Source organism: Stenotrophomonas sp. Ker107b (genome assembly GCF_053847245.1).
Genome location: NZ_JBSPHX010000002.1, coordinates 703,389 through 760,398, shown reverse-complemented (window position 1 = coordinate 760,398; position 57,010 = coordinate 703,389). Strand labels below are relative to the sequence as shown.

General features: G+C 66.6%; 50 protein-coding genes and 2 tRNA genes (2 of these 52 only partly in view). 20 read left to right on the top strand and 32 right to left on the bottom strand.

Annotated elements, in window-relative coordinates; genetic code table 11:
* The 5 genes from ung to rhlB all read right to left on the bottom strand — a co-directional run.
* Positions 1-419, bottom strand: partial view of a uracil-DNA glycosylase gene (gene ung / locus ACWV8V_RS13315; RefSeq protein WP_455899934.1) — the 5' portion only. The gene continues 301 nt to the left of window position 1, outside the view; the window shows 419 of its 720 coding nt (coding positions 1-419); the start codon lies at positions 417-419; its stop codon lies beyond the left edge, outside the window.
* Complete coding sequence (locus ACWV8V_RS13310) at positions 416-1,258, bottom strand: response regulator (protein WP_123729990.1); 843 nt, start codon at positions 1,256-1,258, stop codon at positions 416-418. The genes ung and ACWV8V_RS13310 overlap by 4 nt, the downstream gene beginning before the upstream one ends.
* A 7-nt stretch (positions 1,259-1,265) precedes the next feature.
* Positions 1,266-2,216 carry a permease-like cell division protein FtsX gene (ftsX, locus tag ACWV8V_RS13305; RefSeq protein ID WP_259258874.1) on the bottom strand — a complete coding sequence of 317 codons (951 nt, stop codon included), beginning with the start codon at positions 2,214-2,216 and terminating at the stop codon, positions 1,266-1,268.
* The gene (gene ftsE / locus ACWV8V_RS13300) at positions 2,213-2,899 is read right to left on the bottom strand and encodes a cell division ATP-binding protein FtsE (RefSeq protein WP_019183511.1); all 687 of its coding nucleotides are present in this window, start codon (positions 2,897-2,899) and stop codon (positions 2,213-2,215) included. Before ftsE ends, ftsX begins: the two co-directional genes overlap by 4 nt.
* 92 nt (positions 2,900-2,991) lie before the next feature.
* On the bottom strand, positions 2,992-4,701 hold the full coding sequence (gene rhlB / locus ACWV8V_RS13295; protein ID WP_259258873.1) for an ATP-dependent RNA helicase RhlB: 1,710 nt from the start codon (positions 4,699-4,701) through the stop codon (positions 2,992-2,994).
* Positions 4,702-5,260: 559 nt separating this feature from the next.
* On the opposite strand from rhlB, the gene trxA reads away from it, so the two are divergent.
* From trxA to ACWV8V_RS13280, 3 genes are all read left to right on the top strand, one after another.
* The gene (gene trxA, locus ACWV8V_RS13290; RefSeq protein WP_019183509.1) at positions 5,261-5,590 is read left to right on the top strand and encodes a thioredoxin TrxA; all 330 of its coding nucleotides are present in this window, start codon (positions 5,261-5,263) and stop codon (positions 5,588-5,590) included.
* A 222-nt stretch (positions 5,591-5,812) separates the two neighbouring features.
* Complete coding sequence (rho, locus tag ACWV8V_RS13285; protein ID WP_259258872.1) at positions 5,813-7,609, top strand: transcription termination factor Rho; 1,797 nt, start codon at positions 5,813-5,815, stop codon at positions 7,607-7,609.
* Positions 7,610-7,726: 117 nt separating this feature from the next.
* A complete protein-coding gene (locus ACWV8V_RS13280; RefSeq protein WP_455899933.1) occupies positions 7,727-9,328 on the top strand; it encodes a sensor domain-containing diguanylate cyclase in 1,602 nt (533 codons plus the stop codon).
* Positions 9,329-9,394: 66 nt separating this feature from the next.
* On the opposite strand, the gene ACWV8V_RS13275 is transcribed toward ACWV8V_RS13280, so the two are convergent.
* The 3 genes from ACWV8V_RS13275 to aceK form a co-directional block, all read right to left on the bottom strand.
* A complete protein-coding gene (locus ACWV8V_RS13275) occupies positions 9,395-10,264 on the bottom strand; it encodes an energy transducer TonB family protein (protein WP_455899932.1) in 870 nt (289 codons plus the stop codon).
* Between the two features lie 131 nt (positions 10,265-10,395).
* Positions 10,396-11,271: an energy transducer TonB gene (locus ACWV8V_RS13270; protein WP_259258869.1), complete on the bottom strand. Its 876-nt coding sequence runs from the start codon at positions 11,269-11,271 to the stop codon at positions 10,396-10,398.
* Positions 11,272-11,327: 56 nt separating this feature from the next.
* The gene (aceK, locus tag ACWV8V_RS13265) at positions 11,328-13,040 is read right to left on the bottom strand and encodes a bifunctional isocitrate dehydrogenase kinase/phosphatase (RefSeq protein WP_455899931.1); all 1,713 of its coding nucleotides are present in this window, start codon (positions 13,038-13,040) and stop codon (positions 11,328-11,330) included.
* Positions 13,041-13,254: 214 nt separating this feature from the next.
* Here aceK and ACWV8V_RS13260 point away from each other — a divergent pair, with 214 nt between their 5' ends.
* A complete protein-coding gene (locus ACWV8V_RS13260; RefSeq protein WP_455899930.1) occupies positions 13,255-14,157 on the top strand; it encodes a hypothetical protein in 903 nt (300 codons plus the stop codon).
* Positions 14,158-14,248: 91 nt separating this feature from the next.
* Here ACWV8V_RS13260 and ACWV8V_RS13255 read toward each other — a convergent pair whose 3' ends face one another.
* The 6 genes from ACWV8V_RS13255 to ACWV8V_RS13230 all read right to left on the bottom strand — a co-directional run bounded on the left by ACWV8V_RS13255 (position 14,249) and on the right by ACWV8V_RS13230 (position 20,796).
* Positions 14,249-16,474 carry an NADP-dependent isocitrate dehydrogenase gene (locus ACWV8V_RS13255; RefSeq protein WP_259258866.1) on the bottom strand — a complete coding sequence of 742 codons (2,226 nt, stop codon included), beginning with the start codon at positions 16,472-16,474 and terminating at the stop codon, positions 14,249-14,251.
* Between the two features lie 270 nt (positions 16,475-16,744).
* Positions 16,745-17,314 carry a hypothetical protein gene (locus ACWV8V_RS13250; protein ID WP_455899929.1) on the bottom strand — a complete coding sequence of 190 codons (570 nt, stop codon included), beginning with the start codon at positions 17,312-17,314 and terminating at the stop codon, positions 16,745-16,747.
* Between the two features lie 319 nt (positions 17,315-17,633).
* Positions 17,634-18,137: a hypothetical protein gene (locus tag ACWV8V_RS13245; protein WP_455899928.1), complete on the bottom strand. Its 504-nt coding sequence runs from the start codon at positions 18,135-18,137 to the stop codon at positions 17,634-17,636.
* Between the two features lie 40 nt (positions 18,138-18,177).
* Positions 18,178-18,471 carry a LysM peptidoglycan-binding domain-containing protein gene (locus ACWV8V_RS13240; protein WP_121040566.1) on the bottom strand — a complete coding sequence of 98 codons (294 nt, stop codon included), beginning with the start codon at positions 18,469-18,471 and terminating at the stop codon, positions 18,178-18,180.
* Positions 18,472-18,565: 94 nt separating this feature from the next.
* The gene (gene queF / locus ACWV8V_RS13235; RefSeq protein WP_259258864.1) at positions 18,566-19,384 is read right to left on the bottom strand and encodes an NADPH-dependent 7-cyano-7-deazaguanine reductase QueF; all 819 of its coding nucleotides are present in this window, start codon (positions 19,382-19,384) and stop codon (positions 18,566-18,568) included.
* Positions 19,385-19,467: 83 nt separating this feature from the next.
* On the bottom strand, positions 19,468-20,796 hold the full coding sequence (locus ACWV8V_RS13230; RefSeq protein ID WP_259258863.1) for a M20 family metallopeptidase: 1,329 nt from the start codon (positions 20,794-20,796) through the stop codon (positions 19,468-19,470).
* A 228-nt stretch (positions 20,797-21,024) separates the two neighbouring features.
* Here ACWV8V_RS13230 and ACWV8V_RS13225 point away from each other — a divergent pair, with 228 nt between their 5' ends.
* The 8 genes from ACWV8V_RS13225 (at position 21,025) to ACWV8V_RS13190 (ending at position 36,419) form a co-directional block, all read left to right on the top strand.
* The gene (locus ACWV8V_RS13225) at positions 21,025-22,263 is read left to right on the top strand and encodes an efflux RND transporter periplasmic adaptor subunit (RefSeq protein WP_455899927.1); all 1,239 of its coding nucleotides are present in this window, start codon (positions 21,025-21,027) and stop codon (positions 22,261-22,263) included.
* A gap of 88 nt (positions 22,264-22,351) precedes the next feature.
* The gene (locus ACWV8V_RS13220; RefSeq protein WP_123729978.1) at positions 22,352-25,591 is read left to right on the top strand and encodes an efflux RND transporter permease subunit; all 3,240 of its coding nucleotides are present in this window, start codon (positions 22,352-22,354) and stop codon (positions 25,589-25,591) included.
* 34 nt (positions 25,592-25,625) lie between these two features.
* Complete coding sequence (locus ACWV8V_RS13215) at positions 25,626-28,751, top strand: efflux RND transporter permease subunit (protein WP_455899926.1); 3,126 nt, start codon at positions 25,626-25,628, stop codon at positions 28,749-28,751.
* A 243-nt stretch (positions 28,752-28,994) separates the two neighbouring features.
* Positions 28,995-31,097 (top strand): TonB-dependent siderophore receptor, encoded by a 2,103-nt coding sequence (locus tag ACWV8V_RS13210; protein ID WP_455899925.1) that lies wholly within the window; start codon positions 28,995-28,997, stop codon positions 31,095-31,097.
* A gap of 225 nt (positions 31,098-31,322) precedes the next feature.
* Positions 31,323-33,500, top strand: a complete 2,178-nt coding sequence (yccS, locus tag ACWV8V_RS13205) for a YccS family putative transporter (protein WP_455899924.1) — start codon at positions 31,323-31,325, stop codon at positions 33,498-33,500.
* Positions 33,501-33,639: 139 nt separating this feature from the next.
* Entirely contained in the window at positions 33,640-35,529 is a 1,890-nt protein-coding gene (locus tag ACWV8V_RS13200) for an MFS transporter (RefSeq protein ID WP_455899923.1), read from the top strand.
* Between the two features lie 111 nt (positions 35,530-35,640).
* Entirely contained in the window at positions 35,641-36,000 is a 360-nt protein-coding gene (locus ACWV8V_RS13195; RefSeq protein ID WP_123729974.1) for a CD225/dispanin family protein, read from the top strand.
* Complete coding sequence (locus tag ACWV8V_RS13190) at positions 36,000-36,419, top strand: DUF2752 domain-containing protein (RefSeq protein WP_455899922.1); 420 nt, start codon at positions 36,000-36,002, stop codon at positions 36,417-36,419. Before ACWV8V_RS13195 ends, ACWV8V_RS13190 begins: the two co-directional genes overlap by 1 nt.
* Before the next feature lie 9 nt (positions 36,420-36,428).
* On the opposite strand, the gene ampE is transcribed toward ACWV8V_RS13190, so the two are convergent.
* From ampE to ACWV8V_RS13165, 5 genes are all read right to left on the bottom strand, one after another.
* On the bottom strand, positions 36,429-37,322 hold the full coding sequence (gene ampE, locus ACWV8V_RS13185; RefSeq protein ID WP_455899921.1) for a regulatory signaling modulator protein AmpE: 894 nt from the start codon (positions 37,320-37,322) through the stop codon (positions 36,429-36,431).
* Positions 37,323-37,442: 120 nt separating this feature from the next.
* Positions 37,443-38,348: an NAD(+) diphosphatase gene (gene nudC / locus ACWV8V_RS13180; RefSeq protein WP_259258851.1), complete on the bottom strand. Its 906-nt coding sequence runs from the start codon at positions 38,346-38,348 to the stop codon at positions 37,443-37,445.
* Positions 38,349-38,417: 69 nt separating this feature from the next.
* The gene (gene erpA / locus ACWV8V_RS13175; protein ID WP_019185327.1) at positions 38,418-38,807 is read right to left on the bottom strand and encodes an iron-sulfur cluster insertion protein ErpA; all 390 of its coding nucleotides are present in this window, start codon (positions 38,805-38,807) and stop codon (positions 38,418-38,420) included.
* Between the two features lie 37 nt (positions 38,808-38,844).
* Positions 38,845-39,306: a bactofilin family protein gene (locus tag ACWV8V_RS13170; protein WP_046273056.1), complete on the bottom strand. Its 462-nt coding sequence runs from the start codon at positions 39,304-39,306 to the stop codon at positions 38,845-38,847.
* A gap of 4 nt (positions 39,307-39,310) precedes the next feature.
* Positions 39,311-40,060 carry a DUF6776 family protein gene (locus ACWV8V_RS13165; protein ID WP_259258848.1) on the bottom strand — a complete coding sequence of 250 codons (750 nt, stop codon included), beginning with the start codon at positions 40,058-40,060 and terminating at the stop codon, positions 39,311-39,313.
* Between the two features lie 181 nt (positions 40,061-40,241).
* Here ACWV8V_RS13165 and ACWV8V_RS13160 point away from each other — a divergent pair, with 181 nt between their 5' ends.
* From ACWV8V_RS13160 to ACWV8V_RS13150, 3 genes are read left to right on the top strand one after another with little or no spacing between them, the layout of a single operon-like run.
* Positions 40,242-40,868 carry a DUF4126 domain-containing protein gene (locus ACWV8V_RS13160; protein WP_455899920.1) on the top strand — a complete coding sequence of 209 codons (627 nt, stop codon included), beginning with the start codon at positions 40,242-40,244 and terminating at the stop codon, positions 40,866-40,868.
* Positions 40,869-40,901: 33 nt separating this feature from the next.
* Positions 40,902-42,785, top strand: coding sequence for an EAL domain-containing protein (locus tag ACWV8V_RS13155; RefSeq protein WP_455899919.1), 1,884 nt, complete (start codon positions 40,902-40,904; stop codon positions 42,783-42,785).
* A 53-nt stretch (positions 42,786-42,838) separates the two neighbouring features.
* Positions 42,839-45,103, top strand: a complete 2,265-nt coding sequence (locus tag ACWV8V_RS13150) for an ATP-binding protein (protein ID WP_455900124.1) — start codon at positions 42,839-42,841, stop codon at positions 45,101-45,103.
* Position 45,104: 1 nt separating this feature from the next.
* On the opposite strand, the gene bfr is transcribed toward ACWV8V_RS13150, so the two are convergent.
* From bfr to ACWV8V_RS13135, 3 genes are all read right to left on the bottom strand, one after another.
* A complete protein-coding gene (bfr, locus tag ACWV8V_RS13145) occupies positions 45,105-45,575 on the bottom strand; it encodes a bacterioferritin (protein ID WP_019185321.1) in 471 nt (156 codons plus the stop codon).
* A gap of 107 nt (positions 45,576-45,682) precedes the next feature.
* Positions 45,683-45,889 (bottom strand): (2Fe-2S)-binding protein, encoded by a 207-nt coding sequence (locus ACWV8V_RS13140; protein ID WP_259258843.1) that lies wholly within the window; start codon positions 45,887-45,889, stop codon positions 45,683-45,685.
* Between the two features lie 116 nt (positions 45,890-46,005).
* Positions 46,006-46,638 (bottom strand): RNA pyrophosphohydrolase, encoded by a 633-nt coding sequence (locus tag ACWV8V_RS13135; RefSeq protein WP_121040607.1) that lies wholly within the window; start codon positions 46,636-46,638, stop codon positions 46,006-46,008.
* A gap of 121 nt (positions 46,639-46,759) precedes the next feature.
* Between ACWV8V_RS13135 and ACWV8V_RS13130 the strand changes: the two genes are divergently transcribed.
* Both ACWV8V_RS13130 and ACWV8V_RS13125 read left to right on the top strand, forming a co-directional pair.
* A tRNA-Met gene (locus ACWV8V_RS13130) sits at positions 46,760-46,836 on the top strand.
* 49 nt (positions 46,837-46,885) lie between these two features.
* A tRNA-Gln gene (locus tag ACWV8V_RS13125) sits at positions 46,886-46,960 on the top strand.
* Between the two features lie 451 nt (positions 46,961-47,411).
* On the opposite strand, the gene rpsI is transcribed toward ACWV8V_RS13125, so the two are convergent.
* Both rpsI and rplM read right to left on the bottom strand, forming a co-directional pair.
* A complete protein-coding gene (gene rpsI / locus ACWV8V_RS13120; RefSeq protein ID WP_017354549.1) occupies positions 47,412-47,804 on the bottom strand; it encodes a 30S ribosomal protein S9 in 393 nt (130 codons plus the stop codon).
* A 2-nt stretch (positions 47,805-47,806) separates the two neighbouring features.
* Entirely contained in the window at positions 47,807-48,235 is a 429-nt protein-coding gene (gene rplM, locus ACWV8V_RS13115; protein ID WP_017354548.1) for a 50S ribosomal protein L13, read from the bottom strand.
* A gap of 182 nt (positions 48,236-48,417) precedes the next feature.
* Here rplM and coq7 point away from each other — a divergent pair, with 182 nt between their 5' ends.
* The gene (coq7, locus tag ACWV8V_RS13110) at positions 48,418-49,062 is read left to right on the top strand and encodes a 2-polyprenyl-3-methyl-6-methoxy-1,4-benzoquinone monooxygenase (protein ID WP_123729966.1); all 645 of its coding nucleotides are present in this window, start codon (positions 48,418-48,420) and stop codon (positions 49,060-49,062) included.
* A gap of 123 nt (positions 49,063-49,185) precedes the next feature.
* Here coq7 and sugE read toward each other — a convergent pair whose 3' ends face one another.
* Both sugE and speD read right to left on the bottom strand, forming a co-directional pair.
* On the bottom strand, positions 49,186-49,503 hold the full coding sequence (gene sugE / locus ACWV8V_RS13105) for a quaternary ammonium compound efflux SMR transporter SugE (RefSeq protein WP_455899918.1): 318 nt from the start codon (positions 49,501-49,503) through the stop codon (positions 49,186-49,188).
* A 171-nt stretch (positions 49,504-49,674) separates the two neighbouring features.
* Positions 49,675-50,469 carry an adenosylmethionine decarboxylase gene (gene speD / locus ACWV8V_RS13100; protein ID WP_019185315.1) on the bottom strand — a complete coding sequence of 265 codons (795 nt, stop codon included), beginning with the start codon at positions 50,467-50,469 and terminating at the stop codon, positions 49,675-49,677.
* Between the two features lie 170 nt (positions 50,470-50,639).
* Between speD and crp the strand changes: the two genes are divergently transcribed.
* Positions 50,640-51,305 (top strand): cAMP-activated global transcriptional regulator CRP, encoded by a 666-nt coding sequence (crp, locus tag ACWV8V_RS13095; RefSeq protein WP_123729964.1) that lies wholly within the window; start codon positions 50,640-50,642, stop codon positions 51,303-51,305.
* A gap of 40 nt (positions 51,306-51,345) precedes the next feature.
* Positions 51,346-52,107, top strand: coding sequence for a sulfite exporter TauE/SafE family protein (locus tag ACWV8V_RS13090; protein ID WP_259258840.1), 762 nt, complete (start codon positions 51,346-51,348; stop codon positions 52,105-52,107).
* A gap of 49 nt (positions 52,108-52,156) precedes the next feature.
* Here the strand turns inward: ACWV8V_RS13090 and ACWV8V_RS13085 are convergent, their stop codons facing one another.
* From ACWV8V_RS13085 to trpE, 6 genes are all read right to left on the bottom strand, one after another.
* The gene (locus tag ACWV8V_RS13085) at positions 52,157-52,873 is read right to left on the bottom strand and encodes a haloacid dehalogenase-like hydrolase (RefSeq protein WP_259258839.1); all 717 of its coding nucleotides are present in this window, start codon (positions 52,871-52,873) and stop codon (positions 52,157-52,159) included.
* On the bottom strand, positions 52,870-53,664 hold the full coding sequence (trpC, locus tag ACWV8V_RS13080; protein ID WP_455899917.1) for an indole-3-glycerol phosphate synthase TrpC: 795 nt from the start codon (positions 53,662-53,664) through the stop codon (positions 52,870-52,872). The genes ACWV8V_RS13085 and trpC overlap by 4 nt, the downstream gene beginning before the upstream one ends.
* Positions 53,665-53,727: 63 nt before the next feature.
* A complete protein-coding gene (trpD, locus tag ACWV8V_RS13075) occupies positions 53,728-54,765 on the bottom strand; it encodes an anthranilate phosphoribosyltransferase (RefSeq protein ID WP_259258837.1) in 1,038 nt (345 codons plus the stop codon).
* Between the two features lie 32 nt (positions 54,766-54,797).
* Positions 54,798-55,376: an anthranilate synthase component II gene (locus ACWV8V_RS13070; protein WP_455899916.1), complete on the bottom strand. Its 579-nt coding sequence runs from the start codon at positions 55,374-55,376 to the stop codon at positions 54,798-54,800.
* Positions 55,377-55,378: 2 nt separating this feature from the next.
* The gene (locus ACWV8V_RS13065; RefSeq protein WP_455899915.1) at positions 55,379-56,167 is read right to left on the bottom strand and encodes an SIMPL domain-containing protein; all 789 of its coding nucleotides are present in this window, start codon (positions 56,165-56,167) and stop codon (positions 55,379-55,381) included.
* Between the two features lie 61 nt (positions 56,168-56,228).
* Positions 56,229-57,010: the 3' portion of an anthranilate synthase component I gene (gene trpE, locus ACWV8V_RS13060; RefSeq protein ID WP_455899914.1), read on the bottom strand. The gene runs 694 nt beyond the window's last position; the window shows 782 of its 1,476 coding nt (coding positions 695-1,476); the start codon falls outside the window, past its right edge — the gene reads right to left on this strand; its stop codon occupies positions 56,229-56,231.

Here is a 57,010-nt window from a genome sequence, read left to right as displayed (position 1 = left end):
GCGCTGCCCGCTTCCACGGTCAGCACCGCGTTGAGCAGCAGCACGCCGCGATGCGCCCACGGCAGCAGGCACCCGTGGTCGGGGCGCGGAATGCCCAGATCGGCCTCGATCTCTTTGTAGATGTTCAGCAGCGACGGCGGCACCGGCACGCCCGGCATCACCGAGAAACTCAGGCCATGCGCCTGGCCGTAGCCGTGATACGGATCCTGGCCCAGGATGACCACCTTGACCTGGTCGAAGGGTGTGGCATCGAACGCGGCGAAGATCTGCGGGCCCGGCGGAAACACCTGCGCACCGGCGGCTTTGCGCTGGCGCAGGAACGCGGAGAGCTCACGCATCTCCGGGCGCAGCAGGTAATCACCGATACGCGTCTTCCAGCTCGGTTCGAGCTGGATGCTGGGTACTACATCGTCATTCATCGCAATACTGGTTTGTCGTTGAGGCGGGACAGGCGCAGCTGGAACAGCACCTTGGTGATGAGCAGCCGCTCTTCGATCGGCTTCTGCACCAGATCATTGGCACCGGCCTGGAGCAGCCCGGACTGATTGTGCGGGTTACCGTCGCCGGTCATGACCAACACCGGCAGGCGGCGCTTGCCGTAGCCGAAGTCCACGCGCACGCGCTGCACCACATCGCGGCCACTGAGTTCGCCCTTGAGGGTGACATCGGTGAGCACCAGATCGATGCGGTGGCTGCTGCGGCCGAGCGACTCGGCGGTGAGCAGCGCGAAGGCGTCCTCGGCCGTCAGCACGTGCAGTACGTTCAAGCCCTGCCGTTCGAGCATGCGCTTGGTCGCCTCGGCCACCACGCGGCTGTCTTCGACATACAGGATCGTCGCGCCCGGAATCGTCTCCGGCTGGACATAGCCGCGGATGAAGGTGGCCAGCGCTTCGTGGCCGAGCGCCTTGTCGAAGTAGTCGGTGACGTACTCGGTGAAGCGGCGCTGCTCCAGATGCTGCTGCGCGTCGCCGGACACCACGATGACCGGCACGTAGGCCTGGCCCGCCGCGTCGCGCACGATGCGCGCCAGGTCCAGCCCGTCGCCATCGCTCAGGGTGAGCGAGGTGGTGACCAGACTGACCGGCCCGGCGTCGAGTGCCGCACGCGCCTCGGCGATGCTCGCGCAGCCCACCACCTCCACCGCCGGCAGTTCGCGTTGCAGCACATCGGCAATCAACTTGCGGACCAGCTTGGAACCATCGACGACCATCACGCGCGGCGCATCGTCGGCGAGGTGCTTCAGGACTTGCGGGCGCATGCGGGCCTCAGGTTTCGGTCGGACGGGTCTGGCGCAGGAAATGCCCTGTCACCAGCCAGGCGCCCAGCCAGCCCAGCACGACGGTGCCGAGCAGCACGAACGACGAATGCAGCAGATCCAGACCATGCAGCACGAACGGGCTGCCGTAACTCTGCGAGAGCGCCGCCAGCGGCGGGCGCAACGCCAGCCCGGCCGCGCCGATCAGCGCCAGCGCGACGGCACCGGCACCCAGGCCATACCACGCGCCCAGATACAGGAACGGGCGGCGGATGAACCCATCGCTGGCGCCGAGCAGCTGCAGCACACCGATCTCATCGCGGCGGGCCTGGATGTCCAGGCGCACGGTATTGCCGACCACCAGTGCGGCGCCGAGGCCGAGCAGGACCGACAGCACCTGCACCAGGCGCGTACCAAAGCCCAGCCAGCCATCCAGGCGCTTGCGCCACAGCGCATCGTGCTGGACCAGGTCGGCCTGCGGCAGGCCTTCCAGCGACTGCGCCAGGCGCGCGTCATCGGCGCCCTCGCCCGGGGTCACGATCAGCAGGGTCGGCAGTGGATTGTCATGCAGCGCATCGATCGCCTCACCCAGCCCGGCGCTTTCGCGCAGCTCGGCCAGGCCCTGCTCCGGGGTCTGCACGGTGACGTTGGCTACATCGGCGCGGCCGCGCAGGGTCTCGGCGACCTGGCGGGCCGCATCGGTACCGGCATCGGTCTTGAGGAACAGGTTGATGTCGCGCGACTGCTGCACGCTGCCGGCGAAGTGCTTGAGGTTGTCCAGCGCGATCGACAGGCCCAGCGGCAGGGCCAGCGCGAGCGCCATCACCATCACCGTGAGCAGGGTCGCCCACGGCTTGCGCCACGCACGGCCGAGGCTGAAGACCACGCTGTGGCCGTGGTGGTGCAGCCACACGCCCAAGCGCGAGGGCGCGGCGGTTTCTTTGGTCACCGGGGTATTCATTCGGCCAGGTCCTGCGGCGAGATGTCATCGACCAGGCGGCCGTGGTCCAGGATCAGCACGCGCTTGCGCATGCGCCGCAGCAGGGCAAGATCGTGGCTGACCACCAGCACGCTGGTGCCGCGGTCAGGCAGTTCGGCAAACAGCGCCATGATTTCCGCCGCCAGCGTGGGATCGAGATTGCCGGTCGGCTCATCGGCGACCAGCAGCTTGGGCTCGCCGACAATCGCACGGGCGATGCCCACGCGCTGCTGCTCACCGGCCGACAGCTGGGAAGGCAGGGCTTTTTCGCGGTGGCCCAGGCCCATGCGTTCGAGCACCGAGCGCACGCGCTTGCCGATCTCGTTGCGGCGGGTGCCGCGCAGGATCAGCGGAAGGGCGACGTTCTCGGCGATGCTGCGGTCCATCAGCAGGCGGTGGTCCTGGTAGACCGCACCGACCTCACGACGATGCCGCGGGATACTCCCGCCACGCACCTTGAGCAGGTTGCGCTCATCGAAGATCACCGCGCCGCGGCTGGGACGCTCGTCGAGATGGATCAACTTGAGCAGGGTGCTCTTGCCCGCACCGGAATGACCGGTGACGAACAGCATTTCCCCGGGGGCGACATCGAAGCTGACGTCCACCAGTGCCTGGTGGCCGCCGGCATATTGTTTGCTGACATTGTCAAAACGCAGGACGCTCATTCCCTGATTATGCAGGACGAGGGTGGCGGCGTGGAGGTGGGGATGAGCACCCGACCAACGGTCGGGTGCTACCCGTTGATCGGCAATGCCGATCAGCTGCCGGACAGCATCCGGCGGATCTTGCGGCCCAGGCGGGTCAGGAACGACGCGCTGGGATCGGCGGCGGGCGTGCCGCGCATCGGCTTGGCGGTCACCTGCACCGGGGTCACCGGGCCGGTGGCTGCCGCGCCCTCGGCACCTTCGACCGGACGGCCATGGCGACGACGACGACGCTTGCGCGGCGCGCGCTCACCTTCCACCGCCGGGCTGCCATCGGCAGACGGCGCGGCGGTCGGGGCCAGCTGCGGCTTGACCTCGGCCTCGACGGCAGCGACCGGCTGCTCGCCTTCCACGCGCGGCTTGCGCTCGCGACGCGGCTTGCCATCGGCACTGCGCTCGCCCGGTGCGCGGCGCTCGCCACGACCACCGGCCGGCTTGCCGCCACGGCTGCTGCCACCGCCACGACGCTGCTCTTCGGCGGCACGCGCTTCGCGTGCTTCGCGGAAGATCTGGCCGACGCTTTCGTTCTCGTCGCCCTCGGCATCACCCTCGCCTTCCGGCGACGGTGCACGCGGCGCGCGCGGGATCGGGGTCAGGATTTCGCTGGTGACCGGCTCGACCGGGATCTTCTGCTCGATGTAGGCCTCGATGTCCGGCAGGCCCATCGCATAGCGCTCGCAGGCGAAGCTGATCGCATCGCCTTCTTCGCCCAGACGCGCGGTGCGGCCGATACGGTGCACGTAGTCTTCCGCATCGAACGGCAGATCGTAGTTGTAGACGTACTTGATGCCGTCGATGTGCAGGCCGCGGGCGGCGACATCGGTGGCCACCAGGATTTCCAGCTGGCCCTTCTGGAAGCGGTTGAGCAGGCTCTCACGCTTCTTCTGCGGCACATCGCCGGACAGCACGCCGACGCGGTAGCCGGCCTTTTCCAGCGAACGCGCCACGCGCTCGACGAACACCTTGGTGTTGACGAACACCATGGTGCGGGCACCTTCGCTGCGCGAAAGCAGGCCCAGCAGCAGCGGGATCTTCTCTTCGTCGGCCGGGAAATAGATGCGCTGGCGCACGCGGGCGGCGGTGATCGATTCGCTCTCCACCACCAGCTTCTGCGGCTCGTTCATGTGCTCATAGGCCAGCTCCAGCACGCGATGGCTGAGCGTGGCGCTGAACAGCAGCGTCTGGCGCGTGCTGCGCTCGGGCATGCGGCGCAGCAGGAAGCGGATGTCCTTGATGAAGCCCAGGTCGAACATGCGGTCGGCTTCGTCGAGCACGCAGATTTCGCAGGCGTGCAGCGAGACCACCTTGTGCTGCTTGACGTAGTCGATCAGGCGGCCCGGGGTGGCGATGATCACGTCCACGCCCTGCTGCAGGATCTCGCGCTGCTTGTCGTAGTCCACGCCACCGTAGACCAGCGCGAAGCGCAGGCCGAGGTCGGAGCCGAACTTCACGGCATCCTTGTGGATCTGGATGGCCAGCTCGCGGGTCGGGGCCAGGATCAGCGCGCGCGGGTCTTCCGGCTTGCGATCGGCCAGTGCCGGGCGGGTCAGCAGGCGGTTCACCACCGCGACCAGGAAGGCCAGGGTCTTGCCGGTGCCGGTCTGGGCCTGGCCGGCGACGTCGCCGCCGGGCAGCGCGACCGGCAGGGTCAGCGCCTGGATGGGCGTGCAACGGGTGAATCCGGCTCCTTCAAGGCCGGCCTGCAGGGCCGGATGCAGCTCGAAGGAGGAGAAGGTCAAATCGGTCAGCGGTTTGTCGCTCATGAGTCCGTCTTGGTAAGGCCAGCCGGCAGAGGTGCGGGTGGCTTGCATCATCTTGGGGGGCACCGTCGCAAACGGCCCCTGCGCCGGGATTGGCGGGGCCGGACTCGGGTCCAGGGCGCCGCGCAATGCCCCAGTTTAACGCAATGTCGGCGGCAAACCGGGGTGGACGGTCGCACCCACCCGTGAGAATACCTGTCCTCAGGGCGTCTGCCGGCACGCCAAGCGGCCGGGAACCGCCGTAGACCCCGCGTTCACAGGCCCTGCCGCCGGTTGAACAGGCCACCGCCGAGGGCTGGAAGCGGGCCCCCGCCTGCCGCATATCTGACGTGACCGCCCTGCCCTGCACAGGGGGCGATCACGGGATGCTTCTTTCCAACCAGCGTCTGTCCGGTCACGACGATAGCGGTACACTTCGCCCCGTGAGCGTCCAGGCATCCGCCGTACGCACCGCTGGCCGCCCGCGGCCACGAGGCACCAGACGAGGGTCACGCCCGCTTGGCGTTGCCCAGGTTCAACTTCCTCCGGCCCTGCCGGGTGCATTACCAGACGAGAAACCAAGATGAGCGACAAGGTTGTACATGTCGGCGACGCCGACTTTGATAGCGCAGTGCTGAATTCCAAGGAACCGGTGCTGGTCGATTTCTGGGCCGAATGGTGTGGTCCCTGCAAGATGATCGCCCCGGCACTGGACGAACTGGCCGATGCCTACAACGGCCGCGCCAAGATCGCCAAGGTCAATGTGGACCAGAACCGCGCTCTGGCCGCCAAGTACCACGTGCGCTCGATCCCGATGCTGCTGGTCTTCAAGGACGGCGAAGTCCAGGCCCAGCAGATCGGTGCCGTCGGCAAGGCCCAGCTGGCCGGCATGCTCGACAAGGCCCTGGCCTGATCGCAGCAGGCAGCCGGCACCGTCCGGCTGCCACGCGGGCCCGTCGCCCGCATGAATGACCCTGCCCCACCCGGCTTGCGCGCCGCCGCGAGCCGGTGTTAGTGTCGGCATATCCGGCCGCATTCGCGCGCCGCATCTTCTGGACGCAGTTTCCTTCCAGATCCTTTCCCAACGTTCGCCGCCCTGCCGGGCGCTCGCACCTTCTAGCGAGGAATCCAGCACTTGTCCGATATCACTACTTCCGAACCCGGGAGCGCCGACGCGCCCGCCGAGAAGCGCGTGCGCAAGCCGCGCGTCGCCAAGGCCGCCGCCAACACCGCTGCCGAAGCCGGTTCCCCCCCTTCACAACCCGCTCTGCCTCTGGCTGCCGCGTCTGACGCGCCGGCGCCGGCTGCCGCTCCTTCGGCGGCCCCGCAGGCATCGGCGCCGGCAGCTTCTGCCGGTGGCGACGCATCGCCCTCGCAGGGCGGTGGTCAGCAGGACACCGGCGACGGTGGCCAGCGCAACCAGAATGGCCGCAACCAGAACCCGCAGGGCGGGCAGAACCCGTACCAGCAGGGCCAAGGTCAGGGTCAAGGTCAGAATCAAGGCCAAGGCCAGGGTCAGGGCCAAGGCAATCGCCGCGACCGTTTCCGCAATCGCCGCGACCGCAACCGCGGTGGCGATCGCTACAACGACGACGGCATGCCGCAGGACAACGGCGAACAGCAGCCGTTCGTGCGCAGCCAGCAGGCCAACGTGCCCGAAGGCTTCCCGGTCTATTCGCTGAGTGACCTCAAGCGCATGCCGGCACAGAAGCTGCTGGAAATCGCCGAGCAGCTGCAGATCTCCGAAGGTGTGGCCCGCGCCCGCAAGCAGGACGTGATCTTCGCCCTGCTCAAGGTGCTGACCCGTCATGGCGACGGCGTCGCCGCCGATGGCGTGCTGGAAATCCTGCCGGACGGCTTCGGCTTCCTGCGCGCAGCCGAAGCCAGCTACCTGGCCGGCCCGGACGATACCTACATTTCGCCCAGCCAGATCCGCCGCTTCAACCTGCGCACCGGCGATCACCTGTCCGGCCGCATCCGCTTCCCGAAGGACGGCGAGCGCTACTTCGCGCTGTCGATCGTGGACACCATCAACGGTGAGCCGCTGGAAGCGTCCAAGAACAAGGTGCTGTTCGAGAACCTGACCCCGCTGTTCCCGCGCAAGCGCTTCACCCTGGAACGTGGCAACGGTTCGTCCGAAGACATCACCGGCCGCATCCTCGATCTGATGGCACCGCAGGGCAAGGGTCAGCGTTCGCTGATCGTCTCCCAGCCCAAGGCCGGCAAGACGATGATGATGCAGCAGGTGGCCACGGCGATCACCACCAATCATCCGGACGTGCACCTGATCGTGCTGCTGATCGATGAGCGCCCGGAAGAAGTGACGGAAATGCAGCGCACCGTGCGCGGCGAAGTCATCAGCTCCACCTTCGACGAGCCGGCCGCCCGTCACGTGCAGGTTGCCGAAATGGTGATCGAGCGTGCCAAGCGCCTGGTCGAGCACAAGAAGGACGTGGTGATCCTGCTCGACTCGATCACCCGCCTGGCACGTGCGTACAACAACGTGGTGCCGAGCTCGGGCAAGGTGCTGACCGGTGGTGTGGATGCCAACGCCCTGCACCGCCCGAAGCGCTTCTTCGGCGCTGCGCGTAACGTGGAGGAAGGCGGCAGCCTGACCATCATCGCTACCGCGCTGGTCGATACCGGCAGCAAGATGGACGAAGTGATCTACGAAGAGTTCAAGGGCACCGGCAACAGCGAAGTGCACCTGAGCCGCCGTATCTCCGAAAAGCGCGTGTTCCCGGCGATCGACATCAACCGCTCGGGTACCCGCCGCGAAGATCTGCTGATCGAACCGGAACTGCTGCAGAAGATCTGGATCCTGCGCAAGCTGCTGCATCCGATGGATGAAATGGCCGCGATGGAATTCCTGCTCGACAAGATGAAGAACACCAAGTCCAACGACGAGTTCTTCGGTTCGATGAAGCGCTGATCCGCACTGCATCGAAACACAACGAGGCCCCGCACTGCGGGGCCTTTTTGTACCCCTTCGCTGATGCCGTTCCAACCGCATCCCGGCTGGCGCGGCACCCTTCCTGCCCGTGATCCCATGCGCCCGTTGTCCGCCCGCCTCAACCTCGGCACGCTGATCCTTGCCCTGGCCCTGCTCAGTGCCCTCATCGCGCTGGCCAATACCCTGCATGCCAGCTACCGCGTGCAGCGCGAACAGTTGATCGGCAACACGCTGGAAGCCAACCGTGTGTACGCCAGCAAGCTGGCCGAATCGACCCAGAACTTCGTGCTCTCGGCCCAGCAGCAGATCGCCTACAGCGCGACCGTACTGGGCCAGCGCCGGCATGACCGGGCGGATCTGGAAGCCGAAGCCGCACGCCTGCAGTTGCAGACCAACAGCTTCAATTCGGTGCTGATCGTCGATGCCGGCGGCACCGTGCTGGCCACCTCGCCGCAGAGCCTGGCGCTGCAGGGCGTGCTGCTCAAGAGCGTGGGCAATCGCGATGCACTGGCACGCCGCGTGCCGTTCATCAGTGATCCCTACGAGTCGGCGACGGGCCGGCTGCTGGTCGCGATCTCGCACCCGATCTTCACCGCGCAGGGCGAGTATCAAGGCTACATCAGCGGCACCATCTACCTGCGCCAGCGCAGCATCCTGCAGTCGCTGCTGGGCAAGCATTACTACCGCGACGGCTCGTACCTGTACGTGGTCGATCGCCATGGCCGCATCCTGTATCACATCGAACAGGACCGGATCGGCCAGTTCGCGCTGGAGAACCCGGCCGTGCAAGCGGTCACCCAAGGGCATTCCGGCGCGCAGCAGGTGCTCAACAGCCACGGCGTGCGCATGCTGGCCGGTTACGCGCCGGTGCCGAGCGTGGGCTGGGGCGTGGTGGCCCAGCGCCCCACCGCAGCCACACTGGCGTCGCTGTCCAAACTGATGTCGTCTGTGATCTGGAACGCGATTCCGCTGGGCATCCTGTCACTGCTGATCACCTGGTGGTGCGCGCGGCGCATCTCACTGCCGCTGTGGCAGCTTGCCCGCAACGTGCAGAACCGCGACACCGGCATCGCGATCCGCCACGTCACCGGCATCCGTGCGTGGTATTACGAAGTCGCCCAGCTCAAGACCGCCCTGCTCTACAGCTTCAACCTCTTGCAGGACCGCATCGGCAAGCTCAACCGCGCCAGCATGACCGACCCGCTCACCGGCCTGCAGAATCGGCGCGGCCTCCAGCAGGGGCTGGAAGACTGGCAGGCCCGTGGCCAGCCGTTCGGGATCATCGCGCTGGATATCGACCGCTTCAAGGCCATCAACGACCGCTTCGGCCACGCGATCGGCGATGCGGTGATCCTGCGCATCGCACAGTTGATGCGCGACGGTTCGCGCGACACCGACCTGCTGTGCCGCAACGGTGGGGAAGAATTCCTGATCCTGCTGCCGGGCAGCGATGCCGCTGCCGCCGCCCGGGTGGCCGAGCGCCTTCGCCTGCAGGTGGCCGCCGAAGTGTTCGAGCAGGTCGGCGCCGTGACCGTATCGTTGGGGGTGGCGCATTACCCCACCTACCACGACGATCCGCAGCAGGCCCTGCGACTGGCCGACAAGGCGCTGTACATGGCCAAGGAACAGGGCCGCAACCGCACGGTGACCTATCCGCAGCCCGAGCGTCCCGGGATCGGTCCGGATGGCGCGCGTTGAGCACGCCCTGAGTGAATCGATGCAGCGTTGGCAGCCTCACCAGAGGCTGCCTTCGTTACGCGAGCCTCAGCCCTGATCCAGCACGGTCTTCAACTGCGGACCGGTCTGTTCACCCGCCAGGTAGACGCCATCGTCGAGGGCATCTGGCGCAACGGACTGCGTCTCGGGCGCCAGCCAGGGTGCGGTGTTCCGAGGGCCCGGCAGATACGGCTCCCACCGTGGCGCATTGCGATCGGCTGGCGGTGCGAAGCGCACCGGGAAGCGCACCACCCACGTGTCGCGGGCGGCCCGTGGGCCCTGCGTCGGCACCCGGAACTGCCAGTCGCGCACGGCCTGCGTGGCACTGTCGGCGAAGGCGGCCCGGGTCGATGCGACCTCGCGCGGTGGCACCAGCACGCGCAGATTGACCTGCTCGGCCAGCGCGTTGCGCACCTTGCCATCGCGTCCCACCTGGATCAGCAGGAACACATCCGCAGCGGCTTCGCGGCCCACCCGGCGCACAGGGAAGGTCGGGACCGACCCCCGCTCGCGGGCCACGATGGTGGGATCGTTCTGGTCGTACTCGACAAAGCTGGCGTGGCGGATCTCCACACGCGAACCGCCATCGTCGAGCGTCTTGCCGATCAGGCGCAGCGTCATCGGTGTGGTGATGGCGACGGACTGGCCATCGCGTACGGTGGGTTCGAACTCCCATCGAGCGACTGCATCTTTCACAAAGGTGACGACGCCTGCCGGAATCGCGCTTTCCCGATCCAGGCGCACCGCAACGACGCGGCCGTCCGTACCGATATCAAGGCTGCCCTTGATCCGCATGCTCGACTCCACCTGGCCCTGCAACGCGCGCATGCTCGGCGACGCGCGAACGTCCTGTGGTGCCACCCCTACGCTGGCCGCTGCCACGCCAAGCGCCAGTACCCACTGCCATGCTGCTTTCATCAATCCGACTCCTTGTCCTGATGGGCGGTCAGCCTAGCAGACGCTGCAGGTCGGTTTGGAGACTTCCGCGCATGCCCTCCTACGCATCCTGCCGGTTGAAGGGCACGGGTGATGCACCACGGTTTGCAGGATCAGCCGCCAAGCGGCGTCAGCAGCTTCGGCGCCTTGCTGGCGGCGTCCGCCATGAACACGCCGCCGGCGGGCAGCAGGTCGGCATTGCCATCGGCGCTCAGTGCCTTGTCACTGCGCCACGGGGCCTGCTGGTGCGGGCCGGGAATGTAGGCGTCCCAGCGGCCGTAGCGCTCCACCTCATCGCTGAACGAGAATCGCACCGGCACCCGGATGGTCCAGCTCGCCTCGTCCTTCTGATCTCCGGTAGAGGGCGCCTTGAAGGTCCATTTACGTGCGGCGCCCATCGACACGCGGGCCAGCTTGTCGCGCATTTTCCGCATGTTCGCCTCGTTGGCGATCACACGAAGATTGACCTGCTCGGTGGCCACATCCAGCACCTTCCCGTCGCGCCCGACCTGTATCAGCAGCAGTACATCGCCACGCCCGCGCGCATTGAAGACATCCTCGGGATACACCGGCGGCGACATCTTCACCCTGGTGACGTTGTCGGTCGAGGTTTCGTCATATGTCTCGAAGTTCGCTGCCAGCAACGTGATCAGGCCAGTGCCATCGGGATTGTTCTTTGCACCCAGGCGGATGGTAGCCGGCGTGCGCGCCTTGACGGCCTGGCCATTCACCCGCACCGGGGCGAAACGCCACGTCTTCACGGCACTTTCGACGAACGTGACGATGGTCTCGTCGACCTGCTCGCGCTTGTCCAGGCGGAACGCCTCGACCTGGCCGGCGGTACCGATATCGATCTCACCGGTCAGCACCATGCTCGCTTCAGCCTGCTCGCGGACCTCGCGCTTCGTCTGCGCGGCCACATCGGACACCGTCCACGCCCCCACGCCACCCAGTACAAGCATCAACGCAACGCGTCGGAATGAACGCATCTCACCTTCTCCTTGTGAATGCATGCAAGCCTAGCCCAGGTTCCGGCCGAGGCCTATCAGGCAAGTCTGTTACTGGCTGAATAGGGAGGCGTATCCGGATACTCACCCGCGGCGAAGCCGACCTGCAGCCGCTGCCACCACACCGGATCGAAAAGAGGCGCGAAATGCTCGCGCACCGCCGCCAGCTCGGGTGCCGGCAGGCCCATGAACATCCAGAACCGTTCTGGAAACACATCCCGTGGACCGATCTGGAACCACGGCTCGTCAGCCAGCGCTTCCTCCTCATTGCGCGGCGCCGGCCACGCACGGAAGGTGCACTCGGTGACCAGACACAGCTCGTCGTAGTCGTAGAAGACCGCACGCCCATGCCGCGACACGCCGAAATTCTTCGGCAGCATGTCCCCGGGAAAGATATTGTTGCGCGCCATGTCGGTGATCGCCTGCGCATAGTCGAGCGCGGCCACACGTCGCGCCTCGGCCGTCTGCTCACGCAGGTACAGGTTGAGCGGACGGAAACGCCGCTGCACGTAGCACAGCGCGATCACCAGTTCGTCGCCGTCCTCGCGCACACTGCTGGCGCACTGGGTCAGCAGCTCCTCACGCAGCGCCGAGGAGAAGCGCGCCCGCGGGAAACGCAGGTGCCGATAGGGCTGCGCATCGAGCAGTCGGCCGACGCGATCCAGGTTGAACACCAGGGCGTACTTTTCTTCGACCTGGTGCCGGGTCATGGTTTTCGGCCATGCAAAACGGTCCCGGATCAGCTTGAACACCAGCGGATAACTGGGCAGGGTGAACACCGCCATGACCATGCCGGGCGTGCCGTCGGCATGCACCAGCTGCTCACCCGGCTGTTCGTGGAAGTGACGGAAGAACGTGCGATAGCGTTCGGTCTTGCCCTGCTTGGCACGCCCGAGCACGGTATAGAGCTCATCGACCGGCTTGCCTGGCAGCAGGCTGCGCAGGAACACCACCGCATCACCCACCGTGGCCAGATCAGCTTGGAAATAGCTGCGCGAGACGCCGAACAGATGCGCGACATCACGGCGCCGGGTCAACACCGCATCCACGCGCAGGCCGCGCTCGTCATGCACCAGCGCGATTACGCAGGGCGAGAAGCGATGCTCACCGAATACGCGCCCCACCAGATAGGCGCGGCGCTCGCGATAGAACACGGTGTCGAGCAGTTCAATGCTGCGCACGGGGTAGTCGCCCCAGTGCGCCAGATCGTCCTGCAGGCGCACGGCGATCGCGGCGGCGCAGCGCAGCTGGTGCGCATACGGCACGTCGAATCGGTAGTCACCGAGCACCCGCATGAACGCGTCCGCAGGGCGCGTAGGCGAGAGGGTATAGCTGTGCCGCGCGACCGGATGGGTAATGGCGTCGGAGGGTTCAACATCCATCGCCATGAACTCGATCGCCCCGTCCACACCGCGAGTGGCGAACAGCCGCCGCGCCAGCGTGTTGTAGAACGTCTTGTACAGCTCGGCGTCGATCAGCCCCGCCAGCAACGCCGCATAGGCCGTGCGCACCTGCAGCCACAGCGCGCGCGCGCCAATCCGCTCACCGGCTATACGGCGTAGCGCATCGACGGTCTCGGCAATGCACTGGTCGTACAGCCCGATGCGCTCCACCGCATCCTGCCGGGCACCGGCCCAGTCACGCTGTTCGAAACGCTGCCGCGCACGCCGGCTGATCGCCGCGAAGCGCGCATGGTACTCCTCGAACCCGTCGCGGATCAGCCGCGCGATCGCGTCCGCTGACGCAGTCATGCGGTGCCGCCGATGGGGCATGGAACGTTCTGGCAGGAACAGCGACCGTGCATGCATCCACTTCCACAGGACCTGCCGCCACCATACGGCAGCGACTGGGCGCTTGCCCAGTGGGCACTCGCGGCGCCGTTCCGGAGTAAAGTCGCAGCGTTGGGGTGCGGGCAGAGGAGCGACCCTGTCCATGCGGACCACGACTCATCCAGCAGGGAGAGCAATGAAGACGAGCCGCCGGTGGAAGGCGTTGGGGGGAGCGCTGTTGGTGGCAGCCGGGTTGCTGGCGGTGTATTCGGTCACCGCTGAACGACCACCGGTCTTGCAGGCAGCAGGAGGTCCGTCATCAACGGCCATGGCGCCCACGGCGGTGGCGGTGTCTCAGGCCTCTCAAACGATGAAACGTGAGCCACTTGCAGCCCGCTTCGAGGACGCCACGCGCCAGGAATTCGAACGCGTCAATGCGGGGGCCGAGCGCGGCGATGTCCGTGCGCAGCGTCGGTTGGCCGAGCTCTACGAGAAATGCTTTTCAGTCAACGTCCGGCGGGCCTCCTATCTTGAAGGCATCGAAAGCATGGCTGGGCAACATTCGGATCCGGATGCCGGTCAGCAGATGCGTTTGATCGGCCAGCGTGTCTTCGCGCAATGTGGCGGTGTGGATGGCGGCCAGTTCATTCCACTTGACGCCATGCTGCTATGGCGAGAGCAGGCCGCGCGCGGGGGAGATCTTGCTTCGCAGCTGTGGTTGCGTCGGCAGCGGAGCGTGACGTCGCCACTTACGGCGGAGGAGTATGCAGGCTTGGCAGCTCAGGTCAGTGCGTCCGGTGACGCGACGGCCATGGCCTACCTGGGAGACCTCGCTGGAACGGCAGGCGGACTGAAGGCACCTGACGTGGATCCGCACATCAGCGGACTGGCCTGGCAGATAGCTGCTTGCCAACAAGGTCGTGCATGCGCGGCCGGTAGCGAATTGATGGATGTGATGTGCTTCAGTCTGGGCGCTTGCACGGAGACAGATGCCACCGTCGTCCTGCGGTTGATGGCTGCAGACCGACAGGCGGCGCTGGATGCGGAGATCGCTCGCATCCTCTCCCGCGTTGACAAGATGCGCCAACACACCAGGTGACGCTGGCGTACCGGCCCAGCCACCGCCCACAAAAAAACCCGCGCCGAAGCGCGGGTTCTTCATCGATCACCGCAGGCGCGGGACCGCTTCGTTACAGCGCAGACAGCGCGCTGTTGAAGGTGGTGCTCGGACGCATCGCGGCGCTGGCCTTGGCCACGTCCGGACGGTAGTAGCCGCCGATGTCGACCGGCTTGCCCTGCACCGCCGCCAGCTCGCCAACGATGGTCTGCTCGTTCTCGGCCAGGGCCTTGGCCAGTGGAGCAAAGCGGGCCTTCAGCGCGGCATCGTCATCCTGCGCGGCCAGGGCCTGGGCCCAGTACAGCGCGATGTAGAAGTGGCTGCCGCGGTTGTCGATGCCACCGAGCTTGCGTGACGGCGACTTGTCGTTGTCCAGGAACTGGCCGTTGGCCTGGTCCAGGGTCTTGGCCAGCACGGTGGCACCGGCGTTGTCGTAACGGTTGCCCAAGTGCTCCAGCGAGGCCGCCAGCGCGAGGAACTCGCCCAGCGAATCCCAGCGCAGGTAGTCCTCTTCCACGAACTGCTGCACGTGCTTGGGCGCCGAACCACCGGCACCGGTCTCGAACAGGCCGCCACCGGCCATCAGCGGCACGATCGACAGCATCTTGGCGCTGGTGCCCAGCTCCATGATCGGGAACAGGTCGGTCAGGTAATCGCGCAGGACATTGCCGGTCACCGAGATGGTGTCCTCGCCCTTGCGGATGCGGTCCAGCGAGAAGGCGGTCGCTTCCACCGGGGCCAGGATGCGGATGTCCAGGCCGTTGGTGTCGTGATCCTTCAGGTAGGTCTCGACCTTGGCGATCACCTGCGCATCGTGCGCGCGGGCGGCATCCAGCCAGAACACCGCAGGGGTGCCGCTCAGGCGGGCGCGGTTGACGGCCAGCTTCACCCAATCCTGGATCGGGGCGTCCTTGGTCTGGCACATGCGCCAGATGTCACCGGTCTGCACGGTGTGCTCGAACACCACGGCGCCTGCCTCATCGGAGACGCGCACGGTGCCGTCGGCCGGGATCTGGAAGGTCTTGTCGTGCGAGCCGTATTCCTCGGCCTTCTGTGCCATCAGGCCGACGTTCGGCACCGAGCCCATGGTGGCCGGGTCGAACGCACCGTGGGTGCGGCAGTCGTCGATCACGGCCTGGTACACACCGGCATAGCAACGGTCGGGGATGACGGCCTTGGTGTCCTGCAGCTTGCCGTCGGCATTCCACATGCCACCGGAGTCGCGGATCATCGCCGGCATCGAGGCGTCGACGATCACGTCGCTCGGCACGTGCAGGTTGGTGATGCCCTTGTCCGAATTGACCATGGCCAGACCCGGGCGCTTGCCGTACTCGGCAGCCAGGTCGGCCTTGATCGCTTCCTGGGTCGCTTCGGGCAGCTGCGGCAGGCGCGCGAACAGATCGCCGATGCCGTTGTTCGGATCGAAACCGGCCTGCTTGAGCACGTCGGCGTGCTTGGCCAGCACGTCCTTGTAGAACTCTTCGACGACCACGCCGAACATGATCGGGTCGGACACCTTCATCATGGTGGCCTTGAGGTGCAGCGAGAACAGCACGCCCTTGGCCTTGGCATCGGCGATCTGCGCCTGCACGAACGAGGCCAGCGCATTGCGGCTCATCACCGCGGCGTCGACGATCTCACCGGCCTTGACCGCAGTCTTTTCCTTGAGCACGACGCTGCTGCCGTCGGCCTTGAACAGTTCGATCTTCAGGCTGCCGGCAGTGGCCAGCGTGGCCGACTTCTCGCTGCCGTAGAAGTCACCGCCGTCCATGTGCGCGACATGCGACTTGCAGTCCTTGGACCACTTGCCCATGCGATGCGGGTGCTTGCGGGCGTAGTTCTTCACCGACAGCGGCGCGCGGCGATCGGAGTTGCCTTCGCGCAGCACCGGGTTCACCGCGCTGCCCTTGACCTTGTCGTAGCGCGCCTTGATGTCGCGCGAGACGTCGTCGGTCGGCACGTCCGGGTAGTTCGGCAGTGCGAAGCCCTGGTCCTGCAGTTCCTTGATCGCGGCCTTCAGCTGCGGCACCGAGGCGCTGATGTTGGGCAGCTTGATGATGTTCGCGTCCGGGGTGGTTGCCAGCTGGCCCAGTTCGGCCAGGTGATCGGCCTCTTTCTGGTCGTCTTTCAGGTAATCCGGGAACAGGGCGAGGATGCGGCCGGACAGCGAAATATCACGGGTTTCCACGGCGATGCCGGCGGTGGCGGTGTAGGCCTCGACGATCGGCAGCAGCGACTGCGTGGCCAGGAACGGGGCTTCATCGGTGAGCGTGTAGAGAATCTTGGGCGTGTTCGACATGGGGGATCAGGGCTCTCTTGCAGATCTCGTGAATGATGGCCGACGGCAATGCCGGGCCGCGTGCAACCGTGTCGCGTGCAGGGCCTCGCACAGCCTGGCCCGCACTTTCCCCGGGGACCGCGCCAACCAACGGCGCGCACGGCGGGAAACCCCAGCATTGTCGCGTTTTCAGTCCCCCGGAGCAAAGCCATCCCATACGCAAACGTACTGGAACGGTGTGATGCATCAGCGCCAGGCGGCAGCTCAGGGGCCTTCCGGGTGCAGAACCGCTCATTCGGAAACTGCGGCGGCCTCCGGGAGACCGTCCACCCATTCCGCAAGGGGCTTTCCCCACACGCTTTGGCGAGGACACGTGAGTGTCTGGCTGCTGTGGTTGCGCTTGAAACTACATACCCGGAAGCTGCCAACTGCCGCTGCCAGATCCTTTCGCTGTGAGGCGCCGGTCGCCGTGCCGATCAGATGCAGCGGCATGACACCCGATCGGTCAGGCTTGACGAAGATGTCGTATCGGGTCGAATCGCCCTCGGCTGTTCTGTAGCCTGAAAGCTGATAGCCAGGAAGGGTTAGTTTCAGATCGATGGAGGATCCCGGACTGGGCGGTTGCGGTGCGTCGCCTTCATAGACCAACAGCACGCTCCGTTGGTCTTTCAGAACGTCATGAATCCCGAAATCCGCAGGTGATGCGTAGCTGATCGACATCCCGGTGGGGACACGAAAGCACGCGCCATGGAGGAAGTGATCGCAACTATAGCTCCACAGCGTTGCTTCCTGCCCATATGCGTATCCGGGTACAAGCGCAACAACAGGCGCAAGGAATCGCCAAACCCCCTTCTTGTTCATTGCCTCTCCCTTGAAATTCCGGCGCCGAGCGATACCCCCATTCTGCGACGATACGACTGCTGCAATCCACGCTCAGTGTGAATCCGCTGATACCCCCGCTGAAGCCTGCTGCGAGCGTGAAACCGGGCCCTTCCGTGAGGCGGCAATCATCTGGCTACGCGGACCGCGCTGCGCTCGACCCACACCGGCTGCTGTGCGCGCAATAGCATGAAGCGCACTTCTGCTTGCCACGCCGATGGAAAAAGAACCATAAAAAAGACGCAGCCTCGCGGCTGCGTCCATCGTGAGCCTGTTGCCGGGAGAGAGTCGGCGTCTAGGCTTACTTGACCTCAAACTCCTGCGGCGATCCTGCCGCCTTACCATCTACCATGACTTCCGCGCGGTACTTGCCCGCCGGCCAGCCATTGGCATTCTTGAAGGAGATGTTGGTGGTCTCGGCACCGGTGGCGTTGACCATCTGGTTCTGCTCACCGGCGACCTGGCCGTTCTGGAAGGTCAGCTTGGCCGCCACGTTGGCGTTGTTCGCGCTGCCATCGGTGCGGATCGACACGATGATGTCGTCCTTCGGCGCGAACAGCGCGACCGAGGTGACGCTCTTGTCGGCGGCAGCGGTCTTGCCAACGGTAACGGCCGAAACGTTCACCCCCGCTGCAGCGGTCATCGGCTGCGGCGCGGCTTCGGTCATCGGGGCCGGGGCGGCCGGCGTCATCGCGGCGGGCTGCGCGTTGTTGTCAGCGGTGTCTTCTTTCTTCTTGCAGCCGGCCAGGGCCACGGTAGCGAGAAGCGCGGCGAGAACGGCAGTACTGATGGACGACTTCTTCATGTGAGGTTGCTCCCTTGTAGATTATGGGCAGTACAGCGGATCAGGCTTTGGGCGGCAGTTTCAGGGTCTGGCCCGGTTGGATCTTGTCCGGGTCGTCCAGTACATCGCGGTTGGCCTCGAAGATGCGCTTCCACGCATTGGCATCACCCAGTTCCTGCTTGGCGATCTTGGAGAGCGAATCGCCCTTCTGCACCGTGTAGGTGCCCCCGACCTTTTCCGCAGTGGTATCCACCGAGGAGGTCACGCCCGAAAAATCGACCTGATCGACTTTCTGCGCGGTGGTATCAACGCTGGCGCTGACACCGGAAAAGTCGACTTTCTTATCGGTACTCATCCATACACTCCCGTCTTGATTGACGACATGGGAGGCACGGTGTCACAGCCCTTGTTAATGGGGCATGGCGTGGATGTGAAGACGTGCGGAACGCCTACTGGCGCAGGTCGCGGACGGTGCGCGCCGGGGCGGCGATGCCCGGGCTGGCCCGCCACGGGTTGATGTCCAGCCCGCCGCGACGGGTGTAGCGCGCTTCCACTTCCAGCCACTGCGGGTGGCAGCGCTGGGTGATCTCGCTGAAGATCCGCTCCACGCACTGCTCGTGGAACTCGGCGTGCTCGCGGTAGCTGATCAGGTATTTCAGCAGGCCGTCGCGGTCGATCTTCGGGCCGCGGTAGCGCACGCTGACGCTGGCCCAGTCCGGCTGGCCGGTGACCGGGCAGTTGGATTTGAGCAGGGCCGAACTCAATGTTTCGGTGACCACCTCATCGGCATCGGCGAACAGGAACTCCGGGGCCGGCGGGCCGTAGCGCTCAATGGTCACCTCGCGCTCATCCAGCGACTCGCCCTCGGCCTCTTCCACCAGCGGCGGCACCCCGAGCACCACCGTCACCACCGCCCCGGCACACGCCGACAGATCGCGGGTGATGCACAGGCGCGCGGCCGCGTCATCCTCGAAACGCGTGCTGTTGAGCGAGTTGAGATACAGCTTGAACGACTTGGATTCGATCAGGTTCGGCGAGGTGCACGGCACGCTGACCGTGGCCACGGCCACGCGCGGCTTGCCGCGACCGTCCAGCCAGCTCAATTCATAGGCCTGCCAACGGTCATGGCCGACGAACGGCAGCGCCGCCTCGTCCAGGCCGATCTCCTCGCGGGCGCCACGGCGCGGGATGGGGAAGAGCAGGCCGGGATCGTACTGCGACGGGTAAGCAACCTCGCGACCGAGGCTGGAGTCCTGGGGGGTATTCATGCCGCCATTTTACGCCGGTAGGCGCGCGGCGTCCGGCGGCGAAAGCGAAAGGCCCCGGCCAACGGCCGGGGCCTACCGTCGCTTCACCCCGCCGCAGGCACAGCCGGCGTCCCGTTGAGGTAATCCAGGCTCACCTGCAGCAGCGCGCGCAGGCCCACATCCAGCGCCTTCTCATCGAGCAGGAACTTTGGCGAATGATTGGCCGGCGCCGTGGCCGGATCGATCCCCTCGCTGGTGGAGCCGACGAAGAAGAACATCCCCGGTACCTGCTGGGCGTACAGCGAGAAGTCCTCCGCGCCCATCTGCAGCGGCGGCTCGTACACATTGCCCTCGCCCACCACGGCCTGCAGGCTCGGCAGCATCCGCGCGGTCAGGGCCGGATCGTTCACCGTGGCCGGGTTGCCCTCGGACTCGTAGATCTCGGTTTCGGCCTTGGCCCCGTGCGCGGCCGCGGTGTGCTCGGCCACGTTGCGCAGGTCGGCGAAGATCTGCTGGCGCATGCCCTCATCGAAAGTACGGATGGTGCCGACCATCTCCACTTCATCGGGAATGATGTTGTAGCGGATGCCGCCCTTGATCGCGCCGAAGGTCACCACCGCCGGCTGCTTGGACAGGTTGGCACGACGGCTGACGATGGTCTGCGCGGTGCCGACCAGGTCGGCGGTGGCCACGATCGGGTCCACCCCGTTCCACGGCGCCGATCCGTGGGTCTGGCGACCGATCACCTTGATCCCGAACCGGTCCGAGGCGGCCATCAGCGGGCCGCCACGCACCGCGATCTGGCCGGCCGGCACGCTGGAGAACACATGCAGGCCGAACACGGCTTCGGGCTTGAAGTCCTTGAACAGCCCCTCCTTGAGCATCAGCGCCGCACCGCCCTCTTCCGGCGGCGGCGCACCCTCTTCGGCGGGCTGGAAGATCAGCATGACTTCGCCGGGCAGGTTCGCGCGCATCTTCACCAGCGCATCGGCCACGCCCAGCAGGGTGGCGGTGTGGGCGTCATGGCCGCAGGCGTGCATCACCCCGACCGTCTCGCCGCGGTAGGTGCTGGTGGCCTTGGAGGCGAACGGCAGGCCGGTCTGTTCGGTCACCGGCAGCGCATCCATGTCCGCACGCAGGGCGATCCGCGGGCCGGGCTTGCCGCCCTTGATGATGGCCACCACGCCGTGGTGGGCGATGCCGGTCTGCGGCTTCAGGCCCATCGCGCGCAGGCGCTCGGCCACCTTGGCCGAGGTGCGTTCTTCGCGGTTGGACAGCTCCGGGTGCTGGTGGAAGTCACGGCGCCAGTCGATCACCTGGGCCTTGAGGCGGGTCGCAGCGGCGGCCACTTCCGGGCGTTCGGCGGGGGCGGCGGCGGCCAGGCCGGGGGCGGCCAGCAGCAGGGCGGACATCAACAGCGACAGACGGGGCATTGAAGGTCTCCACGGGTCAGAACGGCGGTCGAACCTGAATGTAGGGCATCGGCGCCGGTCGCGCTGTAACTTTCTGCCCCGGCAAACGTTCATGGATGGAACCTCATCCGTCACATCCGGTCTGATCGCCCGTCCCATCCGTCATGCATGAAAGGCCACGGGCGACGAGTATGCTTTGCGCCTAGCCAACCGGGCCCCCGCCCTCCGCCAGCCCTCGGGAGTTATTGAATGTCGCGTTTCTGGAAGATCGTGCTGCTGGTGGTCGCAGTGCTGGTGATTGCCGTTGTGGGTATGCGCCTGATGGGCGGCAAGAAGGGGGATGCAGGCGGCCCGGCAGCCGAAGGGCGCCAGGGCGGTGATCCGGCCAATGCCGGCCCGGTGCCGGTCACGGTGATCGATGCGGTCCGCCAGGATGTGCCGGTGTACGCCAGCGCGTTGGGCACGGTCGCGGCGATGAACACCGTCACCGTGAGCCCGCAGGTCGGTGGCCAGCTGATCAGCCTGAACTTCAAGGAAGGCCAGGAAGTGAAGAAGGGCGACCTGCTCGCGCAGATCGATCCGCGCACCCTGCAGGCCAGCTACGACGAGGCCGCGGCGGCCAAGCGCCAGAACCAGGCCCAGCTCGCCACGGCCCGCTCCAACTACCAGCGCTCCAATTCGGCCGAATACCGCCAGTACGTGGCCAAGACCGACCTGGACACCCAACGCAATCAGGTGGCCCAGTTCGAAAGTGCCGTGGCCGCCAACGAGGCCAGCATGCGCGCCGCCCAGGTGCAGCTGCAGTACACCCGGGTGACCGCCCCGATCTCCGGCATCGCCGGTATCCGTGCGGTCGACGCCGGCAATATCGTCAGCGCCGGCACCGCGCTGGTGACGCTGACCCAGATCCACCCGATCCATGTCGTGTTCAATCTGCCCGAGCGCCAGCTGCCGGCCGTGCGCGAGGCCCAGGCCGCCGGTGCGGTGGATATCGCCGCGCTGGACCGCAACGACGCGCACGTCCTGACCGACGGCGGAAAGCTGGATGTGGTGGACAACCAGATCAGCAGCGACAGCGGCACCTTCCGCGCGCGTGCCCTGTTCGACAACGCCGACAATTCGCTGTGGCCGGGCCAGTTCGTCAACGTCCGCATGCAGCTGCGCACCATCGCCGGCGGCGTGGTGATCCCGACCCAGGCCGTGATGCGCGGGCCGGATGGCGAGTACGTCTACATCGTCAAGGCGGACAGCACCGTGGCCATGCAGACGGTGAAGAGCGGCGTGGAAGTCGGCGACAGCCAGGTGCAGATCACCGAGGGTCTGAAAGGCGGCGAGCGCGTGGTGAGCGAAGGCCAGTTCCGGCTCAAGCCGGGCGCCAAGGTGACCGCGCTCAAGCCAGGCGAAACCCCGGCCGCACCGACCGAAGCCGAGCTCAAGGCCGCCCAGCAGCAGGGTGGCGGTGGACGCCGCGGTGGCGGTCCGCGCTGATCGCGCCCGCCCTACGTTCCTGACGCCGGCCCACGTGCCGGCGTTCGCCTGATCCAACGCAGCACGACGCACCAGCAAGGACCCGCCCGTGGGCTTTTCGACGATTTTCATCCGCCGCCCGATCGCCACCTCGCTGCTGATGGCGGGCCTGCTGCTGCTCGGCATCCTCGGCTACCGCCAGCTGCCGGTGTCGGCGCTGCCCGAGATCGATGCGCCCAGCCTGGTGGTGACCACCCAGTACCCCGGTGCCAACGCGGTCACCATGGCGTCGCTGGTGACCACGCCGCTGGAGCGCCAGTTCGGGCAGATCTCCGGGCTGGAGATCATGACCTCCGATTCGTCGGCGGGGCTGTCCACGATCATCCTGCAGTTCTCGATGGACCGCGACATCGACATCGCCGCGCAGGATGTGCAGGCCGCGATCCGCCAGGCCACCCTGCCCTCCTCGCTGCCCTACCAGCCGGTCTACAACCGGGTGAACCCGGCCGACGCGGCGATCGTCACCCTCAAGCTCACCTCCGACACGCGCCCGCTGCGCGATGTCAACAATTACGCCGACTCCATCCTCGCCCAGCGCCTGTCGCAGGTGCAGGGCGTGGGTCTGGTCTCCATCGCCGGCAACGTGCGCCCGGCCGTGCGCATCCAGGTCAACCCGGCGCAGCTGTCCAACATGGGCTTGACCCTGGAAGAGTTGCGCAGCGCGCTGACCCAGGCCAACGTCAACGCGCCCAAGGGCTCGCTCAACGGCAAGACCCAGTCCTACTCGATCGGCACCAACGACCAGCTGACCAGTGCCGCCGAGTACCGCGACACCATCATCAGCTACAAGAACGGCCGCCCGGTGCGCCTGTCCGATGTGGCCAACGTGATCGACGGCGTGGAGAACGACCAGCTGGCTGCGTGGGCCGATGGCAAGCCGGCGGTGCTGCTGGAAGTGCGGCGCCAGCCGGGCGCCAACATCGTGCAGACCGTCGAGCGCATCCGCGCGTTGCTGCCGCAGCTGCAGAACGTGCTGCCGGCCGACGTGCATCTGGACATCTTCAACGACCGCACCGAGACCATCCGCGCCTCGGTGCATGAAGTGCAGTTCACTCTGATCCTGACCATCGGCCTGGTGGTCGCGGTGATCTTCGTGTTCCTGCGCCGCCTGTGGGCGACCATCATTCCCTCGGTGGCAGTGCCGCTGTCGCTGGCCGGCACCTTCGGTGTGATGGCGTTCGCCGGGATGTCGCTGGACAACCTCTCGCTGATGGCGCTGGTGGTGGCCACCGGCTTCGTGGTCGACGATGCGATCGTGATGATCGAGAACATCGTGCGTTACATCGAACAGGGCAAGAGCGGGCCGGAAGCGGCCGAGATCGGCGCGCAGCAGATCGGCTTCACCGTGCTCTCGCTGACCATCTCGCTGGTGGCGGTGTTCCTGCCGCTGCTGCTGATGCCCGGCGTCACCGGCCGCCTGTTCCACGAATTCGCCTGGGTGCTGAGCATCGCGGTGACGCTGTCGATGCTGATCTCGCTGACGCTCACCCCGATGATGTGCGCCTACCTGCTCAAGCCCGACGCGCTGCCCGAGGGCGAAGACGCGCACGAGCGGGCGGCCGCCGCAGGCAAGACCACCGTGTGGTCGCGCACCGTCGGCCTGTACGAGCGCAGCCTGGATTGGGTGCTCGACCACCAGCCGCTGACCCTGGCCGTCGCTGCAGGTGCGCTGGTGCTGACCGTGGTGCTGTACCTGGTCATTCCCAAAGGCCTGCTGCCCGAGCAGGACACCGGCCTGATCACCGGTGTGGTGCAGGCCGACCAGAACATCGCCTTCCCGCAGATGGAGCAGCGCACCAAGGCCGTGGCCGAAGCGCTGCGCAGCGACCCGGCAGTGACCGGTGTCTCGGCCTTCATCGGCGCCGGCACCATGAACCCCACGCTCAACCAGGGCCAGCTGTCGATCGTGCTCAAGGAGCGCGGCGACCGCGATGGGCTCGATGAGATCCTGCCGCGCCTGCAGAAGGCCGTGGCCGGCATTCCCGGGGTGGCGCTGTACCTCAAGCCGGTGCAGGACGTCACCCTGGATACCCGCGTGGCCGCGACCGAGTACCAATACTCGCTGTCGGACGTGGACAGCGCGCAGGTCGCGCTGCAGGCCACGCGCCTGACCGAGGCGCTGCGCCAGCGCCCGGAGCTGGCCGACGTGGACAACAACCTGTCCAACCAGGGCCGCGCGCTCGAGCTGACCATCGACCGTGACAAAGCCAGCGTGCTCGGCGTGCCGATGCAGACCATCGACGACACGCTGTACGACGCCTTCGGCCAGCGCCAGATCTCCACGATCTTCACCGAGCTCAACCAGTACCGCGTGGTGCTGGAAGTGGCGCCGGAGTTCCGCACCAGCACCGCGCTGATGAACCAGCTGGCGGTGGCCTCCAATGGCGCCGGCGCGCTGACCGGCAGCAACGCCACCAACTTCGGCCAGGTCACCTCGTCCAACTCGTCCACCGCCACCGGCATCGGCGCGCAGAACACCGGCATTCCGGTCGGCGCCGGCAACATCATCCCGCTGGCCGCCCTGGCCGAGAGCAAGGTCACCAGCACCCCGCTGGTGGTCAGCCACCAGCAGCAGCTGCCGGCAGTCACGGTGTCGTTCAACATCGCGCCGGGCTATTCCCTGTCCGATGCGGTCAAGGCGATCGAAGAGACCAAGGCCGGGCTGGAGATGCCGTCGCAGGTGCACGCACAGTTCATCGGCAAGGCCGCCGAGTTCACCGGCAGCCAGACCGATGTGGTGTGGCTGCTGCTGGCCTCGCTGGTGCTGATCTACATCGTGCTGGGCGTGCTGTATGAGAGCTACATCCACCCCTTCACCATCATCTCCACCCTGCCCCCGGCCGGCGTCGGCGCCCTGCTGGCGCTGATGGTGTGCGGGCTGCCGTTGTCGGTGGACGGCATCGTCGGCATCGTGCTGCTGATCGGCATCGTCAAGAAGAACGGCATCATGATGGTCGACTTCGCGATCGAGGCCCGGCGCACCGGTGCCAACGCGCATGAGGCGATCCGTCGTGCCTGCCTGCTGCGCTTCCGCCCGATCATGATGACCACCGCTGCCGCGATGCTCGGTGCATTGCCGCTGGCGCTGGGCACCGGCATCGGCTCGGAACTGCGCCGCCCGCTGGGCATCGCCATCGTCGGCGGCCTGCTGCTCTCGCAGCTGGTGACGCTGTACACCACACCGGTGATCTACCTGTACATGGAGCGCTTCTCCGAGCGCCTGCGCCAGCGCCGCGAACAGCGTGCGCTGCGTCATGGCCATGGCCCGGTGCAGGAGCCGCAGGCGTGATGATGAGCACCGCAGGCCGTTGCGGAGGCGTTCGATGAACATCTCCGGTCCGTTCATCCGCCGCCCGATCGGCACCGCCCTGCTGGCCATCGGCCTGTTCGTGGTCGGCGTGATCTGCTACTTGCAGCTGGGCGTGTCGGCGCTGCCGAACATCCAGATCCCGGTGATCTTCGTGCACGCCAACCAGGCCGGCGCGGATGCCACGACCATGGCGTCCACGGTGACCGCGCCGCTGGAACGCCACCTCGGCCAGCTGCCGGGCATCGACCGCATGCGCTCGTCCAGCTCGGAAGGCAGCTCGCTGGTCTTCATGATCTTCCAGAGCGACCGCGACATCGATTCGGCCGCGCTGGACGTGCAGACCGCGATCAACTCGGCGCAGTCCGACCTGCCCGCCGGGCTGGGCACGCCGATGTTCCAGAAGGCGAACCCGAACGATGACCCGGTCATCGCGATCGCGCTGACCTCGGAAACGCAGTCGGCCGACGATCTCTACAACGTAGCCGACTCGCTGCTGGCCCAGCGCATCCGCCAGATCACCGGCGTGTCCTCGGTGGATATCGCCGGTGCCTCCACGCCGGCGGTGCGCGTGGACGTCAACCTGCGCCTGATGAACGCCCTCGGCCTGACCGCCGACGATCTGCGCAACGCCGTGCGCGCGGCGAACGTGACCTCGCCGACCGGCTTCCTCACCGATGGCAACACCACCACCGCGATCATCGCCAACGACTCGGTGGCGCGCGCGGCCGACTTCGCGCAGCTGGTGATCAAGACCGCCGACAACGGCCGCGTGATCCGCCTGCAGGACATCGCCAACGTCTACGACGGGCAGCAGGACGCCTACCAGGCCGCGTGGTTCAACCACAAACCGGCGGTGGTGATGTACGTGTTCACCCGCGCCGGCGCCAACATCGTGGAGACCGTGGATCGGGTGAAAGCGCAGATCCCGACCCTGCGCGACTACCTGGAACCGGGCACCACGCTCACCCCCTATTTCGACCGCACCCCGACCATCCGCTCCTCGCTGCACGAAGTGCAGATCACCCTGCTGATCGCGCTGGCGATGGTGGTGCTGACCATGGCGCTGTTCCTGCGCCGGCTCGCCCCGACCCTGATCGCCGCGGTGACCGTACCGCTGTCGCTGGCCGGTGCGGCGCTGGTGATGTACGTGCTGGGCTTCACCTTGAACAACCTGAGCCTGCTGGCGCTGGTGATCGCGATCGGCTTCGTGGTCGACGATGCGATCGTGGTGATCGAGAACATCATGCGCCACCTCGACGAGGGCATGACGCGCATGCAGGCCGCCCTTACCGGCGCGCGCGAGATCGGCTTCACCATCGTTTCGATCACCGCCTCGCTGGTGGCGGTGTTCATTCCGCTGCTGTTCGCCGAAGGCATGATGGGTGCGTTCTTCCGCGAGTTCACCGTCACCCTGGTCGCGGCCATCGTGGTCTCGATGATCATCTCGCTGACGCTGACCCCAGCGCTGTGCAGCCGCTTCCTGAGCGCACATGCCGATGCCGGCGCACCCAGCCGCTTCGGCCGCCTGCTCGACGCCGGCCACGACCGCATGCTGCGGATCTACGTGAAGCTGCTCGACTTCTCGCTGCGTCATGCACTGCTGCTGTCGCTGACCCCCCTGCTGCTGATCGGCGCGACCATCTTCCTGTTCGGTGCGATCAAGAAGGGCGCGTTCCCGGCCCAGGACACCGGCCTGATCTGGGGCCGCGCGAATTCCAGCGCCACGGTCTCCTTCGACGACATGGTCAACCGCCAGCGGCGCATCACCGACATGCTGATGGCCGATCCGGCGGTGAAGACCGTGGGCGTGCGTCTGGGCAGTGGCCGCCAGGGCTCCAGCGCGCAGTTCAACGTTGAACTGAAATCACGCAAGGACGGCCGCCGCGAAACCACCGCGCAGGCCCTGGCGCGGCTGAGTGCCAAGGCCGACCGCTACCCCGATCTGCAGCTGCGCCTGCGCGCGATCCAGGATCTGCCCAGCAACGATGGCGGCGGTGCCAGCCAGGGTGCGCAGTACCGAGTGTCGCTGCAGGGCAACGATTTGGCCCAGCTGCAGGAGTGGCTGCCGAAACTGCAGGCCGCGCTGAAGAAGAACCCGAAGCTGGCCGACGTGGGCACCGACGTGGACGCCGCCGGCCTGCGCCAGAACATCGTGATCGACCGGGCCAAGGCCGCACGCCTGGGCGTCTCGGTCGGCGCCATCGACGGCGCGCTGTACGGCGCCTTCGGCCAGCGCCAGATCTCCACGATCTACTCGGACATCAACCAGTACAGCGTGGTGGTCAACGCCCTGCCCGAGCAGACCGCGACGCCGGGCGCGCTGGACCAGATCTACGTGCGGGCCGGCAATGGCGAGATGGTGCCGATCACCGCGGTGGCCGAGCAGGTGCCGGGGCTGGCGCCATCGCAGATCACCCATGAAAACCAGTACACCACGATGGAACTGAGCTACAACCTCGCCCCCGGCACCAGCATGGGCGAGGCCAAGGCCATCATCGACAGCACGGTCAACGGCATGCGCATGCCCGGTGACATCCGTCTGGCCGAGGACGCAGGCTTCGGCTTCGATTCGGACCCGATGGCGATGCTGATCCTGGTGATGGCGGCGATCATCACCGTCTACCTGGTGCTGGGCATGCTGTATGAAAGCCTGATCCACCCGGTCACCATCCTGTCCACGCTGCCGGCGGCGGGCGTGGGTGCACTGCTGGCGCTGTATGGCACCAATACCGAGCTGTCGGTGATCTCGATGATCGCGCTGGTGCTGCTGATCGGCATCGTCAAGAAAAACGCGATCATGATGATCGACTTCGCCGTGGTGGCGCAGCGCGAGCACGGCAAGACGCCGTTGGAAGCGGCACGTGAGGCCAGCATCGTGCGCTTCCGCCCGATCATGATGACCAGCATGGTGGCGATCCTGGCCGCAGTGCCGCTGGCGATCGGCCTGGGCGAAGGCTCCGAGCTGCGCCGCCCGCTGGGCATCGCGATGATCGGCGGCCTGCTGTTCTCGCAGAGCCTTACCCTGCTCAGCACCCCGGCGCTGTACGTGATCTTTTCGTGCCTGCGCGAGCGCTGGGTGGCTCGCCGGGCGCGTCGCCGCGAGAAACGCGCCTTGAAGCGGGCCGCCGCCGCGCGATGAAGGCAATGCGTCTGCCGTGAGTGGGTGGGGCGTGCGCGGCAGGTACCGACCGAGGGTCGGCGCCTGCCGGATTGACGCCTCCGGCCCAAAAGAGAACAATTCGCATCAGCCACGGTCCTGCACTGCCCCCCGCGATGCCCCGCTGCCGCTGACGCGGCACGCCTGACGACTCAGCCACCCCCTCTTTTCCGCCTTCTTCTGATCGCGGACGGTGTGCTGCTGTCCGCGGAGGACCCCCACAACATGCGCCAGTCTGTGTCTTCGCTCCCGGCCGTGCTGCCGGGCCGCCGTGCCCTGCGCCCGGCCCTGCTCGCCCTTTCCCTTGCCGCGGCCTGCACCGCCCACGCCCAGTCCGCCCCGGATGGCGGCGCCCGGGCGCACTCGGCCACCGATCTGGATGCGATCAAGGTCACCGCCGAACGCACCCATACCGACACCGGCGCCCTGGGCGACCGTGCCGTACGCGATACCCCCTTCGCGATCTCGGTAGTGGGCCGCGAGGACATCGAGAAGCGCCAGGTGGTCTCGCTTGGCGAGGCCTTCCTCACCGATCCGTCCGTGGTCACCCAGGTCAGCGCCTACGCCAGCGGCTGGAGCTCGCCGATCCGCAACCGCGGCATCGATCTGAGCTACGACAGCTACCGCGTCAACGGCCTGCAGGTCTCCTCGTGGGGCACCGAGTGGCCGCTGGAAGTGATGGAACAGGTGGAGCTGCTGAAGGGTCCCGGTGGCTTCATGTATGGCTTCGGCCAGCCCGGCGGCATCGTCAACTACGTGACCAAGAAGCCGACCGAGGTCACCACGCTGTCGGCGCAGCTCGGTTGGCGCGAGGCGGGCATCGTCAGCGGCCAGGTCGATGTGGGCGGGCGCTTCGGCAACGAAGACATGTTCGGCTACCGCTTCAATGCGTACCAGGAGAAAGGCGAGACCTTCAACGGTGGCGACGTGAACCGCAAGGTCGGCGCGCTGTCGCTGGATGCACGCCTGAGCGACCGCCTCACCTGGACCTTCGACGGCGTGTTCCAGTCGCGCGATCTCAGCAACGAATCCCCGCAGTACTACTTCATCGGCCTGACCGAGCTGCCGCGCCCGCTGGCCGGCGACATCGACAACAGCATCGACGGCAGCTACTACGACACCCGCTCCAGCCTGCTCTCCACCGCGTTGAACTGGCAGATCAACAGCGACTGGAAGGCCAGCCTGAGCTATGGCGTGACCACCTCCTGGAATGACGTCAACAAGATCTTCGCCTACATCGATGACGTCAACGGCGACTACGACATCAACACCTACGAACTCGGCGGCAAGAGCGAGTGGAAGCTGGCCCAGGCCATCGTGCAGGGCCGCTTCCAGACCGGCCCGCTGTCGCATCAGGTCGTTGCCGGCGTCTCCCACCAGACCGGCCTGGGCTGGGACCGCCCGTACGAATGGAACACCCTTGGCCGCGGCAACATCTATCAGCGTCCGACGCTGCGCCACGATGCGGTCGGCTCACGCGTGCTCAGCCGCGGCAGCGAAACCGTGCAGCAGGCAGTGTTCGTGAGCGACACCGTCAGCTTCGCCGATGGCTGGTCGCTGCTGGCCGGCGCGCGCTACAACGACTTCGAAAACAAGGGCGCGTACCACACCTATCCGGTCACCCCGACCTACGCCCTGATGTACAAGCCGGCCGATGCCGTGACGCTGTATGCCAGCTACGTCGAATCGCTGGAAGCCGGCAGCCGCGTGGGCAGCGATTACATCAACGCCGGCGACGTGCTCGACCCGACCATCAGCAAGCAGTACGAGATCGGTGCCAAGATCGAGTACCCGCGCTGGAGCGCCAATGCGGCCGCCTTCCGATTGGAGCGTGGCGCGAACATCGACCTGATTACGTCCGCCGGCAAGCTGCTGGTGCAGGACGGCATCACCCTGTATGAAGGCGTGGAAGTCAGTGGCGATGTGCGCCTGACCGATGCCTTCACCCTCGGTGGCGGCGTGACCTGGCTGGACCCGACCTACGACAAACTCTCCCCGGGCAGCGCCGGCCAGGAAGGCAACCGCACCGCCGGCGCCGCCCGCTGGCAGGGCGTGCTGCACGCCGACTACAGCATCCCGCAGATCGAGGGCCTGAGCGTGTACGCACTGGCCCGCTACTACGGTGACGTCTACTACGACGCCGACAACACGCTCAAGCTGCCCGACTACACCCTGGTCAACGCGGGCGTCGGCTACCGCATGCAGGCCGCCGGCCACCCGGTCACCTGGCGCGCCGGCGTGGAGAACCTGGCCAACAAGAAGTACTGGTCCAACGCAGGCGTGGGCCTGCCGCGCACCTTCGCGGTGAGCGTGCGGTTCGATATGTAAATTGCACCGGTCCCGCTTTTCGATGCGCACCGACCCACTGTCGGAGGGTCGGCGTGGGTGGGTGGACGGGACCGTTTCGCGCCATGGATGGCGCGAATCGAGCTTACCAGGACGTACTTGCTGCGTGTCCCGGCAACCCACCCACGCCGACCCAGCCCCGCAGACAGAGGTGTCCCCTTCACCCCGCTCCGGCAATAATGGCGGCCTGCCTTCCGCCGAGTCGCCATGCCTTCGTTCGAAACCCGCGTCAGCCGCCTGTGGGCGCATGAGAAGGCCAGCTATGGCCTGCGGGTGTTCATCGCGCTGTCCGCGGCGATGGGGCTGTGCTGGTATCTGGACCAGCTGCCTGCGCTGCCCGGCGTGTTCCTGGGCATCATCGCCAGCGCGATCGCCGAGACCGACGACAACTGGTGGGGCCGGATCAAATCGGTGGCGCTGTCACTGCTGTGCTTCGTGGCCGCCGCCGCCGCGGTCGTGGTGCTGTTCCCGCATCCGTGGTGGTTCATCACCGCACTGGCCGCCGCGACGTTCGGGCTGACCCTGCTCGGCGCGCTCGGCGAGCGCTATGCCTCGATCGCGCAGGCCACGGTGACGCTGGCCATCTACACCATGATCGGGCTGGAGCAGCACGGTGCGACCGACCTGCCCCAGGCGATCAACGCAGTCAGTCACCTGCTGGCCGGTGCGGTCTGGTACGCGCTGCTCTCGATCCTGTGGACCGCCCTGTTCGCCAACCGGCCCGTGCGCGAGCGGGTCGCGCGCCTGTACCTGGAACTGGGCCGCTATCTGCAGCTCAAGGCCGATCTGTTCGAACCGGTGCGCGATGCCGACGTGCAGAAGCGCCAGCTGGCCCTGGCCGAGCAGAACCGGCGCGTGGTTGAAGCGCTGAACATCGCCAAGACCGCGATCCTCGCCCGGTTTGGCCGCTCCGGTCGCCCCGGCGTGCAGTCCGGCCTGTACCTGCGCCTGTATTACATGGCCCAGGACTTCCACGAACGCGCCAGCTCCTCGCACTACCCCTACGGCGCCCTGACCGAAGCGTTCTTCCACAGCGACGTGCTGTACCGCTGCCAGCGCCTGCTCGCGCTGCAGGGTGAGGCCTGCGCCAACCTCGGCCACGCGATCCGCCTGCGCCAGCCGTTCCAGTACGGCGAGCGCACCAAGCAGGCCACCGCCGACCTGACCGATTCGCTCACTTGGCTGCGCGCCCAGCACAACCCGCAGTGGCAGCGTCTGCTGGCCTCGCTGGAACTGCTCGGCCACAACCTGCAGAGCATCGAACGTCGCCTGTCCGAGGCCGAGAAGTCCGAGTCCACCCTGGACAACGTCGATACCCGCCTGCGCGATACCAACCCGCATACCCTGCGCGAGATGGGCGTGCGCATCCGCCAGCAGCTCACGCCCGGCTCGGTGCTGTTCCGGCATGGCCTGCGCATGGCGCTGGCGCTGATTGTCGGTTTCGCCGCGATCCGGCTGTTCAACGCGCAGAACGGCTCGTGGGTACTGCTCACCATCGTGTTCGTGTGCCGCCCGCACTTCGGTGCGACCCGCCAGCGGTTGGCGCAACGGATCGCCGGCACGCTGATCGGTCTGGTGCTGACCTGGGCGTTGATGCAGCTGTTCCAGGACCTGCGCATCGAACTGCTGATCGCGCTGCTCTCGGCACTGCTGTTCTTCTTCACCCGCAGCGATCGCTACCTGGTGGCGTCTGCGGCGATCACGGTGATGGCACTGACCTGCTTCAACCTGATCGGCGATGGCTTCCTGCTGATCTGGCCGCGCCTGGTGGATACGCTGCTGGGCTGCGCGATCGCCGCGGCGGCCGCGTTCCTGATCCTGCCCGACTGGCAGGGCCGGCGCCTGAACCTGGTGATGGCGCGCGTGCTCGACAACTGCGCGAAGTACCTGCACGCGGTGCTCGGCCAGTACGGCAGCGGCATGCAGGACGATCTGGCCTACCGCATCGCACGCCGTGACATGCACAACGCCGATGCGGCGCTGTCCACCGCGTTGTCGAACATGCTGCGCGAGCCTGGTCACGTGCGCCGCAACCTGGATGCCGGCTTCCGCTTCCTGGCGCTGTCCAACACCCTGCTCGGCCATCTCTCCGCACTGGGCGCCCACCGCACCCAGCTGGACAGCTACGGCCAGGATCCGCTGGCGCTGTCTGGCGGTGAACGGGTGCAGCAGGCGATGCAGCAGATCGCCAGTGCGCTGCAGCAGCGCGAGCCGGTGGCCGAAGACGCCAACGAGGGCGATCGGGCCCTGGCCGAGCAGCTGGAGCAGATCCCGGACGACATGCCGCCCAAGCTGCAGCTGATCCGCACCCAGATGGGGCTGATGCTGCGCCTGCTGCCCAAGCTGCGGGGCGCTGCCAATGAGGCCGCGCGCACGTTGAGGTAGCTCACGACCGTTGGTCGATACGGATGTTGAACGTCTCACGACCAGCGGTCGTGAGCTACCGCCCCGGGGCGACGCGCGCCGCTGCCATGCTGCGCCAACAGGGAGAATGCTAGGCTGCGCCGGTTCGCAAGGAGTCTCCATGTCCGGCCATAGTCAGTTCGCTCTGCTCAGGCAACGCCGTTTCCTGCCGTTTTTCATCGTCCAGTCGCTGGGCGCGTTCAACGACAACGTCTACCGCCAGGCGATCATCGCGCTGCTGTTCTTCCTCGGCACGCCGATCGAAGAGCGCTCGCTGTATACCAACCTGGCGCCGGCGATCTTCATCCTGCCGTACTTCCTGTTCTCGGCGCTGGCCGGCCAGATCGCGGAGAAGCTGGAGAAATCCCGGCTGATCGTGATCACCACGACCATGGAAATCGCGATCATGTCGCTGGCCGCGCTCGGCTTCCTGACCGAGAGCATGCCGGTGCTGCTGGTGGCGCTGTTCTGCACCGGCGTGCAGTCCACCCTGTTCGGGCCCGTGAAGTACTCGGTGCTGCCGTCCATCCTCAAGCCTGAAGAGCTGACCGGCGGCAACGGCCTGGTCGAGATGGGCACCTCGCTGTCGATCCTGACCGGCATGATCGCCGGCGGCCTGATCTTCGCCCTGTCCGGGAGCCATGGGCCGATCGTGGCGGCCACCGCGGTGATCGTGCTCGCCGTCGCCGGCAACCTGACCGCACGGATGATTCCCAAGGTCGATGCGGGCGCGCCGGACCTGAAGATCCACTGGAACCCGCTGCCCGAGTCGCTCGCGGTGCTGCGCATGGCCAAGAAGCAGAAAGCCGTGCGCAACGCGATCCTGGGCGTGTCCTGGTTCTGGTTCGTCGGCACGATGCTGACCTCGCAGCTGCCGACCTATGCCGAGGTCAACCTCGGCGGCGGCTCCCTGCTCTACATCTTCGCGCTGGCGCTGTTCTCACTCGGCACCGGCACCGGGTCGCTGCTGTGCGAGAAGCTGTCCGGGCGCACCGTGGAGATCGGGCTGGTGCCGCTGGGCGCGTTCGGCATGACCGCCTTCATGCTCGACCTGTACTTCGCCCGCGTCGGCGAAGCGGCGACGGCCGGGCTGTCGATCTGGCAGTTCGTGCAGGCCCCGGGCAGCGCGCGCATCATCATCGATCTGATCGGCATCGGCCTGTTCACCGGCTTCTTCGTGGTACCGCTGTTCGCCCTGATCCAGAGCCGCACGGCCAAATCGGAAATGTCGCGCGTGTTCGCCGCGCTCAACATCCAGAACTCCGGCTTCATCGTGCTGGCGGCGGGGCTGGGCCTGCTCACCCAGCGCGTGCTGGACTGGACCATCCCGCAGCTGTTCCTGGCGCTGGCGATCGCCAATGCCGTGGTGTCGATCTACATCTTCACGATCGTGCCCGAGTTCCTGATGCGCTTCCTCAGCTGGGTGATGGTGCGCGCGCTGTACCGGCTGCGCCCGCACGGCATCGAAGCCAACGTACCGGACGAGGGGGCGGCGCTGATCGTATGCAACCACGTCAGCTACATGGACGCGCTGATCCTGTCGGCCACCCTGCCGCGCCCCGTGCGCTTCGTCATGTACTACAAGATCTTCAACATCCCGGTGATGCGCTGGATATTCCGCACCGCCAAGGCCATCCCGATCGCCGGCGCACGCGAGGATCCCGCGCTGATGCAGGCCGCGTTCGATGAGGTGGACAAGGCGCTGGCCGAGGGCGAGCTGGTCTGCATTTTCCCCGAGGGCGCGTTGACCCGCGATGGGCAGATGGGCGCGTTCAAATCGGGCGTGGAGAAGATTCTCGAACGTCGCCCGGTGCCGGTGGTGCCGATGGCACTGCGCGGGATGTGGTCGAGCATGTGGAGCCGGCGCGACACGCGCCTGGGCCGCATGCGTGTGCCACGCCGTTTCCGCGCGCATGTCGAGGTCGTCGCCTCTGCACCGATCGCAGGCGAGGTCGCCACCGCCCCGATGCTGGAAAGCCAGGTGCGACAGCTGCGGGGCGATCAGGCCTGAGCCCCGCCCTGCCTGCATGTAACCGTATACATAGAGGCAGGCACATCGGTTAGATTACCGCCCGGGACACCTCGTGCGTCCACACCCACCCAAGCAAATGGAGTTTCGCTGATGAATGCCACCGCCCCCCTGCCGCCCGCCCCGGGCAGCATCCCGAACCACCTGATCTGGTCGATCGTCGTCACCATCCTGGCGTTCTTCGTGTGCTGCCTGTCGTGCCTGAGCTTCCCGGGCATCGTCACCGGCGTGGTCGCGATCGTGTTCGCCAGCAAGGTCAACGGCCTGCTCAACCAGGGTGACCTGGAAGGCGCACGTCGTGCCTCCAAGAACGCCAAGATCTGGGCCTGGGTCACCACCGGCTTCCTGATCGCCGGCGTGGTGCTGTTCGTGATCTCGCTGGCCTTCATGGGCGTGGACGGTTACATGGAACAGATGCAGCAGTTCCAGCAGCAGATCGAAAGCAACAGCTGATGATCGCGCTGCACGGCAAGCGCTGGCTGCTGGCGTTGTTGCCACCGGCCGCACTGGCGGCCGGTGCGGGGGTCTGGGTGCTGCGGCACTACGACCCCAACAGCGCCAGCAGCCCGTTCCCGCCGTGCAGCTTTCTGGCGGTCACCGGGTATTACTGCATCGGCTGCGGGCTGACGCGTGCACTGCACGCGCTGGCCCACGGCGATGTGGTCACCGCCTTTTCGATGAATCCCCTGGCCATGCTGATGCTGGCCATCGCCCCGCTGGTACTCGGTTGGGCGCTGGGCTGGCGCCCACGCGCGCTGCAGCCGTTGATCACGCTGCTGATGAAGCCTGCTTTCTGGCTGATCCTGCTGCCCGCGTACTGGATCGCACGCAACCTGCCGTGGGTGCCGTTTACCTGGTTGGCGCCGGGCTGACCCGGACCATCAGGTGACCCAACCGGCGATCACCAGCAGCGCCAGCACCGCCATCCACAGCAGCAGCATGCGCCACACCAGGCTCATCGCATCGCGCAGTTCCGGCAGGCGACGCCACACCGGCACCATCCCCGCATCACTGTAATCATGCGCATCCTCGCGAAGCTCGGCGCTCACGCTTGCCCGCGCGACCGCACCGAGGAAATGTGTCGAGGCCGACCACTGATTGCCGTGCGCCTCGCGCCAGGCCTTGAACGCGGTGTCGAAGTTGCCGACCAGCGCCATCGACAGTGACATCAGCTGCGCGACCGGCCACTCCAGCCAGGCCAGCACTACGCGCGCCCCGGCGACCGCTTCCACGCTGGCCAGCGAGCGCATCGGGCCAACCCCCAGCAAAGCCAGAAGGCGATACAGCAGCGCGCCGACCGGGCCCAGCAGCAGGAACCAGAACAGCACTGCGAACCAGCGCCGCAGCGCGTTGAGCACGGTGGCTTCAACCAACGAGGGAACGTCTTCCTGCAGGCTGCCACCGGCGGACTGCAACTGCGCGATCGCCAGGTGGCGGGCGTGGGCGTCATCGGCGTCGATCACCGCCTCGACATCGCGGTCCAGATCACGCGGGCCCCAGCACATCACCAGTACCAGCACGCCCAGCAGCAGCGACGGCAGGCCGTAGACGCGGTCATCGAACAGCCACTGCAGCAGGCCCAGCACCGCCACGAACGGCAGCACGGCCAGCCAGCCGCCCTTGCGGCCGCGCCAGACGCTGTCTTCGGCGGCGTGCCGGTCCAGCCACTGCAGCCATCGCCGGTACAGGCCGAAACGCCGCAGCGCGACGGCCGCGCCCGGCGCGACATGGCCCAGGGCCAAGGCAACCAGCACGGCGACCAGGGTGGTGAACATGTAAGCCTCCGGCTCGGGACGTGGAACGCGCCGCTACTATGCCTTGCGGCCCGGCAATTCCCCGGGCCGTTGGTAATGTACCGCGCCGCGTGTTCAGCCGGCGGCAACGGCAGGCGACCGTCAGGCGACCTGCTGGCGGTACCAGTGTTCGATCAGGCTGCGCGAGATCGAGATGGGCGGGGACAGACGGATGCCTTCGCCGTCATCCTCCACGTCGCGGGCCAGCGCCGCGCCCACGTCCTCGGCAGTGAACCAGCGCGCATCTTCCAGCTCGCCGTTCACGGTCGGCACGTCGTCTTCGGCCGTGGCGGCGAAGCCGAGCATCAGCGCGCCCGGGAACGGCCACGGCTGGGTGCCCAGGTAGCGGCACTCACGCACACGCACGCGGCTCTCTTCGAAGACCTCGCGGACCACGGTCTGCTCCAGCGATTCGCCGGGCTCCACGAAGCCGGCCAGCACCGAGTAACGGCGCGGGGCCCAGTTGGCCTGGCGGCCCAGCAGCAGCCGGCCCTGGTTTTCCACGGCCACGATCACCGCCGGATCCACGCGCGGGTAGTGTTCGGTGGCGCACTGGCCACACCGGCCGACGAAGCCGCCGCGGCTGAAGGTGACCGCGCCACCGCACACCCCGCAGAAGCGGGTGCGCGACTGCCAGTAGGACATGCCACGGGCGTAACAGAAGGCGGTGGAATCGGCGATGGACCAGGTGGCGGCAGACTGGCGTAGATCCACGCGCTGCGGCGCGGCCACCGTTACGGCGGCAGCCTCCAGCGAGAACCATGCCTGCTCGCCGCGCAGGCCGAGGAAGATCGCGGTGCCGGGCCCGCCGCCGAGATCGGCGCCGGTCAATGGCAGTGGCTGACCGTCATCGCCGGCCAGGGCGGTGCCGTCCTGGTCGAGTACCAATACGCGCGCGTCCGGCCACAACCGCGACAACGCATCGGCGTCATCGCGCAGGGTATCGGCGCGCTCCAACGGCTCGCTGACGAAGGCGAAACCGGAAAGCTGCGAAGTAAATGTGGACATCGCAAGAGCCTGCCCACATTCGGCGGGGCTGGCAAGCGGCAACCGACCGTTTGGCCGGTTGCGCGCACATCACATGCTGAAACTGCTGCCGCAGCCGCAGGTGGTCTTCGCGTTCGGATTGCGGATCACGAACTGCGCGCCGGTCAGGCTTTCTGTGTAATCCACCTCGGCGCCCATCAGGTACTGCAGGCTCAGCGGATCGACCAGCAGCGTGACGCCGGCGGTATCCACGGCCAGATCGTCCTCAGCGCGGTTCTCGTCGAACTCGAACCCGTACTGGAAGCCGGAACAACCGCCGCCTTCGATGTAGACGCGCAGGGCGAGGGCAGCATTGCCCTCATCCTGGATCAGCTCCTTGACCTTGGCCGCAGCGGCCTCGGTGAAGTTCAGCGGACGGTCCAGGGACTGGTAGTTCGGCGCGGCGGCGGGAGCGCCGGGCAGGGAAACAAGCGTGCTCATGCCCCCAGCATGGGGGTGCATGAGCACGGTTTCAAGCTCAGGCCATCGCCTCGGCCAGCTTCTTGCGGGCCGCGGTGTCCTTGCCCTTGCCCTCGTCCGCATCCCCGGACGGCGGCGGCAGCGCCATCTGCGCCGAGGTATGGATCAGGCGGCCGGTCAGCTGGGCGCCGGCGTGCATTTCCACCACCTGGTAGTGGATGTTGCCCGTCACCCGGGCGCTGGGGGTCAGTTCGACCCGCTCGGTGGCGTGTACATCCCCGTCCAGGCGGCCGCTGATGACCACGACCTGGGCGCGGATCTCGCCCTCGATGGCGCCGTGCTCGGCCACCGTCAAGGTGGCGTTGCTGGCGCCGTCCTGGGCAATCACCTTGCCCAGGATGGTGCCTTCCACGTACAGGCCACCACTGAATTCCACGTCCCCGCGGATCACCACCTGCGCGCCGATCAGCGCGTCCACGACCAGATGTCCGTCGCGGTTGGATTTGTTGCTGCCAAACATGGGCTTATTCCCCTTCTTTTGCCGATGCCGCCGGTGCGCCGGCCTGCTTCCAATCGAATACCTGGGTGGCGCCCCCCGCGCCCGATCCCAGCGTGACCCGCACACGTTGCGGGGTGAAGCCTTGCGGCAGCATCACGCTGCCGGTGAGCTGCTGGAAGTACCGGAAGGAATAGTCCTGGCCCGGCACCTTGGTGCGCTGGTGCAGCTCGTCCCAGCTGACCGAGGTCAGCTTGCCGTCCTTGACGCCTTCCACCGTGAAGCGCATCTGCCCTTGGCTGATCGCCCCACGGTTCAGGTTCTGGGTCAGCACCACGGCGTACTGCCAGGTGCCGCCCGTTTCCGGCGCGAACTCCACCGAATGGGTATTGAGGCCCTTGCGCTGGCTGGTCGCACCGACCAGACGCTCATAGAAGGCCACGTCGGCACGCAGGCCGGCGATTTCTTCGTCGCGCTCGCCCAGCGAGGCCTGGACCTCGGTGTTGGCAGCGCGGCTGATGCGGTCGGACGCCTGCAGGGTCGCCTGGTGCTGCTGCAGCTCGATGAGCTGCTGCTGGAGGCGTTCATTGCGGGTCTCGGCCGCCTTGAGCTGGGTGCCGACGTCGCCGCCGGGCGACCCCAACCAGGCGCCGAGCAGCGCGGCCAGGACCAGCGACAGCAGCCAGGCACCGCCCAGCACCAGCAGGCGCTTGCGGTCCTGCACGGGCGGCGCGCCCGGCCGGCGGATCTGGATGCGGGAAGGTGTGGGTTTGCTCATGGCAGTCCTGGGCGACCGCGCCTGACGGCGATGTCGCAACGGCCCCTGTCTGGAACGACTTGCTAGTGTAAGTCAGGGGAAAGGCCTTGTCCGCGCAGGGCCCGGATCGGGGCAGTAGCGTTCATGGACGTCATCCCCGATAGTGTGCGCCTGTGCACATTCTGCCGCCGGAGCGCGTGCCATGACCGAAGCCCACCTGTTCGTGATCGGCATCCTGCTGGCCTGGCTGGCCGGTATCCGCGTGTACCTCACCGTGTTCGGCGTCGGCCTGGCCGGGCTGCTGGGCTGGGTCGATCTGCCGCCCGCACTGCAGGCCACGGAGTCCTGGTGGGTGCTGGGCACCTCGGCGGCGCTGGCCATCGCCGAATTCTTCGCCGACAAGATTCCCGGGGTCGATTCGGCCTGGGATCTGGTCCAGACGCTGGCCAGGGTGCCGGCCGGCGCCTTCCTCGCCGCCGCCACGCTCTCGCCCAGCGGCGAGCTCAGCGGTACCGCGCTGGTCGCCGGGGCCGGTGTTGCGCTGGCCAGCCACGGGCTCAAATCCGGCACCCGCGCCCTGCTCAATACCTCGCCAGAACCGGCCAGCAACTGGGTCGCCTCGGCCGCCGAAGACACCGTGGTGGTCGGGGGACTCGCGCTCGCCCTTGCCCACCCGTGGCTGGCACTGATCCTGGTGGTGGCGTGCAGCCTGATCGGCGCCTTGATCGTGTGGATGATCTGGCGGACGTTGTGGAAAGGCATGCGCTGGCTGATGCGCCAGGCCGACAGTGGCCAGACGCAGGTCAAACCGAGGACCCTGCCGCGGTAATGCGCGCCCTGCCCTCGGGCGTTCGTCGCATAATTGCGGCGCAGACTGGGAGTACTGATGGCCGTTCACGACAATGTTGTTGCACCCTCGCGCACCGTGCGCGCTGAAACGCCGCCGGCCGACCACTGGCAGCGCTGGCAGCGCCCAGACGCGCCGGCCCCCGTGGCCACCAGCAATGTCATCGCGCTCAATGCAGCATCGGCCAGCCCGCCGCCGCTGCTGCCGCCGCTGCCCACCGATGCCAGCCAGATGGTCCCGCCCGGGATCGACTCGCCGTACCGCGTCCTGATCGTCGAGGACGACCGCTCGCAGGCCCTGTTCGCGCAGAGCGTGCTGCACGGTGCCGGGATGGAGGCGCTGGTGCACAGCGATGCCGAGGGCGTGCAGCAGGCCATCGCCGAGCACCGCCCCGATCTGATCCTGATGGACCTGCATCTGCCCGGCCTGGATGGCATGCGCCTGACCGCGCTGATCCGCCAGCAACCCGGCCAGCAGCTGCTGCCGATCGTCTTCCTCAGCGGCGACCCGGATCCGGAGCGCCAGTTCGAGGTGCTCGACAGCGGCGCCGATGATTTCCTCAGCAAGCCGATCCGCCCGCGCCATCTGATCGCGGCCGTGTCCAACCGGATCCGCCGCGCACGTGCCCAGGCCGCCTCGCAGGCGGGCAACGCCGGCGCGCCGGCAATGAACAACCCCGAGACCGGCCTGCCCACGCGCCATCACGTGATGCAGCAGCTCGGCACCTCGCTCGCCCATCGCGATCGCGGCGGCCTGTTCTTCATCGAGATCGCCAGCGCGCTCGGCCTGCGCGAACGCTATGGGTACGCGGCGTTCGAGCGGCTGATGACCCAGGCGGGTCAGCGCTTGGCCGATGCCGCCCAGCCCCACCTGTTGGCACGCCTGAACGACAACAGCTTCCTGGTGCTCGCCCGCAATGCCGACGAGGACACCCTGGATGCGATGGCGCATGCGCTGCGCGAGCAGCTGTCCACGCGCGCCTTCGTGATCCGCGATGACGAATCGGTCCACCTGCGCGGCGTGGTCGGGCATGCCCAGCTTTCGCCGGGCTTCCCCGATGCGGGCAGTGCACTGGAAGCGGTCGAACGCACCACCCTGCAGGCCCGCCTGCTGACCGCGGGCGTGGCCGCCTACGTGCGCCGCGAAGATGTGGCCGCGCAGGAGCATCTGGCCCTGCTGGAAGGGCAGCTGGAACTGGCCTATCAGCCGATCGTCGCCGTGGCCGGTGGCAACACGGCGCAGTACCAGGTGCTGCTGCGGCTGCGCCAGGCCGATGGCAGCGTGCTGGCCGCCGGGCAAGTGATTCCGGCCGCCGAAGCGGCCGGGCGCATCGCCGATCTGGACCAGCAGGTGCTCGATCACGCGTTGGGTCTGCTGGATCTGTATCGCCACGCCGCGCAGCCGCTGCACCTGTTCGTCTCGCAGTCACTGCGCACCCTGGCCCGCGATGCCTTCGGCGACTGGCTGCTGGAATCGCTGGCGAGCCGGCAGATCGACGGCAGCGCGTTGGTCATCGACGTACGCCTGCCCGATGCGCTGATCCACACCGTCACCCTGCAGCAGTTCTGCACCCGCATGCATGCGGCCGGCGTGCGCTTCTGCCTGAGCCAGTTCGAGCCGGGCGATGAGGCCAATGCGTTGATGGCGCAGCTGCCGTTGGCCTATGTCCGCATGGCCGCGCGCTTCTCCAACAGCCACACCAACCAGCAGACGCGTGACGAACTACGCGCGGCGATCGATCTGGCGCACCGCGCCGGGCTGCGCATCATCGGCCAACAGATCGAAGACCCGCAGGCTGCTGCGGCGATGTGGATCGGCGGGGTCGATTTCATCCAGGGCAACATGGTCCAGTCCGCCGGCAGCGAACTGAACTTCGACTTCCAGAACTCGGTGCTCTGAGCATGGGGCGCCATGGACGGCCAGCCCACTCGTCCACCCCGGCCGCGCTGTGGATCGCTGCCGGAGCAGCCGCGGTCTGCGCCACCGCCGCGGTGATGGCGCGCACCGGTGCCAATGGGCCGTGGATCGACATTGCCGCCGGCACCGGCCTGCTGGCACTGATTGCCGGCATCCAGGCGGTACGCCGCTGGCGTGATGCGCAGGACCAGCTGGAGAACCTGCAGCGGCGCAATGAGGCGCTGGTGCTCGAGCGCGATCAGCTGCAGCAGCGCCGGCAGCAGCAGAACCAGCTTGAGCAGGAACTGCTCGGCGCCAAGCAGGCCGCCGAAGCCGCCGCATTGGCCAAGGGTGAATTCCTGGCGACGATGAGCCACGAGATCCGCACGCCGCTCAATGGCATCCTGCCGATGCTCGATCTGATCGCGCGCGGCCAGCTCGGCAGCGACCAGCGGCAGATGCTGCAGACCGCCGCCACCAGCTCGCAGCAGTTGCTGCGCATCGTCGATGACATCCTCGATTACTCGCGGCTCGAGGCCAAGGGCCTGAACCTGGAGATCACCACCTTCAACCTGCGCGAGCTGCTCGAAGGTCTGGTGCAATTGATGCAGCGCGCCGCCGATCCCAAGGGCCTGCAGCTGTCGCTCGAGCTGGATCCCGCGGTGCGCCTGTCCGTCCGGGGTGACCCGGTGCGGCTGCGCCAGGTGCTGAGCAACCTGCTGGTCAACGCGATCAAGTTCACCGAGCGTGGCCAGATCCGGCTGCGCGTGCAGCGCCAGGGCGAAACCAACGCGCAGCACCAGCTGCGGTTCGAGATCGTCGACAGCGGTATCGGCATCGACGAGGCACTGCAGGCGCGCCTGTTCCAGTCCTTCAGCCAGGCCGATGCCTCGACCACGCGCCTGTATGGCGGCACGGGCCTGGGTCTGGCGATCTGCAAGCGCATCATCGACCTGATGCACGGCCGCATCGGCGTGCACTCCACGCCCGGGCACGGGGCCACGTTCTGGTTCGAGATTCCGCTGCTCAAGGTGATCGGCGATCTGCCTGCCGCACTGACTGCGCGCCGCGCGCTGCTGGTCACCCGCGACCCGTTGCTGGTCCAGCGCATCGAGCGGGTGACCCAGCACCATGACCTGCGCCTGCACACGGTGGAGACCAGCGCCGAGGCGATCGATGTCCTGCGCGCACCGCAGCGCCGCGGCGTCGACCCCGTCCTGGCCTGGGTGATCGCAGACACCGACGGCCTGCGTCTTGGCACCCAGGCACTGCAGAACGCGGTGGCCGGCAATGATCGGCACCCGGAGGCGCAGCTGCTGTGGCTGTATGGCGATGAGGCACCCGTGCCCGAGGCGCTTGGCCCCGGGCCGGCGCTGTCGCGGCTGGCCGCCGATAGCGAGCTGCACGCGCTGCTGCGCCCGGTGGTGGCCAGTGCGCGCCCGGCCGCGCTGCTGGCCGAGGTGGAATACGCCGGCTCGCCCACGGCGCTGCCGCAGTTCCCGCTGCGCCTGCTGCTGGTGGAAGACAACAGCGTCAATCTGCTGGTCGCGCAACGGCTGCTGCAGGTGCTCGGCTGCGAGGTGGTCACTGCCACCCAGGGCGAACAGGCACTGGAGGCGCTGCGTACCCAGGCGTTCGATCTGGTGCTGATGGATTGCCAGATGCCCGTGCTGGATGGCTACGATGCCACCCGCCGTTGGCGCGCCCATGAGTCTGCACACGGTGTGGCGCGGCTGCCGATCGTGGCGATGACCGCCAATGCGATGGCCGGCGACCGTGAGCGTTGCCTGCAGGCGGGCATGGACGATTACCTGTCCAAACCGATCCACCGCGAAACGCTGCAGGTCGTGTTGGCACGGTGGAGCAGCGTGATGGCCGATGACACCGCCCCGACTACGCGACTGGCCACGCCATCGGCGTTGACCCCGGCACCGTCGCCCCCCGCACGCGACGAAACGCCCGCGGCGGTACTCGACCAGGACGTGCTCGATGAACTGCTGGACGTGATCGGCGCGGACACGGCGCGCATCATCGGAGTGTTCCTCGATGACACCCCGCCGTTGATCCGGCAGTTGCAGGATGCCTCGGTCGCGGCGGACCTGGACCAGCTGCGGGCGCTGGCGCACAGTCTCAAATCGGCCAGTGCGAACGTAGGTGCGATGGCCCTGTCGGCCGCGGCCTGGCGGATCGAGCACGATGCCCGTGCCGGCACGCTGGAGCGCCCCGCCGTGGCGGTGGCGCTGTTGATCGCTGAGTTCGCGCGTGCACGGATCGCGCTGGCCGGCTATCACGCCCGCCTGCGCGCCCCGCTGCAGGGTTGACTCAGTCTTCGATCTTGGTCAGCAGGTAATTCGGCTCACCGATGCGCTCGATCAGATCCAGCTGGGTTTCCAGCCAGTCGATATGCTCTTCCTCGGACTCGAGGATCTTCACGAACAGCTGGCGGCTGACGTAATCCCCGATCGAATCGGCATACGCCACAGCCTCGCGCAGCGTGACCACGCCATCGCGTTCCAGGCTGAGGTCGCACTGCAGGATCTCGGCCGGGTTCTCGCCGATGCGCAGCTTGCCCAGTGCCTGGAAGTTCGGCAGGCCTTCGAGGAAGAGGATGCGGTCGGACAGGATGTCCGCATGCTTCATCTCTTCGATCGATTCCTTGTACTCGTGATCGGCGAGTTCCTTCAGGCCCCAGTTCTTCAGCATCTTGGCGTGCAGGAAGTACTGGTTGATCGCGGTCAGCTCGTTGTAGAGGACCTTGTTGAGGAATTCGATGACTTTGGCGTCGCCCTTCATGAGCGTGCTCCTGCTGCGTGGAATCGCGGGCACTGTAGCGCGTCGCGCGCAGGCATGAAGGAACGCGAATCGTGCTCAGTTGCGGCCCGCAACCGGGCGGGCCGAGCTCAGGCGGCTTGCAGGCCGAGAACCGGCAGCGGCAGATCCTGGGTAGCGCTGAACTTGGCCAGCAGGTCCGCCGCCATGTCCAGGCAGGAGCCGCAGGTGGCGCCGCAGCCGGTGCGCATCGTCAACTCGGACACGCTCACGACACCGCTCTGGGCGGCTTCGCGGATCTGATGGTCGGTAACCCCGTTGCAGATGCAGACGTACACGTGCGGACTCGGCAGGCAGGCCCGGATCGGCCTGCTGCTATTCCAATCGAAATGCGAATGGTTGTCAATTTCGAACCTGAATCATTCTCGATACGGTTCAGAGCCGTCAGCAGCGCTCAGACGGCGCCCGGCTCGCCCTTGGCCTTGCTGCGCGGCCAGTAGCCGCCACCCCGCTTGGGAGTGGTGCGCTTGCGCGGACGGTCGTGACCGGCGGCGTTGCCCGGCATCCAGGCTTCCTGGGCGGACTTGGGCATCGTTTCCACCCCCGTCCCGGCCACTCCCCGCGCCAACGGCGCCAGATGGCGCAGGGCACGCGCATAGACGCCCCGCTTGAACATCACCACATGTTCGACCGGGTACCAGAAATCGACCCAACGCCACTGGTCGAACTCGGGGCTGTCCGTATGGTCCAAGGTGACGTGGGATTCGTCCCCCGCCAGCCGGAGCAGGAACCACACCTGCTTCTGGCCGATACAGACCTGCCGTTCATTGCGGCGGATGGCCCGTGCCGGCAACCGATAGCGAAGCCAACCCGGCGTCGCCCCGAGCACTTCAACGTGCTCCGGCAACAACCCGGTTTCTTCCTGCAACTCGCGATACATGGCTTCGACAGGCGTCTCGTCGGTGTTCATGCCGCCCTGCGGGAACTGCCAGCCATCCCGGCGCACACGTCGTGCCCAGAAAACCTGCCCATCCTGCCGCATCAGCACAATACCGACGTTCGGTCGATAGCCGTCCGGATCGATCACGATGCGGACTCCTAGAAAAATCTACTGATCGGGACTGTGCCACGCCCGCTGCCCACTCACAAGCGCGGTGAAAAAGTGTTGACAGATTCCGAATACATCTCCAGAATTGCCGGCTCCCTGAGGCTATGTAGCTCAGCCGGTTAGAGCACAGCACTCATAATGCTGGGGTCGGTGGTTCGAGTCCACCCATAGCCACCAAGTCCGCTTGGTTTTTCAGGGAGAAAGTGCAATAATTGCACGCAGATTTTGCCCCGTCGCCAAGCGGTAAGGCACCTGACTCTGACTCAGGCATTCGGTGGTTCGAATCCATCCGGGGCAGCCAAACAAAACAAAAGGCCTGATCGAAAGATCAGGCCTTTTGTTTTGTTTGGGCGGCTGACTGGGCGCACGGCGCCCAGTACCCCAACCTTGCGGAGCAAGGTTGGGGCCAGCCTTCCTTGCCTCCACATCCCCGCGCCTGCCGGCGCGCCCCCTTGGACTCCAAGGGGGCTGTTTCACCAGAAAGAGGGTGGACGGCCGACACCATGCCCATGTTGGGCCACGAAAGCAGCCGACCAGCGGTCGGCACTACCACCGCCGCCACCGGCCCCCATGAAACATTGGCGAGCGCACAGTGACGCCGCAGCGTCGCCAGCCCGCGCAGCACCCCTCCGACAGCCAGCTGATCTGCGCGGCGGACACCCACTCCCGGAAACGACAAAAGCCCGGCCGAAGCCGGGCTTTTGCGTACCTCCCAGCGGGATCCCGAAGGATCCCACGCCAGGCGCGATGGATCAGCGCTTGGAGAACTGGGTGGCGCGACGTGCCTTGTGCAGGCCGACCTTCTTACGCTCGACTTCACGGGCGTCACGGGTCATGAAGCCAGCCTTGCGCAGCTCGGACTTCAGGGTTTCGTCGTACTCGACCAGTGCACGGGCGATGCCCAGACGGATCGCACCGGCCTGACCGGTGGTACCACCGCCAGCGGCGGTGACCATGATGTCGAAGCTTTCGGTGTTCTTGGTCAGTTCCAGCGGCTGACGCACGATCATGCGTGCAGTCTCACGGCCAAAGAACTCGTCCAGCGGACGGCCATTGACGGTGATGTTGCCGGCACCCTTGCGCAGGAACACGCGGGCGGTGGAGGACTTGCGGCGGCCGGTGCCGTAGTTTTGCGTGATAGCCATGATTAGATATCCAGAACCTGAGGCTGCTGAGCGGCGTGCGGGTGCTCGGAACCCGAGTACACCTTGAGCTTGCGGTACATGGCGCGGCCCAGCGGGCCCTTCGGCAGCATGCCCTTGACGGCGGTCTCGATGACACGCTCCGGGTGGCGCTCAAGCGCCTGGGCCAGAGTTTCGGTCTTCAGGTTGCCGATGTAGCCAGTGAAACGGTGATACAGCTTGTCCTGCAGCTTGTTGCCGGTGACGGCAATCTTTTCTGCATTGATGACAACCAGGTAATCACCGGTATCAACGTGAGGGGTGTAAACCGGCTTGTGCTTGCCGCGCAGACGGCGGGCCAGCTCGGTGGACAGACGGCCCAGCGTCTTGCCGGATGCGTCGACGAGATACCAGTCGCGCTGGACGGTCTCGGACTTTGCAGTGAAAGTGCTCATGAAAGAACTCTAGTAGGTCGGGCTCATTACGGCGCAGTACGGCCGGAACTCTGCCACGCGTTGTGAAGAGGCGGGATTGTACTGGCCATCCCCGCCACATGCAAGTTGACCCTGATCCCGGCTTGGCACACCGGCCGCGGGGGGCGAGAATCGACAGTCCCCCGTCGCGACATCCCCCTGCCATGACCGCGCTCCGCCAGATCACGCCGCTCGACCACCTGCTGACCGAAGCCCAGCGGGCGCTGGATACCGTGTTCGGCAATCCGCCCGCCAGCCGCCCCTACCCCGCCGAGGCCACCCCGGACGTGCAGATGGCCGCTCCCGAGCGCCGCCACGCGGCCGGGCTGATGCGCATCAACCATGTCGGCGAGGTCTGCGCCCAAGGCCTGTACTTCGGCCAGGCCGCCGTGGCCCGCGAGCCGGAAACCCGCGCCCACCTGCTCGATGCCGCCCAGGAAGAGACCGACCATCTCGCCTGGTGCGCCCAGCGCCTGCGCGAGCTGGACAGCCGCCCCAGCCTGTTCAACCCGATCTGGTATGCAGGCAGCTACACCATCGGCACCCTGGCCGGCCTGCGCGGGGATGGCTGGAACCTCGGCTTCGTGGTCGAGACCGAACGCCAGGTCGAAGCGCATCTGGACGAACACCTGGATACCCTGCCCCCGGCCGACCTGCGCAGCCGTGAGGTGATCAAGGTAATGAAGATCGACGAGGCCCGCCACGCCGACCACGCCGAACATGCCGGCGCCCGGAAGCTGCCCGCACCGATCCCGTCGGTGATGGCGCTGGCCTCCAAGGTCATGAAGACCATCGCGTACCGCCTTTAAGCCTCCACCGTGCCGCGTGCATCTGGTGAAAAGGCCCCCCCCCCTGAGTCAGGGGGCGCCGCGAAGCGGCAGGGGTATGGGTGTTCAGCGAACCGTGGGAGCGCCAGCGCGAATGCGAGGGCGTTACCCCGAGACCAGCTTCAGCCCGATCACACCGGCCACGATCAACGCAATGCACGCCAGCCGCGACGGCGAGGCACTGTCGCCGAACAGGAAGATGCCCAGCATCGCCACGCCCAGCGCGCCGATACCGGTCCAGATCGCATACGCCGTGCCGACCGGAATGGATTTCATCGCCTGGCTCATCAGGTACAGGCTGACCAGGGCGGCGCCAACGGTGGCCAGGGTGGGAAGCGGCTTGCTGAAGCCGTCGGAGTACTTCATTCCGATGGCGAAGCCGATCTCGAACAGACCGGCAACGAGAAGATAGATCCAGGGCATGGGGGGAATTCCTAGGGTTAACAAAAGCAAAACGGCCCGGTGTTTTCACACCGGACCGTCGTCGGTAGCTGCCGTGGAACCGGGTTTTGCGCAAACGCCGGTTCCACAGGGCGGGCCGTCCCGCCTGAACGAGGCCGCCCGGGCCAGGCCCGGACGACATCGCGACGTGCCTTACTCGGCCAGATTGCGCCCATGGAACAGCTCTTCGATCTCGCGACGCAGCAGCGCCTCGATCTTCATGCGTTCCTTGAACGACAGGTTCTTGGCCTTCTCTTCGAACAGGTACTGGTCCAGATCGAAGTCCTTCAGGTGCATCTTCGTGTGGAAGATGTTTTCCTGATAGACATTGACGTCGAACATCTCGTAACGCGACTTGATGTTCTTGGCCAGGAAGTTCTGGATCGAGTTGATCTTGTGATCGATGTAGTGCTTCTTGCCCTTCACGTCACGGGTGAAGCCACGCACGCGGTAATCCATGATCACGATGTCCGATTCCAGACTCTCGATCAGGTAGTTCAGCGCCTTCAGCGGGGAAATCACACCACAGGTAGCCACATCGATGTCCGCGCGGAACGTGGCGATGCCCTCCTGCGGATGGGTTTCCGGGTACGTATGGACGGTGATGTGGCTCTTGTCCATGTGCGCGACCACGGCGTCGGAGATCAGCTCCTTGCCGGCCTGCTTCTTGTCGATCACCGGCTCTTCCGAGATCAGGATCGTCACCGAGGCACCCTGGGGGTCGTAGTCCTGGCGGGCCACGTTCAGGATGTTCGCGCCGATGATCTCGGCAACGTCGGTCAGGATCTGAGTCAGCCTATCGGCGTTGTACTCTTCATCAATATATTCGATGTAACGCTGACGCTCCTCTTCGGTGCGGGCGTAACAGACGTCATAGATGTTGAAGCTCAGCGCCTTGGTGAGGTTGTTGAAACCCTGCAACCTCAGGCGAGGCAACGGCTTGACCACGGCGGTCGATCCTGTGTGTGGTGGGAAAGAAGTAAGTATGGGGCAAAGTGATCGGACGCGAAACTTGCATTGAAACGAGCAGGTGTGTTCGGTTTGCCCTTCACAATTGGGATCGTTAAGCTCGCGGCACATAGCCGTGAATTCTTCATGAGCAATCGGAGCGCCTCAACGTGTCAACTGTGCGCCTTGCCGCAAGTCCATTAGCCCTGGATATCGCAACAATCGATCGCTTCCTGGCCCACAGCCACCGCCGACGCTACCCCGCCCGTACTGATGTTTTCCGCCCGGGCGATCCGGCCGGCACCCTGTACTACGTGATCAGTGGCTCAGTCTCAATAATGGCTGAGGAAGATGACGATCGTGAGCTGGTACTGGGCTACTTCGGCTCCGGTGAGTTCGTGGGTGAGATGGGCCTGTTCGTTGAATCGGACCGCCGCGAGGTGATCCTGCGCACCCGCACCCCGTGCGAACTGGCCGAGATCAGCTACGAGCGCCTGCATCAGCTGTTCCTGGGGCCGCTCTCGGCCGATGCGCCGCGCCTGCTCTACTCGATCGGCCAGCAGCTCTCCAAGCGCCTGCTCGATACCAGCAGGAAAGCCAGCCGCCTGGCCTTCCTGGACGTGACCGACCGCATCGTACGGACCCTGCACGACCTCTCCCGTGAGCCGGAGGCGATGAGCCACCCGCAGGGCACCCAGCTGCGCGTCTCGCGCCAGGAACTGGCCCGGCTGGTCGGCTGCTCGCGTGAAATGGCCGGCCGCGTGCTCAAGAAACTGCAGACCGATGGGCTGCTGCATGCCCGCGGCAAGACCGTTGTCCTGTACGGCACCCGCTGATCGGTCGCGGGTCGTGCCCATTTGCCGCTAGGCTGTTGGCATGGAGCTTGGCAGCGAATTCTATTGGTTCATCCTGATCGGCCTTGGCGCGCAGCTGGTCGACGGCGCGCTGGGCATGGCGTTCGGGTTGGTGTCCTCCTCGGTCCTGCTCAGCATGGGCCTGCCGCCGGCGGCGGTCAGCGCCAGCATCCACACCGCCGAAGTCTTTACTACCGGGGCCTCCGGGGTCTCGCACCTGGTCGCGGGCAATGTGGACCGGCGGCTGTTCCTGCGCCTGGCCCTGCCCGGTGCGGTCGGCGGCGTGGTCGGCGCGTACGTGCTGACCCAGCTACCCGGTGACGTGATCCGCCCGCTTATCTATATGTATCTGCTGGTGCTGGCGATTTTCATCCTGCTGCGCGCGGCCGGACGGCTGTTGCCAGCCCAGGAAGTGAAGCGGGTGCCCCTGCTGGGATTCGTGGCCGGCCTGCTGGATGCCAGCGGTGGCGGCGGCTGGGGACCGGTAGCAACATCCACCCTGCTCGCTCGCGGCGGCCAGGCCCGCACCACCATCGGCACGGTCAACGCCGCCGAGTTCGTGGTGACCCTCGCCGTGTCGATCACCTTCCTGCTGACCATGGGCCTGCAGTACCTCAACATCGTGGCCGGCCTGCTGATCGGCGGGATGATGGCCGCACCGGTGGCCGCGATCCTGGTCAAAAAGGTCAAGGAACGCTGGGTGCTGGTGGCCGTCGGCGTGCTGGTGCTGGGCATCAGCCTGTTCCAGATCGGTCACGCCATCGTGCAGTGGCGCGCAGGCTGAGCCGGACGCGACACTATTTCACGCAGTTTCCGGCTATTTCAGCGCGGCCTCAGACCGGATCGCCGGCGCGATCCACGCAGCCCCAGTTGAGCACGGGGGTGCCCGGCGGCAGCACCTGGCGGAAATAGTCCACCCGTGACGCCTTCGGGTTGACCACCACCGGCGCCGCCGCGGCCAGCAGCAGCGGCAGGTCGGCGCTGCTGTCGGAGTAGGCGACGTCGATCTCGCCGTAGCCGCGCTCGCGCAGCATCCGCATCTTTTCTTCGTTGTGGCAGTGGCGGGTGGCGATGACCGCACCCAGGAACGGGCCGACCTCACTGCCGATCACCGGCACGCCCTGATGCGCCACGAAGGCCAGGATCGCGCGGGCCAGCTCCGGCGGTGCGCCGGTCGCGACCACCACGCGGTCGCCGGCGGCGCGGTGACGCGCGAACACCTCCAGCGCCACGGGCAGCAGGCGGCGGCGGATATCGGCCTCGTGCTTGAGGACGTAGCGGTCGATCACCTTGTTGAACTCGCGCGCCCGATGCAGGCCAAACGTGGCGATCCAGACATAGCCGGAGATGCCGCGGCGGCGGGTGGGCAGGAAGGCCACCAGCGGGCCGAGCAGCGGCGTAGCAATCAGGGCGGCGAGCAGCCGCAGCGGGTTGCGCTTGATCAGCCAGGCGAACAGATGGCTGCCGGAATCGCCGTCATACAGGGTGTGATCGAAATCGAAGACCACCAGCGGGGCGTCGTCGCGCGGCGTTGGGTAGATCGCTGTCATGCGCTGAAGAATAGCTGACGCAGGCCCTCGCCGGGCTCTTCCACGCGCATGAAGGCCTCACCGACCAGGAACGCGTTGACCCCCGCCCCGCGCATCACGGTGACATCGGCCGGGCCGAGGATGCCGCTTTCGGTGACCAGCAGGCGGTCACGCGGCACGGCCTGGCGCATGTCCAGCGTGGTCTGCAGCGACACCTCGAAGGTGCGCAGGTTGCGGTTGTTGATGCCGATCAGCGGCACTGGCACCTGGATGGCGCGCTCGAGCTCGTCGATGTCGTGCACTTCCACCAGCACGTCCATGCCCAGCTGCATGGCCAGGTCGGACAACTCGGCCAGCTGGCGGTCGTCGAGGGCGGCCACGATCAGCAGGATGCAGTCCGCGCCGAGCACGCGCGCTTCATACACCTGATAGGCATCGATCACGAAGTCCTTGCGCAGCACTGGCAGCGTGCACGCTTCACGCGCCTGCTGCAGGTAGGCGTCACTGCCCTGGAAGAAATCCACGTCGGTCAGCACCGACAGGCAGCTGGCCCCACCGAATTCGTAGCTCACCGCGATGTCGGCCGGATGGAAGTCCGGGCGGATCACGCCCTTGGACGGGCTGGCCTTCTTGATTTCGGCGATCACGGCGGGGTTGCCGGCGGTGATCGAGGCGCGCAGCGCATCAGCGAAGCCGCGCACCGACGGAGCCTGCTCCACGCGCGCGATCAGTGCTTCAAGCGGCACCTGGGCCCTGCGTGCGGCGACTTCGTCGGCCTTGCGGGCCAGGATGGTATCGAGGATGTCGCTCATGTCATTGGGGTCCTGGAGGCCGGCCATTATCGACCAGCCCCGCTGAATTCGGAAAACGCGGGCTCAGACGGCCCCGCGGATGCGGCGGGTGGCGGCGACGTACTGCTCCATCCGCGAGCGCGCACTGCCATCGGCCAGCACCGCACGGGCACGGGCCAGACCGTCGGCGATGCTGTCGGCGACACCGGCCACGTACAGCGCGGCGCCGGCATTGAGCGCCACGATATCCAGCGCGGGGCCGGGCTGGTTGTCGAGCACACCCCGCAGCATCGCGATGGATTCCTCCGGGCCGTCCACCTTGAGGTTGCGGCTGGCCGACATCGCGATGCCGAAATCTTCCGGATGGATCTCGTACTCGCGCACCTTGCCGTCGCGCAGCTCGCCGACCAGCGTACCGGCGCCGAGCGAGATCTCGTCCATGTTGTCGCGGCCCCACACCACCAGCGCGCGCTCGGCGCCGAGTTCGCGCAGCACGCGCGCCTGGATGCCAACCAGATCCGAATGGAACACCCCCATCAACACGTTGGTCGCGCCCACCGGATTGGTCAGCGGGCCGAGGATGTTGAAGATCGTGCGCACACCCATCTCGCGGCGTACCGGCGCGACGACCTTCATCGCCGGGTGGTGCATCGGCGCGAACATGAAACCGATGCCGGTTTCGGTGATGGCACGCGCGACCTCGTCCGGCTGCAGATCGATGATCGCGCCCAGCGCCTCGACGGCATCGGCACTGCCGGACTTGGAGGAGACACTGCGGTTGCCGTGCTTGGCCACCTTGGCCCCGGCCGCGGACACCACGAACATCGCGCAGGTGGAGATGTTGAAGGTATGCGAGCCATCGCCACCGGTGCCGACGATATCCACCAGATGCGTCTTGTCCTCCACCGGCACCGCCAGCGCGAGCTCGCGCATCACGGTGGCGGCACCGGCGATTTCGCCGATGGTTTCCTTCTTGACCCGCAGGCCGGTCAGGATCGCGGCGGTCATCACCGGCGACACTTCACCGCGCATGATCTGCCGCATCAGGTCGACCATTTCGTCGAAGAAGATTTCGCGGTGTTCGATGGTGCGCTGCAGGGCTTCCTGGGGGGAGAAGGTCATGCGGGGTCCTTTGTGATGCAGGTGCAGCGCGCTCAGCGCTGCAGGAAATTCTTCAGCAGGGCGTGGCCATGCTCGGTGAGGATCGACTCGGGATGGAACTGCACACCCTCGACCGGATACTCGCGATGGCGCAGGCCCATGATCTCTTCGATCGAGCCGTCCGCGTTCTCGGTCCAGGCGGTCATTTCCAGGCACGCCGGCAGCGTGGTCTTGTCGACCACCAGCGAGTGGTAGCGCGTGGCCTGGTAGCGGTCCGGCAGGCCGGCGAACACGCCCTTGCCCTCATGCCGGATCGGCGAGGTCTTGCCGTGCATGATGTTCCCTGCGCGGATCACATCGCCGCCGTACACCTGGCCGATGCTCTGGTGGCCCAGGCACACGCCCAGGATCGGCGTGGTCGGGCCGAGCCGGCGGATCAGCTCCAGCGACACGCCCGCTTCGTTGGGCGTGCACGGGCCGGGCGAGATCACGATGCGCTCGGGGGCGAGCGCGGCGATCTCATCGACGCTCAACGCGTCGTTGCGCACCACCTTGACCTCAGCGCCCAGCGTCTGCAGGTACTGCACGAGGTTGTAGGTGAAGCTGTCGTAGTTGTCGAGCATCAACAACATGGTCAGGGTCCGTCTTGAATGAGGAAAATGGCGTACACGTTTTCGGTGTACGTGATGGGCGCGGCGGTGAGCAGTTCGCCGCCCGACGACGCGCGATAGCGCGATCCGGTCACAGCCACCTTGTCCAGCGTTGCGCTTTCTCCGCCGTAGCCGAAGTCATCCCGGCCGGGCGTGCCCCAGGTGCCGGCCTGCACGCCATAAGCGAAGTTCGGCGCGACGTCGGAAATGCTGTACAGACCGGTGACCTTCGTGCCGTAGGCGCCAGCCAGGCCCTTGGCCGATTCGCGCGTCTGCGCGGCGGCCTCGGCCTTCAGTTCGCCACGCAGGCGCCTTTCACCCGAATACGTGGGTTCAGCAGTACTGACCTGGACCTCGCGGCTGGCCTTCAGTTCGCCCAGGAGGGCTTTCAGCGACTGCGCGTCCGGGAACTCGGCCTTCAGGTCGCGCCGTGCGGCGGTGCCGTTGAACACCTCCTCATCGTTGCGATAGCGCGTAGAGGGCGCGATGCTCAGGTTGGCGGCGCGCACGCTGCCGTCGATGGCGCCATGCTGGGCAAACAGCTGCAGCACCCGCTGGGCGTTGGCCTGTACGCGGGCGCGGGCGGTGTCGGTCTGCATGTCGATCGATTCCAGCGCCACCTTCACCGTGAAGCGGTCCGGCATCACCGTACGGGTGGCACTGCCCTTGACCAGCAGATGGGGCTGCGAGGGAATGGTGTTGGCCTGCGCCCATGCGGGCCCGGCCACCACGGCCAACGTCGACGACAACAGCAATGCGCTCAGCAGCTTCATGCGGTATTCCTTGTCAGAAGGGTGCAAAGGGAGCCGCGGCCAGGGCCACGGCACGGGAAACTCACAGGCCCTTGGCAGCCTGCGCGACCGCACGGAACAGCGCGCGGCCCTTGTTCATCGTCTCGTCCCATTCCTTGCCCGGGTCCGAGTCGTAGACGATGCCGGCGCCGGCCTGCACGTGCAGGCGGCCGTCCTTGATCACCGCGGTGCGGATCGCGATGGCGGTATCGGCATCGCCGTGCCAGCCGATGTAGCCGATGCTGCCGGCGTAGACGTTGCGCTTGATCGGTTCCAGCTCGCGGATCACTTCCAGCGCGCGGATCTTCGGCGCGCCACTGACGGTGCCGGCCGGGAACGTCGCGCGCAGCACGTCGGCATAGCTCAGGCCCGGCTGCAGTTGTCCGGTGACTTCGCTGACGATGTGCATGACGTGGCTGTAGCGTTCGATCACGAACTGCTCGCCCACTTCCACGGTGCCGGCCTTGGACACGCGGCCTGCATCGTTGCGGCCGAGATCGATCAGCATCAGATGCTCGGCACGTTCCTTGGGATCGGCCAGCAGTTCGACTTCCAGTGCGTTGTCTTCTTCCACCGTCGCGCCACGCGGGCGGGTGCCGGCGATCGGGCGCACGGTGACTTCCCCGTCCTGCAGACGCACCAGGATTTCCGGCGAGGAGCCGACCACCTGCACGTCGCCGGTGTCGAGGAAATACATGTACGGCGAGGGATTGAGCGCACGCAGCGCGCGGTACACATCCACCGGGCGCGCCTTGAACGGCACGCTCAGGCGCTGGCTCAGCACCACCTGGAAGATGTCGCCGGCGCGGATGTATTCCTTGGATT

What these genes read in the sequence shown, in the direction of transcription:
- bfr (WP_019185321.1), bottom strand. Translation starts at nt 45,575, where the DNA reads ATGAAGGGCGACGCCAAAGTCATCGAATTCCTCAACAAGGTCCTCTAC.
- ACWV8V_RS13200 (WP_455899923.1), top strand. Translation starts at nt 33,640, where the DNA reads ATGTCCGGCCATAGTCAGTTCGCTCTGCTCAGGCAACGCCGTTTCCTG.
- ftsX (WP_259258874.1), bottom strand. Translation starts at nt 2,216, where the DNA reads ATGAATACCCCGGTGACCAAAGAAACCGCCGCGCCCTCGCGCTTGGGC.
- ACWV8V_RS13270 (WP_259258869.1), bottom strand. Translation starts at nt 11,271, where the DNA reads ATGCGTTCATTCCGACGCGTTGCGTTGATGCTTGTACTGGGTGGCGTG.
- ftsE (WP_019183511.1), bottom strand. Translation starts at nt 2,899, where the DNA reads ATGAGCGTCCTGCGTTTTGACAATGTCAGCAAACAATATGCCGGCGGC.
- yccS (WP_455899924.1), top strand. Translation starts at nt 31,323, where the DNA reads ATGCCTTCGTTCGAAACCCGCGTCAGCCGCCTGTGGGCGCATGAGAAG.
- ACWV8V_RS13260 (WP_455899930.1), top strand. Translation starts at nt 13,255, where the DNA reads ATGAAGACGAGCCGCCGGTGGAAGGCGTTGGGGGGAGCGCTGTTGGTG.
- trpD (WP_259258837.1), bottom strand. Translation starts at nt 54,765, where the DNA reads ATGACCTTCTCCCCCCAGGAAGCCCTGCAGCGCACCATCGAACACCGC.
- ACWV8V_RS13195 (WP_123729974.1), top strand. Translation starts at nt 35,641, where the DNA reads ATGAATGCCACCGCCCCCCTGCCGCCCGCCCCGGGCAGCATCCCGAAC.
- coq7 (WP_123729966.1), top strand. Translation starts at nt 48,418, where the DNA reads ATGACCGCGCTCCGCCAGATCACGCCGCTCGACCACCTGCTGACCGAA.
- ACWV8V_RS13255 (WP_259258866.1), bottom strand. Translation starts at nt 16,474, where the DNA reads ATGTCGAACACGCCCAAGATTCTCTACACGCTCACCGATGAAGCCCCG.
- aceK (WP_455899931.1), bottom strand. Translation starts at nt 13,040, where the DNA reads ATGACTGCGTCAGCGGACGCGATCGCGCGGCTGATCCGCGACGGGTTC.
- erpA (WP_019185327.1), bottom strand. Translation starts at nt 38,807, where the DNA reads ATGAGCACGCTTGTTTCCCTGCCCGGCGCTCCCGCCGCCGCGCCGAAC.
- ACWV8V_RS13245 (WP_455899928.1), bottom strand. Translation starts at nt 18,137, where the DNA reads ATGAAGAAGTCGTCCATCAGTACTGCCGTTCTCGCCGCGCTTCTCGCT.
- nudC (WP_259258851.1), bottom strand. Translation starts at nt 38,348, where the DNA reads ATGTCCACATTTACTTCGCAGCTTTCCGGTTTCGCCTTCGTCAGCGAG.
- ACWV8V_RS13225 (WP_455899927.1), top strand. Translation starts at nt 21,025, where the DNA reads ATGTCGCGTTTCTGGAAGATCGTGCTGCTGGTGGTCGCAGTGCTGGTG.
- trxA (WP_019183509.1), top strand. Translation starts at nt 5,261, where the DNA reads ATGAGCGACAAGGTTGTACATGTCGGCGACGCCGACTTTGATAGCGCA.
- ampE (WP_455899921.1), bottom strand. Translation starts at nt 37,322, where the DNA reads ATGTTCACCACCCTGGTCGCCGTGCTGGTTGCCTTGGCCCTGGGCCAT.
- rplM (WP_017354548.1), bottom strand. Translation starts at nt 48,235, where the DNA reads ATGAGCACTTTCACTGCAAAGTCCGAGACCGTCCAGCGCGACTGGTAT.
- sugE (WP_455899918.1), bottom strand. Translation starts at nt 49,503, where the DNA reads ATGCCCTGGATCTATCTTCTCGTTGCCGGTCTGTTCGAGATCGGCTTC.
- ACWV8V_RS13275 (WP_455899932.1), bottom strand. Translation starts at nt 10,264, where the DNA reads ATGAAAGCAGCATGGCAGTGGGTACTGGCGCTTGGCGTGGCAGCGGCC.
- ACWV8V_RS13215 (WP_455899926.1), top strand. Translation starts at nt 25,626, where the DNA reads ATGAACATCTCCGGTCCGTTCATCCGCCGCCCGATCGGCACCGCCCTG.
- ACWV8V_RS13240 (WP_121040566.1), bottom strand. Translation starts at nt 18,471, where the DNA reads ATGAGTACCGATAAGAAAGTCGACTTTTCCGGTGTCAGCGCCAGCGTT.
- ACWV8V_RS13085 (WP_259258839.1), bottom strand. Translation starts at nt 52,873, where the DNA reads ATGACAGCGATCTACCCAACGCCGCGCGACGACGCCCCGCTGGTGGTC.
- ACWV8V_RS13065 (WP_455899915.1), bottom strand. Translation starts at nt 56,167, where the DNA reads ATGAAGCTGCTGAGCGCATTGCTGTTGTCGTCGACGTTGGCCGTGGTG.
- ACWV8V_RS13170 (WP_046273056.1), bottom strand. Translation starts at nt 39,306, where the DNA reads ATGTTTGGCAGCAACAAATCCAACCGCGACGGACATCTGGTCGTGGAC.
- rhlB (WP_259258873.1), bottom strand. Translation starts at nt 4,701, where the DNA reads ATGAGCGACAAACCGCTGACCGATTTGACCTTCTCCTCCTTCGAGCTG.
- ACWV8V_RS13090 (WP_259258840.1), top strand. Translation starts at nt 51,346, where the DNA reads ATGGAGCTTGGCAGCGAATTCTATTGGTTCATCCTGATCGGCCTTGGC.
- queF (WP_259258864.1), bottom strand. Translation starts at nt 19,384, where the DNA reads ATGAATACCCCCCAGGACTCCAGCCTCGGTCGCGAGGTTGCTTACCCG.
- ACWV8V_RS13070 (WP_455899916.1), bottom strand. Translation starts at nt 55,376, where the DNA reads ATGTTGTTGATGCTCGACAACTACGACAGCTTCACCTACAACCTCGTG.
- ACWV8V_RS13165 (WP_259258848.1), bottom strand. Translation starts at nt 40,060, where the DNA reads ATGAGCAAACCCACACCTTCCCGCATCCAGATCCGCCGGCCGGGCGCG.
- ACWV8V_RS13230 (WP_259258863.1), bottom strand. Translation starts at nt 20,796, where the DNA reads ATGCCCCGTCTGTCGCTGTTGATGTCCGCCCTGCTGCTGGCCGCCCCC.
- ACWV8V_RS13250 (WP_455899929.1), bottom strand. Translation starts at nt 17,314, where the DNA reads ATGAACAAGAAGGGGGTTTGGCGATTCCTTGCGCCTGTTGTTGCGCTT.
- ACWV8V_RS13190 (WP_455899922.1), top strand. Translation starts at nt 36,000, where the DNA reads ATGATCGCGCTGCACGGCAAGCGCTGGCTGCTGGCGTTGTTGCCACCG.
- ACWV8V_RS13160 (WP_455899920.1), top strand. Translation starts at nt 40,242, where the DNA reads ATGACCGAAGCCCACCTGTTCGTGATCGGCATCCTGCTGGCCTGGCTG.
- rpsI (WP_017354549.1), bottom strand. Translation starts at nt 47,804, where the DNA reads ATGGCTATCACGCAAAACTACGGCACCGGCCGCCGCAAGTCCTCCACC.
- ACWV8V_RS13210 (WP_455899925.1), top strand. Translation starts at nt 28,995, where the DNA reads ATGCGCCAGTCTGTGTCTTCGCTCCCGGCCGTGCTGCCGGGCCGCCGT.
- trpC (WP_455899917.1), bottom strand. Translation starts at nt 53,664, where the DNA reads ATGAGCGACATCCTCGATACCATCCTGGCCCGCAAGGCCGACGAAGTC.
- ACWV8V_RS13310 (WP_123729990.1), bottom strand. Translation starts at nt 1,258, where the DNA reads ATGCGCCCGCAAGTCCTGAAGCACCTCGCCGACGATGCGCCGCGCGTG.
- ACWV8V_RS13280 (WP_455899933.1), top strand. Translation starts at nt 7,727, where the DNA reads ATGCGCCCGTTGTCCGCCCGCCTCAACCTCGGCACGCTGATCCTTGCC.